Annotated in this window: 54 protein-coding genes, 2 pseudogenes and 1 riboswitch (1 of these 57 only partly in view); of the genes and pseudogenes, 28 read left to right on the forward strand and 28 right to left on the reverse strand. The window is 62.6% G+C overall.

Annotated features, from left to right (window positions below):
- Positions 1-70 precede the first annotated feature (70 nt).
- The 7 genes from catC to H040_RS09450 all read left to right on the forward strand — a co-directional run bounded on the left by catC (position 71) and on the right by H040_RS09450 (position 7,205).
- On the forward strand, positions 71-361 hold the full coding sequence (catC, locus tag H040_RS09415) for a muconolactone Delta-isomerase (RefSeq protein ID WP_003256111.1): 291 nt from the start codon (positions 71-73) through the stop codon (positions 359-361).
- Between the two features lie 39 nt (positions 362-400).
- A complete protein-coding gene (gene catA, locus H040_RS09420) occupies positions 401-1,315 on the forward strand; it encodes a catechol 1,2-dioxygenase (protein WP_060484312.1) in 915 nt (304 codons plus the stop codon).
- A 174-nt stretch (positions 1,316-1,489) separates the two neighbouring features.
- Complete coding sequence (locus H040_RS09430) at positions 1,490-2,689, forward strand: benzoate/H(+) symporter BenE family transporter (RefSeq protein ID WP_027917224.1); 1,200 nt, start codon at positions 1,490-1,492, stop codon at positions 2,687-2,689.
- Between the two features lie 55 nt (positions 2,690-2,744).
- The gene (locus H040_RS09435) at positions 2,745-3,995 is read left to right on the forward strand and encodes an OprD family porin (protein WP_027917225.1); all 1,251 of its coding nucleotides are present in this window, start codon (positions 2,745-2,747) and stop codon (positions 3,993-3,995) included.
- Between the two features lie 93 nt (positions 3,996-4,088).
- Entirely contained in the window at positions 4,089-5,144 is a 1,056-nt protein-coding gene (locus H040_RS09440) for a metal-dependent hydrolase (RefSeq protein WP_027917226.1), read from the forward strand.
- Positions 5,145-5,213: 69 nt separating this feature from the next.
- On the forward strand, positions 5,214-6,125 hold the full coding sequence (locus tag H040_RS09445) for a LysR family transcriptional regulator (RefSeq protein WP_027917227.1): 912 nt from the start codon (positions 5,214-5,216) through the stop codon (positions 6,123-6,125).
- Between the two features lie 99 nt (positions 6,126-6,224).
- Positions 6,225-7,205, forward strand: a complete 981-nt coding sequence (locus H040_RS09450) for an LLM class flavin-dependent oxidoreductase (protein WP_027917228.1) — start codon at positions 6,225-6,227, stop codon at positions 7,203-7,205.
- A 146-nt stretch (positions 7,206-7,351) separates the two neighbouring features.
- Here the strand turns inward: H040_RS09450 and H040_RS09455 are convergent, their stop codons facing one another.
- The 4 genes from H040_RS09455 to H040_RS09470 form a co-directional block, all read right to left on the reverse strand.
- On the reverse strand, positions 7,352-8,449 hold the full coding sequence (locus H040_RS09455) for an alkene reductase (RefSeq protein WP_027917229.1): 1,098 nt from the start codon (positions 8,447-8,449) through the stop codon (positions 7,352-7,354).
- Between the two features lie 216 nt (positions 8,450-8,665).
- Positions 8,666-9,676 (reverse strand): aldo/keto reductase, encoded by a 1,011-nt coding sequence (locus H040_RS09460; RefSeq protein WP_027917230.1) that lies wholly within the window; start codon positions 9,674-9,676, stop codon positions 8,666-8,668.
- Positions 9,677-9,841: 165 nt separating this feature from the next.
- On the reverse strand, positions 9,842-11,362 hold the full coding sequence (locus H040_RS09465; RefSeq protein ID WP_027917231.1) for an FAD-dependent oxidoreductase: 1,521 nt from the start codon (positions 11,360-11,362) through the stop codon (positions 9,842-9,844).
- A 368-nt stretch (positions 11,363-11,730) separates the two neighbouring features.
- The gene (locus H040_RS09470) at positions 11,731-13,059 is read right to left on the reverse strand and encodes an MFS transporter (protein ID WP_027917232.1); all 1,329 of its coding nucleotides are present in this window, start codon (positions 13,057-13,059) and stop codon (positions 11,731-11,733) included.
- 163 nt (positions 13,060-13,222) lie between these two features.
- Between H040_RS09470 and H040_RS09475 the strand changes: the two genes are divergently transcribed.
- Together H040_RS09475 and H040_RS09480 are read left to right on the forward strand one after the other, a co-directional pair.
- Positions 13,223-14,320 (forward strand): sugar diacid recognition domain-containing protein, encoded by a 1,098-nt coding sequence (locus H040_RS09475; RefSeq protein ID WP_027917233.1) that lies wholly within the window; start codon positions 13,223-13,225, stop codon positions 14,318-14,320.
- 112 nt (positions 14,321-14,432) lie between these two features.
- Positions 14,433-15,575, forward strand: coding sequence for a glycerate kinase (locus H040_RS09480; protein ID WP_027917234.1), 1,143 nt, complete (start codon positions 14,433-14,435; stop codon positions 15,573-15,575).
- On the opposite strand, the gene H040_RS09485 is transcribed toward H040_RS09480, so the two are convergent.
- Entirely contained in the window at positions 15,513-16,529 is a 1,017-nt protein-coding gene (locus H040_RS09485; protein WP_050437164.1) for a LysR family transcriptional regulator, read from the reverse strand. The two genes, H040_RS09480 and H040_RS09485, sit on opposite strands and share 63 nt — an antisense overlap.
- A 153-nt stretch (positions 16,530-16,682) precedes the next feature.
- Between H040_RS09485 and H040_RS27685 the strand changes: the two are divergent.
- Positions 16,683-17,297 (forward strand): annotated as a pseudogene (locus H040_RS27685) (SDR family NAD(P)-dependent oxidoreductase); the annotation flags it as partial.
- Positions 17,298-18,407 carry an SMP-30/gluconolactonase/LRE family protein gene (locus tag H040_RS27690; RefSeq protein WP_256208027.1) on the forward strand — a complete coding sequence of 370 codons (1,110 nt, stop codon included), beginning with the start codon at positions 17,298-17,300 and terminating at the stop codon, positions 18,405-18,407. It begins immediately after the preceding pseudogene.
- Here H040_RS27690 and H040_RS09495 read toward each other — a convergent pair.
- From H040_RS09495 to H040_RS09515, 5 genes are all read right to left on the reverse strand, one after another.
- On the reverse strand, positions 18,397-19,377 hold the full coding sequence (locus H040_RS09495) for a site-specific integrase (protein WP_081784233.1): 981 nt from the start codon (positions 19,375-19,377) through the stop codon (positions 18,397-18,399). The two genes, H040_RS27690 and H040_RS09495, sit on opposite strands and share 11 nt — an antisense overlap.
- A gap of 121 nt (positions 19,378-19,498) precedes the next feature.
- On the reverse strand, positions 19,499-20,371 hold the full coding sequence (locus H040_RS09500; protein WP_027917237.1) for a phosphate/phosphite/phosphonate ABC transporter substrate-binding protein: 873 nt from the start codon (positions 20,369-20,371) through the stop codon (positions 19,499-19,501).
- Positions 20,359-22,683, reverse strand: coding sequence for a putative bifunctional diguanylate cyclase/phosphodiesterase (locus H040_RS09505; protein ID WP_027917238.1), 2,325 nt, complete (start codon positions 22,681-22,683; stop codon positions 20,359-20,361). Before H040_RS09505 ends, H040_RS09500 begins: the two co-directional genes overlap by 13 nt.
- Before the next feature lie 80 nt (positions 22,684-22,763).
- Positions 22,764-23,750: an SCO family protein gene (locus tag H040_RS09510; RefSeq protein ID WP_027917239.1), complete on the reverse strand. Its 987-nt coding sequence runs from the start codon at positions 23,748-23,750 to the stop codon at positions 22,764-22,766.
- Between the two features lie 145 nt (positions 23,751-23,895).
- Positions 23,896-27,288 (reverse strand): Ig-like domain-containing protein, encoded by a 3,393-nt coding sequence (locus H040_RS09515; protein ID WP_027917240.1) that lies wholly within the window; start codon positions 27,286-27,288, stop codon positions 23,896-23,898.
- Between the two features lie 251 nt (positions 27,289-27,539).
- Positions 27,540-27,654, forward strand: a riboswitch (TPP riboswitch).
- Positions 27,655-27,733: 79 nt separating this feature from the next.
- On the opposite strand from H040_RS09515, the gene H040_RS09520 reads away from it, so the two are divergent.
- Together H040_RS09520 and tenA are read left to right on the forward strand one after the other, a co-directional pair.
- A complete protein-coding gene (locus H040_RS09520; RefSeq protein ID WP_027917241.1) occupies positions 27,734-28,381 on the forward strand; it encodes a TenA family protein in 648 nt (215 codons plus the stop codon).
- A complete protein-coding gene (gene tenA / locus H040_RS09525) occupies positions 28,378-29,043 on the forward strand; it encodes a thiaminase II (RefSeq protein ID WP_027917242.1) in 666 nt (221 codons plus the stop codon). The genes H040_RS09520 and tenA overlap by 4 nt, the downstream gene beginning before the upstream one ends.
- 11 nt (positions 29,044-29,054) lie before the next feature.
- Here tenA and H040_RS09530 read toward each other — a convergent pair whose 3' ends face one another.
- The 4 genes from H040_RS09530 to H040_RS27695 all read right to left on the reverse strand — a co-directional run bounded on the left by H040_RS09530 (position 29,055) and on the right by H040_RS27695 (position 30,914).
- Complete coding sequence (locus H040_RS09530; protein ID WP_033695965.1) at positions 29,055-29,249, reverse strand: hypothetical protein; 195 nt, start codon at positions 29,247-29,249, stop codon at positions 29,055-29,057.
- 388 nt (positions 29,250-29,637) lie between these two features.
- A complete protein-coding gene (locus H040_RS09535) occupies positions 29,638-30,342 on the reverse strand; it encodes an anti-sigma factor (RefSeq protein WP_050437165.1) in 705 nt (234 codons plus the stop codon).
- Entirely contained in the window at positions 30,339-30,779 is a 441-nt protein-coding gene (locus H040_RS09540; RefSeq protein ID WP_081784234.1) for a sigma-70 family RNA polymerase sigma factor, read from the reverse strand. The genes H040_RS09535 and H040_RS09540 overlap by 4 nt, the downstream gene beginning before the upstream one ends.
- Positions 30,780-30,914 carry a hypothetical protein gene (locus tag H040_RS27695; RefSeq protein ID WP_256208018.1) on the reverse strand — a complete coding sequence of 45 codons (135 nt, stop codon included), beginning with the start codon at positions 30,912-30,914 and terminating at the stop codon, positions 30,780-30,782.
- A 174-nt stretch (positions 30,915-31,088) separates the two neighbouring features.
- Between H040_RS27695 and H040_RS09545 the strand changes: the two genes are divergently transcribed.
- The 4 genes from H040_RS09545 to H040_RS09560 all read left to right on the forward strand — a co-directional run bounded on the left by H040_RS09545 (position 31,089) and on the right by H040_RS09560 (position 33,704).
- Positions 31,089-31,616 carry a DUF3455 domain-containing protein gene (locus H040_RS09545; RefSeq protein WP_027917244.1) on the forward strand — a complete coding sequence of 176 codons (528 nt, stop codon included), beginning with the start codon at positions 31,089-31,091 and terminating at the stop codon, positions 31,614-31,616.
- 103 nt (positions 31,617-31,719) lie between these two features.
- Positions 31,720-32,268 (forward strand): sigma-70 family RNA polymerase sigma factor, encoded by a 549-nt coding sequence (locus tag H040_RS09550; RefSeq protein WP_027917245.1) that lies wholly within the window; start codon positions 31,720-31,722, stop codon positions 32,266-32,268.
- On the forward strand, positions 32,265-32,963 hold the full coding sequence (locus tag H040_RS09555; RefSeq protein ID WP_027917246.1) for an anti-sigma factor: 699 nt from the start codon (positions 32,265-32,267) through the stop codon (positions 32,961-32,963). The genes H040_RS09550 and H040_RS09555 overlap by 4 nt, the downstream gene beginning before the upstream one ends.
- Positions 32,964-33,224: 261 nt before the next feature.
- Positions 33,225-33,704 (forward strand): carboxymuconolactone decarboxylase family protein, encoded by a 480-nt coding sequence (locus H040_RS09560; protein ID WP_027917247.1) that lies wholly within the window; start codon positions 33,225-33,227, stop codon positions 33,702-33,704.
- Here the strand turns inward: H040_RS09560 and pdxR are convergent.
- Complete coding sequence (pdxR, locus tag H040_RS09565) at positions 33,697-35,133, reverse strand: MocR-like pyridoxine biosynthesis transcription factor PdxR (protein ID WP_027917248.1); 1,437 nt, start codon at positions 35,131-35,133, stop codon at positions 33,697-33,699. The genes H040_RS09560 and pdxR overlap by 8 nt on opposite strands.
- Before the next feature lie 90 nt (positions 35,134-35,223).
- Here pdxR and H040_RS09570 point away from each other — a divergent pair, with 90 nt between their 5' ends.
- The 3 genes from H040_RS09570 (at position 35,224) to H040_RS09580 (ending at position 36,974) form a co-directional block, all read left to right on the forward strand.
- Positions 35,224-35,706 carry a GNAT family N-acetyltransferase gene (locus H040_RS09570; protein WP_050437167.1) on the forward strand — a complete coding sequence of 161 codons (483 nt, stop codon included), beginning with the start codon at positions 35,224-35,226 and terminating at the stop codon, positions 35,704-35,706.
- A gap of 30 nt (positions 35,707-35,736) precedes the next feature.
- Positions 35,737-36,414, forward strand: a complete 678-nt coding sequence (locus H040_RS09575) for an FMN-dependent NADH-azoreductase (protein WP_050437168.1) — start codon at positions 35,737-35,739, stop codon at positions 36,412-36,414.
- Between the two features lie 110 nt (positions 36,415-36,524).
- Positions 36,525-36,974 (forward strand): carboxymuconolactone decarboxylase family protein, encoded by a 450-nt coding sequence (locus tag H040_RS09580; RefSeq protein ID WP_027917249.1) that lies wholly within the window; start codon positions 36,525-36,527, stop codon positions 36,972-36,974.
- 253 nt (positions 36,975-37,227) lie between these two features.
- Here the strand turns inward: H040_RS09580 and H040_RS09585 are convergent, their stop codons facing one another.
- Positions 37,228-38,157, reverse strand: a complete 930-nt coding sequence (locus H040_RS09585) for a LysR family transcriptional regulator (RefSeq protein WP_027917250.1) — start codon at positions 38,155-38,157, stop codon at positions 37,228-37,230.
- A gap of 228 nt (positions 38,158-38,385) precedes the next feature.
- Here H040_RS09585 and H040_RS09590 point away from each other — a divergent pair, with 228 nt between their 5' ends.
- From H040_RS09590 to H040_RS09605, 4 genes and pseudogenes are all read left to right on the forward strand, one after another.
- Positions 38,386-39,822: an NAD-dependent succinate-semialdehyde dehydrogenase gene (locus H040_RS09590; protein ID WP_027917251.1), complete on the forward strand. Its 1,437-nt coding sequence runs from the start codon at positions 38,386-38,388 to the stop codon at positions 39,820-39,822.
- Positions 39,823-39,834: 12 nt separating this feature from the next.
- Complete coding sequence (locus tag H040_RS09595) at positions 39,835-40,173, forward strand: carboxymuconolactone decarboxylase family protein (protein WP_027917252.1); 339 nt, start codon at positions 39,835-39,837, stop codon at positions 40,171-40,173.
- Positions 40,170-41,165 (forward strand): NAD(P)H-quinone oxidoreductase, encoded by a 996-nt coding sequence (locus tag H040_RS09600; protein WP_027917253.1) that lies wholly within the window; start codon positions 40,170-40,172, stop codon positions 41,163-41,165. Before H040_RS09595 ends, H040_RS09600 begins: the two co-directional genes overlap by 4 nt.
- A 167-nt stretch (positions 41,166-41,332) precedes the next feature.
- A pseudogene (locus tag H040_RS09605) lies at positions 41,333-41,647 on the forward strand (DUF1264 domain-containing protein); the annotation flags it as partial.
- Positions 41,648-41,988: 341 nt separating this feature from the next.
- Here the strand turns inward: H040_RS09605 and H040_RS09610 are convergent.
- The 7 genes from H040_RS09610 to H040_RS09640 are packed head-to-tail and all read right to left on the reverse strand — an operon-like array spanning position 41,989 to position 47,049.
- Positions 41,989-42,549: an arsinothricin resistance N-acetyltransferase ArsN1 family B gene (locus tag H040_RS09610; RefSeq protein ID WP_027917255.1), complete on the reverse strand. Its 561-nt coding sequence runs from the start codon at positions 42,547-42,549 to the stop codon at positions 41,989-41,991.
- Positions 42,542-43,624, reverse strand: coding sequence for an ArsO family NAD(P)H-dependent flavin-containing monooxygenase (locus tag H040_RS09615; RefSeq protein WP_027917256.1), 1,083 nt, complete (start codon positions 43,622-43,624; stop codon positions 42,542-42,544). Before H040_RS09615 ends, H040_RS09610 begins: the two co-directional genes overlap by 8 nt.
- A 25-nt stretch (positions 43,625-43,649) precedes the next feature.
- Positions 43,650-44,153 carry a phosphatase domain-containing putative toxin gene (locus tag H040_RS09620; RefSeq protein WP_081784235.1) on the reverse strand — a complete coding sequence of 168 codons (504 nt, stop codon included), beginning with the start codon at positions 44,151-44,153 and terminating at the stop codon, positions 43,650-43,652.
- 4 nt (positions 44,154-44,157) lie between these two features.
- Positions 44,158-44,871: an arsenical resistance protein ArsH gene (gene arsH / locus H040_RS09625; RefSeq protein ID WP_027917258.1), complete on the reverse strand. Its 714-nt coding sequence runs from the start codon at positions 44,869-44,871 to the stop codon at positions 44,158-44,160.
- 23 nt (positions 44,872-44,894) lie between these two features.
- Positions 44,895-45,365 carry an arsenate reductase ArsC gene (locus H040_RS09630; RefSeq protein WP_027917259.1) on the reverse strand — a complete coding sequence of 157 codons (471 nt, stop codon included), beginning with the start codon at positions 45,363-45,365 and terminating at the stop codon, positions 44,895-44,897.
- A 14-nt stretch (positions 45,366-45,379) separates the two neighbouring features.
- Complete coding sequence (locus tag H040_RS09635; RefSeq protein ID WP_027917260.1) at positions 45,380-46,663, reverse strand: arsenic transporter; 1,284 nt, start codon at positions 46,661-46,663, stop codon at positions 45,380-45,382.
- A 29-nt stretch (positions 46,664-46,692) separates the two neighbouring features.
- On the reverse strand, positions 46,693-47,049 hold the full coding sequence (locus H040_RS09640) for a metalloregulator ArsR/SmtB family transcription factor (protein WP_027917261.1): 357 nt from the start codon (positions 47,047-47,049) through the stop codon (positions 46,693-46,695).
- A gap of 177 nt (positions 47,050-47,226) precedes the next feature.
- Here H040_RS09640 and arsN2 point away from each other — a divergent pair, with 177 nt between their 5' ends.
- Positions 47,227-47,721: an arsenic resistance N-acetyltransferase ArsN2 gene (gene arsN2 / locus H040_RS28075; protein ID WP_112312807.1), complete on the forward strand. Its 495-nt coding sequence runs from the start codon at positions 47,227-47,229 to the stop codon at positions 47,719-47,721.
- Positions 47,722-48,063: 342 nt separating this feature from the next.
- On the opposite strand, the gene H040_RS09650 is transcribed toward arsN2, so the two are convergent.
- From H040_RS09650 to H040_RS09665, 4 genes are all read right to left on the reverse strand, one after another.
- On the reverse strand, positions 48,064-49,302 hold the full coding sequence (locus H040_RS09650; protein WP_027917262.1) for an MgtC/SapB family protein: 1,239 nt from the start codon (positions 49,300-49,302) through the stop codon (positions 48,064-48,066).
- A complete protein-coding gene (locus H040_RS09655) occupies positions 49,287-50,108 on the reverse strand; it encodes a helix-turn-helix domain-containing protein (protein WP_027917263.1) in 822 nt (273 codons plus the stop codon). The genes H040_RS09650 and H040_RS09655 overlap by 16 nt, the downstream gene beginning before the upstream one ends.
- Before the next feature lie 2 nt (positions 50,109-50,110).
- Positions 50,111-50,320, reverse strand: coding sequence for a hypothetical protein (locus tag H040_RS09660; RefSeq protein WP_027917264.1), 210 nt, complete (start codon positions 50,318-50,320; stop codon positions 50,111-50,113).
- 82 nt (positions 50,321-50,402) lie between these two features.
- Positions 50,403-51,476, reverse strand: coding sequence for an NAD(P)-dependent alcohol dehydrogenase (locus tag H040_RS09665; RefSeq protein ID WP_027917265.1), 1,074 nt, complete (start codon positions 51,474-51,476; stop codon positions 50,403-50,405).
- A 204-nt stretch (positions 51,477-51,680) separates the two neighbouring features.
- On the opposite strand from H040_RS09665, the gene H040_RS09670 reads away from it, so the two are divergent.
- The gene (locus tag H040_RS09670; RefSeq protein WP_027917266.1) at positions 51,681-52,607 is read left to right on the forward strand and encodes a universal stress protein; all 927 of its coding nucleotides are present in this window, start codon (positions 51,681-51,683) and stop codon (positions 52,605-52,607) included.
- A gap of 29 nt (positions 52,608-52,636) precedes the next feature.
- Here H040_RS09670 and H040_RS09675 read toward each other — a convergent pair whose 3' ends face one another.
- A complete protein-coding gene (locus tag H040_RS09675; RefSeq protein ID WP_027917267.1) occupies positions 52,637-53,185 on the reverse strand; it encodes a GNAT family N-acetyltransferase in 549 nt (182 codons plus the stop codon).
- Between the two features lie 189 nt (positions 53,186-53,374).
- On the opposite strand from H040_RS09675, the gene H040_RS09680 reads away from it, so the two are divergent.
- Positions 53,375-54,289: a universal stress protein gene (locus tag H040_RS09680; RefSeq protein WP_027917268.1), complete on the forward strand. Its 915-nt coding sequence runs from the start codon at positions 53,375-53,377 to the stop codon at positions 54,287-54,289.
- Between the two features lie 3 nt (positions 54,290-54,292).
- Positions 54,293-55,542, forward strand: the 5' portion of a protein-coding gene (locus H040_RS09685) for an MBL fold metallo-hydrolase RNA specificity domain-containing protein (protein ID WP_027917269.1). It continues 118 nt past the right edge of the window; the window shows 1,250 of its 1,368 coding nt (coding positions 1-1,250); the start codon lies at positions 54,293-54,295; its stop codon lies beyond the right edge, outside the window.

A 55,542-nucleotide genomic window follows, 5' to 3' on the forward strand; every position in this document is an offset into this window, starting at 1 on the left:
TTCGCGGGTAAACCCGCTTCCACAGGGGCCGCGTAAGCCTTTGGACATTTGCAAGACAGGAGAAAGCAGCATGCTGTTCCACGTGAAGATGACCGTGAAACTGCCGGTCGACATGGACCCGGCCAAGGCCGCGCAACTGAAGGCCGACGAGAAGGAACTGGCCCAGCGCCTGCAGCGCGAAGGCACTTGGCGCCACTTGTGGCGCATCGCCGGGCACTACGCCAACTACAGCGTATTCGACGTGCCCAGCGTCGAGGCGCTGCACGACACGCTGATGCAGCTGCCGCTGTTCCCGTACATGGACATCGAGGTCGACGGCCTGTGCCGCCACCCCTCGTCGATCCACAGCGACGACCGCTGATTCCAACCTTTTGCACAAGAACAAGATGAGGTAACCATCATGACCGTGAAGATTTCCAACACTGCCGACATCCAGAAGTTCTTCGAAGAAGCCGCCGGCTTTGGCAATGCCGAGGGCAGCCCGCGGCTGAAGCGCATCATTCAGCGCGTGCTGCAGGACACCGCACGCCTGATCGAAGACCTGGAAATCACCGAAGACGAGTTCTGGCACGCCGTCGACTACCTGAACCGCCTTGGCGGACGCGGTGAAGCCGGGCTGCTGGTGGCAGGCCTTGGCATCGAGCACTTCATCGACCTGCTGCAGGATGCCAAGGACGCCGAGGCCGGCTTGAGCGGCGGCACCCCGCGCACCATCGAAGGCCCGCTGTATGTGGCCGGCGCGCCGCTCGCCCAGGGTGAAGTGCGCATGGACGACGGCAGCGAGGAGGGCGTGGCTACCGTCATGTTCCTCGAAGGCCAGGTGCTCGACCCTCAGGGCCAGCCGCTGGCCGGGGCCATCGTCGACCTGTGGCATGCCAACACGCGTGGCACTTACTCGTTCTTCGATCAAAGCCAGTCGGCGTATAACCTGCGCCGCCGCATCGTCACCGATGCCGAAGGCCGCTACCGCGCCCGCTCCATCGTGCCGTCGGGCTACGGCTGCGACCCGCAGGGCCCGACCCAGGAGTGCCTGGACCTGCTCGGCCGCCATGGCCAGCGCCCGGCCCACGTGCACTTCTTCATTTCGGCACCCGGCCACCGCCACCTGACCACGCAGATCAACCTGGCCGGGGACAAGTACCTGTGGGATGACTTCGCCTACGCCACGCGTGACGGGCTGGTGGGTGAGGTGGTGTTCCATGAAGGGGCTGAAGGCCGCCATGCCGAGTTGAAGTTCGACTTCCAATTGCAGAAAGCCCTTGCAACCGAGGATGAGCACCGCAGCGGGCGTCCTCGGGCACTTCAGGAAGCCTGATACACCGCGCTGGCTTCTTCGCGGGCAAGCCCGCTCCCACAGGATCACCACAAACCTATGGATGTGCGCCATCCCTGTGGGAGCGGCGGTTCGGCGCCCCGATTCACCCGCGAAGGAAGCAACACAGAACAAGAGCCTGCCACCAAGGCCGGCCTGAGCCTTGCGAGAATTCCCATGAAAACCCTGCTCAAGGACTGCTCCCTGTCAGCCCTGGTCGCCGGCTGCATCGCGACCCTGATTTCCTACGCCGGCCCGCTGGTGATCATCTTCCATGCCGCCGAAGCGGCCGGCCTGTCCCACGGCATGCTGTCGTCCTGGGTCTGGGCCGTGTCCATGGGCAGTGCCGTGCTTGGCGCCTTGCTCAGCCTGCGTTATCGGGTGCCAGTGGTGATCGCCTGGTCCATCCCGGGTTCGGCGCTGCTGGTCACCGCCTTGCCGCATCTGGGCCTGGAGCAGGCGGTGGGTGCGTACCTGGTGGCCAACCTGGTCCTGCTGCTGATTGGCATCAGCGGGGCCTTTGACCGCATCATTGCGCACCTGCCAGGCGCCATCGCGGCCGGCATGCAGGCCGGCATTCTGTTCAGCTTCGGTATCGAGGTTTTCCGGGCACTTCCGGTGCAGCCCGTGCTGGTCCTGGCAATGTTCACCACCTACGTGCTGATGCGCAGGCTGCAACCGCGGTACGCCGTGGCCGCAGTGCTGTGCACAGGCGCCGTGGTGACCTTGGCCAGCGGCGCCTTTCGCAGCGAGGCGCTGGTGCTGGAGCTGGCTTCGCCACAGTGGATCACCCCGCAATTCAGCCTGGCGGCAACCTTCAGCCTGGCGCTGCCCATGGTGCTGGTCGCGCTGACGGGGCAGTTCATGCCGGGCATGGCCGTGCTGCGCAACGCCGGTTATGGCACGCCGGCCAGCCCGTTGATCAGTGCCAGCGCGTTGGCGGGTGCGCTGCTTGCACCGTTCGGCTGCCATGGCCTGAACCTCGCAGCCGTCACCGCCAGCCTGTGCACCGGCCCAGAGGCCCATGAAAGCCCGCGCCGTCGCTACGTTGCGGCCGTCGCTGGCAGCGCGTTGTACCTGCTGCTGGGGATTGCCGGGGCAACGTTGATGTCGTTGTTTGCCGCGTTCCCGGCGGCATTGATTGCCGCCCTGGCTGGCCTTGCCCTGTACGGCGCAATCAGCGAGGCCTTGGCGCGCAGCCTGGCCGAACCCAGCGAACGCGATGCCGGGTTGTTCACCTTCCTGGTCACCGCTTCGGGGGTGTCTTTCCTTGGCCTGTCGGCGGCGTTCTGGGGGCTGCTGTTCGGCCTGCTGGCCCATGCGCTGCTGCGCTTGCGACGCCCGCCACCCAGGGAAGTGCTGCGCCGCACGCCCTGAAAACCCGTGTTCCCCCGCGCTTAATCCATAACAACAAGATCAAGAGAGCTTCGGAATGAATCACACCCCTTGCGTTGCCATCGGGCTGACTTTGCTCAGCCCCTCCTTGCTCGCCGCCGAAGGCGGTTTCTTCGAGGATGCCAAAGCCAGCCTCAGCGCCCGCAATTACTACTTCAGCCGTGACTTTTCCGATATCGTCGGTGCCAACCAACAGTCCAAGGCCGAGGAGTGGGCGCAAGGCTTCATCCTCGACTTCAAGTCCGGCTACACGCCGGGCCCGGTTGGCTTTGGTGTCGATGCCCTGGGGCTGCTCGGCATCAAGCTCGACAGCAGCCCGGACCGGGTCAACACCGGTTTGTTGCCGGTGCACGGTGATGGCCGCGCAGCCGACGAGTACAGCCGCATCGCACCCACCTTCAAGGCCAGGCTGTCGAAGACCGAACTGCGCGTGGGCGAATTGCAACCCAACCTGCCGGTGCTGACCTTCAGCGATATCCGCCTGCTGCCGCCGAGCTATCAGGGCGCCAGCATCAGCTCGGCGGAAATCGACGGGCTGACGGTGCAGGCCGGGCACCTGACCAGCACGCACCTGCGCAACGAGGGCGGCGACGGCAAGATGAACGCCATGCTTGGCCATGTACCCCAGCGCCAGGCCGAGAGCGATGCCTTCAACTATGTAGGTGGCGACTATGCGTTCAATGCCAACCAGAGCAGCGTCAGCCTCTGGTACGGGCAGCTTGAGAACATCTACCACCAGGGGTTCGTTGGCCTGAAGCACAGCAAACCAGTGGGGGACTGGGTGCTGAGCGCCAACCTCGGCTATTTCACCGCTCGCGAGGATGGCGATGCGCGGCTGGGGAGGATCGACAACCAGGCGTTCTTCTCGATGTTCAGCGCCCGGCATGGCGGCCACAGCTTCCACGCCGGCTACCAGGGCATCTATGGCGATAGCCCGTTCCCACGGGTGTTCGCCAACATCTCGCCGTTGGGCAATGAAGTGCCGACCTATGAGTTCGCCTATACCGACGAGCGCTCGTACCAGGTGCGTTATGACTACAACTTCGCGGCGATGGGCGTGCCAGGGTTGACGGCAACGGTGCGCTACATCACCGGCAACAACGTCGACACGGGCCAGGGGTACGAGGGCAAGGACCGCGAGCGCGACCTGGACCTTGGCTATGCCGTGCAGAGTGGCGTGCTCAAGGGGTTGGGTGTCAGGGTGAGGAATGCCATGGCGCGGTCCAACTATCGCACTGACATCGACGAGAACCGGTTGACCCTGGTGTACACCTGGCAGCTGTTCTAAGGCATTACCGGCCATTTGTTGTCACACAGCAACGATTGCGTCACCTAGGTATCGGGGGTTAGGTTTCCTCAATTGTCATTGAGGAAACCTGACGTGGACTCCATCACCCAAGCCGTGCTCGGTGCTGCGCTGCAAGGCACGGTGCTCGGCCGCATCCAGGGCCGTCGATCGCTCATCTATGGCGCTGCACTGGGCACCGTGCCGGACCTCGACGTGGTCATTCGCTACGCCGACCCGGTGTCGCAGATGACCTACCATCGCGGCTTCTCCCATTCGATCTTCGTCCTCACCGGGCTGGCCTTGTTGCTGGCCGTGTTGGTCAACCGGCTTGCCCGAACGCGGTGGCCCGACAAGGGCTATACCCTGGCGCGGCTGTTCCTGGCGTTCTGGCTGGTGCTGGTAACCCACCCCATCCTCGATGCCTTCACGGTCTACGGCACCCAGCTGTTCTGGCCGCTGCAGTTCACCCCGCTGAGTTGGGCGGCAGTGTTCATCATCGACCCTGTGTATACCGTGCCGCTGTTGCTGGCTGTCCTGTACGCCGCCTTCAAAGGGTTGAAGGCGAGAGCCGTGCAGGTGTTGAGCCTGGCGTTGGTGTTCAGCACAGCCTACCTAGGGTTTGGTCTGGCCGGGCGCATCGCCGCCGAGCAGCGTTTTCAACTGGCGCTCGAGCAGCAAGGCATCCAGGCAAGCGAAGTACGCGCCGTGCCAATTGCGTTCAACAGCCTGGTCTGGCGGGTGCTGGCCAAGACCCCGGATGGTTTTTATTACGAAGGTATCAGCAGCACGTTTGATCGCGAGCCACCGGAAATGCAGCGCCTGCCACTGAACCTGGAGGCGGGCAATGCCCTGCAGGATGCGCCTTTGCTCGAACGCCTGCGCTGGTTTACCGGAGGCTGGCTGCGTTATGACGTGGTCGGCGACCAGCTTGTGGTCACCGACCTGCGCATGGGCATCCCCGGCAACTACACCTTCCGTTTCAACATGGCCCATCGCGATAGCCAGGGGCAGTGGGTTGCCGACACGCCAAGCCGTGGGGCCGGCTCTGGTATCGGAGCGATGCTGCACAACGGTGACCTGGCGTTGATCTGGCGGCGCATCCTCGACCAGCAACCGCCGTTGCCGTTGGCCGCCTGGAGCGAGCGTTGAGCGCATGCCCTTGCAATACTGCGATTCGCACCCATTTAAGCCGGCCTTCAGTATGCCCAGGAACCCGCCATGGAACCCAACCGCTTCGGCGACATCGCTGCCTTCGTCAGTGCCGTGAAGGCCGGCAGTTTCACCGCCGCGGCGGCCAGCCTGGGCCTGACCCGCTCGGCGGTTGGCAAGAGCATCGCCCGCCTGGAAGCGCGCATGGCGGTGCGCCTGCTCAACCGCACCACGCGCAAGCTGAGCCTGACCGATGAGGGCCTGGTGGCTTTCGAGCGCTGGCGGCAGATTCTCGACGACCTGGACGAGGTGGAAAGCACCATGGCGCAGCGCCGCGGCAAACCCACCGGCACCTTGCGCCTCACCGCACCGCTGTCGCTCGGCCAGCGTCATGTACTGCCGATTCTCGATGCCTACCTCAAGCAGTGGCCAGACCTGCGGGCAGACATTCGTTTCACTGACCGTTTCGTCGACCTGGTCGAGGAGGGCGTCGACGTTGCCGTGCGCATCGGCGCGCCCAAGGAAGATTCGCAGCTGTTGACCCGCACGGTCGCCTGGCAGCAGTTCGTCACCTGCGCCTCGCCCGAATACCTCGGCCAGCACGGCGTGCCGCAAGTACCAGCGGACCTTTACGGGCATGACAAGATCACCTTCCTGGCTGGCGAGAAGTCGATGCCCTGGCGCTTCCATACCGCCGAAGGGCTGCACCTGTGCGAGGAGCCCGGGCGGTTGAACATCGACAGCTCCGAGGCAATGCTCGACGGCGCACGGGCCGGTTTCGGCCTGATTCACCTGCCGACCTACATCACCGGCAACGACCTGCGCGCAGGCACGTTGGTGGAGGTGTTGCACGCCTACCGGCCCCCGGCAGATCCAATCCGCGTGGTTTACCCGAGCAAGCGGCACCTGTCGCCACGGGTCCGCGGGTTCATCGACCTTCTGGTAGCGAGCTGGGAGCAGGGTGTGCCCTGGGAGGACTGATTGGGGACTGCCGGGCCCGTATATGGGGCCTGAGTTCGGGTTTATCCCTGATGTAGCAGCGCAGACACTGGCGTCACTGATAATCCATCTGGAGACTCCATGACTGCCCTGTCCGTACTGGATCTGGTCATGATTGGCGAAGGCAAGACCTTCGCTGACGCGATCGAAGAATCCCGCCAGCTCGCTCGCCATGTCGAGCAGCAGGACTACCACCGCTACTGGATCGCCGAGCACCACGACATGCCCGGCATCGGTTCGGCTGCCACCGCGCTGGTGATCAACGAAATCGCCAATGCCACCCAGCACATTCGCGTCGGTGCCGGCGGCATCATGCTGCCCAACCACGCACCGCTGGTAATTGCCGAGCAGTTCGGCACCCTCGACACCCTGCACCCGGGCCGTATCGACCTCGGCCTGGGGCGCGCGCCCGGCACCTCCGGGCCGACCGTGCGGGCCTTGCGTGGCGCCGCGCCGGAGCGCGACTTCAGCCAGGACATTGCCGAGCTGCGCGACTACCTGGCCGACAATGGCAAGCGCCAGGTCCGCGGCGTACCGGGGGCGCACGAGGTACCGGTGTGGATCCTCGGCTCCAGCCTGTTCGGCGCCGACCTTGCAGCGAAGCTGGGGTTGCCGTATGCCTTCGCTTCGCACTTTGCGCCGCGTTACCTGCTGCAAGCGATTGCCCATTATCGAGCGAACTTCCAGCCTTCGGCGCAACTGGCCAAGCCTTATGTGATGGTGGGCGTGAACCTGTTCGCCGCCGACAGCGATGCCGAAGCGGATTACCAGGCCAGCTCGCACCGCAAGTGGATGCTGGACTTGCACGTCGGGCGTTTTGGCTTGTTGCCCAAGCCGCAGGAAGGGTATGTGCAGAGCCTGCCCGGGCATGAGCGGGCGGTACTGGAGCAGGTAATGGCCTGCAGCATTGCCGGTGGGCCAGAGCGGGTGCGTGAGGGGCTGCGGTCGCTGATCGAGCAGACCGGCGCGGATGAGCTGATGATCGACTGCCGGATCCATGACCCGCTGGCGCGGTTGCGCTCGCATGCCTATGCGGCGCGAGCATTGGCCGAACTCAGTTAACCCTCACTGGCCTCTTCGCGGGTAAACCCGCTCCCACAGGGATTGCACAGACTTCAAGCAGTGTGCAGTGACTGTGGGAGCGGGTTTACCCGCGAAGAGGCCAGAACAGGCAAAAAGAAGGGAGCCCAGCGGCTCCCTTGACAGTATCAGGCCTGCTTCAGGAACGGGTAGTCCGTATACCCCTCAGGCCCATTGGCATAGTCGAACTGCGCACGATGCTCGTTCAACGGCGCTTGCAGCCGCAGCCGCTCCACCAGGTCCGGGTTGGCGATGTAGCTGCGCCCGAACGCCACGGCATCGATCAGGCCACGGCCGATCAGGTCTTCGCCTTTCTCGGCGGTATACGCACCCGCAGCGATGATCACGCCGGGGTACGCGGCACGAATCTGCTCACGGAATGAATCACGCAGCGGCTTGCCACCCGCCCAGTCTGGCTCGGACAGGTGCAGGTAGGCGAGGTTGCGCTTGGCCAGTTCCTTGATCAGGTACAAGCCGGCAGCCTCCTGGTCTTCGCCGTTGTCCACGCCATTGAAGCCACCCAGCGGGAACACACGGATACCAATGCGATCAGCGCTCCAGCTGGCGATCGCCGCGTCCACGGCTTCGAGCACGATACGCGCACGGTTCTCAATGCTGCCGCCGTAACGGTCTTCGCGCTGGTTGGCGCTTGGGGTAAGGAACTGGTGCAGCAAGTAGCCGTGGGCGGCATGCAGTTCGATGAAGTCGAAACCGGCCTTACGGGCGTTGGCGGCAGCCTGGCCGAAGTCGGCAACGATCGCGGCAATCTCGTCTTCACTCAGTGCACGGGGTGCGGAGGTTTCCACCCGCATCAGGTTGCCTTGTTCGTCGCGCAGGGTGGTGCGGGCGTTGGCCGGCAGGGCCGACGGCGCAACCGGCGCTTCACCGTCGGGTTGCAGGGAGGTGTGCGAAACGCGGCCCGTGTGCCAGACCTGCACGGCGCTGTGGCCGCCTTCGGCGTGGATGCCTTGGTTGACCACTTGCCAGGCGGCGATCTGCTCGGCGCTGTGAATACCTGGCGAGCCGGAGTAACCCTTGGCCTGGAAGGAGATCTGCGTGGCTTCGGTGATGATCAGGCCGGCGCTGGCGCGCTGGCGGTAGTACTCGGCCATCATCGGCGTGGGTACATCGCCAGGTTCGAGGCTACGCAGGCGGGTGAGCGGGGCCATGAATACGCGGTTGGGCAGGGTAAGGGGGCCAATCTGCAGAGGTTGCAAGAGTTTCATTGCTGCTCCAAAGGTGAAAAACCAATGGCGCGAACGATACCGGGATGATTGGGGAAAGGGGGGACCGAGACCCCGGCGCAGAGCTCCCCAATGGCTTTTGCCTGCACTGGCCTCTTCGCGGGCACGCCCGCGCCCACCGGGGTATCACTGCCTTGAAGAGGGTAGTGACCCTGTGGGAGCGGGCGTGCCCACGAAGAGGCCAATGCAGGAGAACGCTCAGCGACGAGCCAACCGCCCACTGACAAAATGCGCGACATCATTGAACCCTGGCGTCGACGCATGCCCCGGTGTCACCAGCGAATCAATGAATGCCTCGTCTTCTGCCGTGATCTGCACCGCCAGCGCCCCGCCGTAGGTATCCCACTGCGCCTCGGTGCGCGGCCCGACGATGGCCGAACTCACCAGCTGGTTGTTCAGCACCCAGGCAATGGCGAACTCGACCAGCCCCACGCCCTTGGCCTGCGCGTAATCCTGCAGTTGCCGGGCAATGGCCAGCGACTCCTGGCGCCATTCCACCTCCATGATGCGTTTGTCCTGGCGCGCCGCCCGGCTGCCGGCTTCGGGCTCGGCCCCCGGTGCATACTTGCCGCTGAGTACCCCGCGAGCCAGCGGGCTGAACGGCACCACGCCCAGGCCGTGATACGCGGCGGCGGTCATCTGCTCAGGTTCGGCCTGGCGGTTGACGATGTTGTACAGCGGCTGGCTCACCACCGGCTTGGCCACCCCCAGGCGCTCGGCAATGTTGCAGAGCTCGGCAATGCGCCAGCCGCGGTAATTGGACACCCCCCAGTAGCGGATCTTGCCTTGCTGCAGCAGGTCGCCGATGGCGCGCACGGTCTCTTCCAGCGGCACCTTGTGGTCTTCGCGGTGCAGGTAGTAGATGTCCAGGTAGTCCAGGTGCATGCGCGTCAGCGTGGCATCGATGCCATTGAAGATGTGCTTGCGCGACAACCCGCTGCGGTTGGGCAGGCCGTCGGTCGGCCCCATGCCGACCTTGGAGGCAACGACCCAGTCCTGGCGATGGCGCGCCACCGCTTCGCCGACGATCTCTTCGGAGCGGCCGGCATTGTAGACGTCGGCGGTGTCGATGAAGTTGATGCCTTGGTCCCAGGCCTTGTCGATGATCCGCAGCGCATCCTCGGTGCTGGTCTGCTCGCCGAACATCATGCTGCCCAAGGTCAGGGCGGAGACTTGCAGGCCGGAATGGCCAAGGGGACGGTAGATCATGCCGAGTGTCCTTCGCGGGGAGTGATCGGGTTGTTTTACACAGAACCGGCGGGGTTTGAAAGGCTGAGACGCAGGGGCAATCGGTCGGGCAGCAGCGTCGTCGCTGCCGCCCGATGACAGGGAGCATCGCCCGCTAAGTCGGGGGTTCCGGCAGGGTCGCTGAAATCAACCAATCAGTTCAAGGGCGTCATCCAGGCTCAATGGCCGCTTCAGCCGTTGCGAGAGTGTCGCCATGGCATCCGAGTAACCCCTGGCAATTACCGCCTCGACCTGATCGCCAATGCACTGCAAGGCAACGAAGTCGCCTTTCTCCGGTTCGCCAACAAACGCGATGCGGTCCCAGTCACGCGCATGCCCCAGCACCTCGTAGGTGCGCCCGTGTTGGAAGGTCCAGAAGAACGGTACATCGTTGTAGCGACGCTGCTCGCCCAGCATGTTGGCCGCCGCGATCACCCCGTGTTGCTGGGCCAGGCGCCAGTGCTCGATGCGCACCGGGTGCCCGGCGTGGGGGAAGGTGGCGATATCGCCCGCAGCCCACAGACCATCCGCGGCATGCAGTTCGGCATCCACTTGCAATGACTGGTCCTTGGCCAGTTGCACGCCTTGCACGAAAGCAGTGGCCGGCTTTACACCGGTACCCAGCAGCACCAGGGGCGCGAGCAGCTTTTCGCCATTGGCCAGTTGCACGGCCTCGACCTTGTCTTCGCCCAGGAAACGCTCGACTTCGGTCGGGCCATGGAACACCACGCCCTTGCGTTCATGCAACTGGCGAATGGAGCGCCCGATGCGCTCGCCCAGCTGTTTGGCCAAAGGCACTTCGTGGCGGGTGACCACATGCACCTCGGCGCCATATTTGCGCAGGGCCGCGGCAGCTTCCAGGCCAATGAAGCCGTCACCGACGATCACCACGGGCTGCCCGGGTTCGGCAGCATCGAGCAGGCGTGAGGCATCCTCGCGCGAGCGCAGGGTCATGATGCCGGGCAGGTCTACACCTGGCAGGGCCGGGCGCAGTGGCTTGCCGCCAGTGGCCAGGAGGGCGGCGTCGTAATCGATGTGGTGCCCGTCGGTGAGGGTGATCTGGCGCTTTTTCGCATCCAGTGCAAGCACCTTCCCGAAGCGCCGGTCCAGCTGGCCTCTGCGCAGCTGGTCGGGCTCGAGCAAGGCTGACACCTCGTCGGGCGCCATCTCCCCAGCGATGACGAATTTGCTCAAGGCGGTGCGGTCGTAGGCCGGTTGTCGCTCTTGATCGAGCCAGATCAGGTGCCCGCCAAAACCGTGGTCGAGCAGCGTGGCGACTGCCGCCGAGCCGGCCGCACCGGCACCGATCACCACGAAAGTACGCGCGTCGCTGTGCCGAGGAGGCTCGCTTTTCGGCATCGGCTGATCATCGACCCACACCTCACCGTCCTTGAGCCACGCCCTGTACCTGCGCAGGCCAGTCAGCGCGGGTGGTTCACACACCGCCCCCTCATCGACGGCAAACGCGGCCTTGTGCCAGGGGCAAACCAGCAGGCCGCCGCAGATAACGCCTTCTTCCAACGGGGCGCCTTCATGCGGACAGTTGCCTTGGTAGGCATGTACCTGATCGCCTTGGCGGATGAGGATCATTTCTTCGTTGCCGGCCTGGACGCGCAAGGGGCGTTTAGGGTCGAGCTGATCGAGGCGGGCCACGGCGTGCTGGGTCATGGGGCTTCTCCAAAGGGGGGCCTTTGGAACCATTTGACGCCTGGGGTGGGAGGGGTATTCGTTGATCTGACGATCGGTGTCCTTGTGTTCGCCTTGGGACTTGTAGCGCCTGAGAGATCGAGCGCCGCCCGCGCGGCGCATCGCGGATGAATCCGCTCCTACATTTATTGCAACGTGGCCATGCCTGTGAGGCCATGGTTGTCAGCCTTGTTTGTCAGGCTCACGTCATGCGCCAAGGCAGGCGACCATGGCGTTACAGGTTCGGCACGTTGCAACAGATGTAGGAGCGGATTCATCCGCGATGCGCCGCGCGGGCGGCGCTCGATCTCATGGGCGCTGCAAACCTCCCGGCGAACTCACCCAAAAACTCAATGGGTGCGGACAGCACTCAGCGCGCCGGCCCGGGTAACCCGCAAGGCCACCAGGCTACCCAGCACGATCAACGCGGCCAGCGAATACAGCGCCGCATCGGTCGAACCGGTCTGGTCCTTGATGAAGCCGACCAGGTACGGGCTGAGGAAGCCGGCCATCTGGCCCACCGAGTTGATGATCGCCAGGCCAGCCACTGCGGCACTGGCGCTGAGCAGCGCGGTCGGCATCGGCCAGAACATCGGCAAGCCGGTGAGGGCGCCCATGGTGGCGATCGACAGGCCGAGGATGGCGATGGTCGGGTTGCCGGCGAAGTTGACCGCGATCAGCAGGCCGACGGCACCCATCAGCATCGGTACCACAAGATGCCAGCGGCGCTCGTTGCGCAGGTCCGCCGAGCGGCCGCAGAGGATCATGAACACGCCGGCCAGCAGGTACGGAATGGCGCTCAGCCAGCCGATCAGCAGCGGGTTGTCGAAGCCCATGCTCTTGATGATCGACGGCAGCCAGAAGTTGATCGCGTACACGCCGCTCTGGATGCAGAAGTAGACAAAACCAAAGGTCCAGATCAGCGGGTTGGTCAACACGGCCAGCACGCTGTCGCCGGTGGTGTTCGGCTTGCTGGCGGCGTCCGCTTCGAGGTCGGCGGCGATCAGCTGGCGTTCGGCCGGGCTCAGCCAGGCGGCTTTCTGGTAACCGTCGCTGAGCAGCTTGATGGCCAGCACGCCGAGGGCCACGGTTGGCAGGCCCTGGATCAGGAACATCCACTGCCAGCCGGCCAGGCCATGCTGGCCGGTGGCGAAGTGTTCGAGGATCCAGCCGGAGAACGGCCCACCGAGCAGGCCTGACACCGGGATCGCCGACATGAACAGCGCCATGATGCGGCCACGGCGGTCAGCCGGGAACCAGCGCGAGAGGTACAGCACCACGCCGGGGAAGAAGCCCGCCTCGGCGGCACCGGTCAGCAGGCGCAGGGTGTAGAACTCGGTTGGGGTGGTGACGAACAGCAGGCAGGTCGACAGGCTGCCCCAGGCGATCATCATCGCCGCAATCCAGCGCCGCGGGCCGAAGCGGTTGAGCGCCAGGTTGCTCGGCAGGCCGCAGAGCACGTAGCCGATGAAGAAGATGCCGGCGCCAAGGCCGTACACGGTTTCGCTGAACTTCAATGCATCGAGCATCTGCAGCTTGGCGAAGCCGACATTGACGCGGTCCAGGTAGTTGAACAGGTAGCAGATGAAAATGAACGGGATCAGCCGCAGGGTGATGCGCCGGTACAGCGCGTTGCGGGTGCTATCGGTGCCTTGGTCAGGGGCGGGGCTGTGTGCCATGATCGGGATCTCTGTTGTTATGATTGTCGCCGCGTCGCCTGTGCCGGCGCTCGCCCTGACGAGTCTCGGGGAGTGCGACGCGCCTGTCTTTGTGCTTTTGCACAGCGTATCGTGCATGGCGCTGTGCCGCCGTACAAAAGCTGACACGATTAAGGATCGCTGAATGTTCGAACTGGACCATGACCTGGCGCAGGATATCGTCGATCGGGCGATGGCCATTCTGCCATGCAACGTCAACGTCATGGACAGCCAGGGGCTGATCCTCGGCAGTGGCGAGCCGGAGCGCATCAACACCCGGCATGAAGGCGCGCAACTGGTCCTGGCCAATGGCCGGGTGGTCGAACTGGACGTCGACGCGGCCAAATGCCTCAAGGGCGTGCAGCCTGGGGTGAACCTGCCGTTGATGCTCGACGGGCGCCTGATCGGCGTGCTCGGCCTGACCGGCGACCCGCAGCAACTGCGTACCTACGGCGAACTGGTGCGGATGACCGCCGAGATGCTCCTGGCGCAACGCCACCTGCAAGTCGAGCAACAGTGGCGGCGCCAGCGCTGCGACGACTTGCTGGCGTTGCTGCTCGGCGGCACGGGTGATTCGCCGCGGCTGCTGGACGAGGCCCAGCAGTTGGGCCTGAAACCCCAGTTGCCGCGGGTGCCGTGCTTGTTCGAGCTGCACTCCGGGCCGCCTGCCGAAACACTGTCGGCTTGGTTGATGAGCCGCTATCCGGAAAGCTGGTGCGTGAGCCCTTCGCGCGAGTCGCTGCTGTGGTGCCGGCCGGCGGGGCTGGTGCTGGATGAGGCACGCCTGATCGAACGCCTGCAGCGCCACGGCTGGGAGGTCGAACGCCTGGCGCTGGGCAGTGCGGCGCAGAGCCTGGAGCAATTGCGCCGGGGTTATCGAAGGGTGCGTGACTTGTTGGCTTATGGCCGTGAGGTGCTGCCCAACGTGCAGCTGCTGAGCCTCAGCCGCTATCGCTTGCCAGCCTTGCTCTGGCGCCATCGCAACGAAGACGCCCTGGATGAACTGCTGGAGCCGCTGCAGCGCATCCGCGCCCGGGATGCCAGCGGCCAACTGCTGGCCACGCTGCGCGCCTGGTGCGCGCACGATGGCCAGAGCCAGGCCTGTGCCGATGCCCTGGGAATCCACCGTAACAGCTTGCGCTACCGCCTGGAGCGCATCGCTGAACTGGGCGAAGTAGACCCGCTGCGCCTGGAAGGCATGCTGAGCTTGTACCTGGGGCTGCAACTGCTGCCGGTTGATTGACCGCCAGCAAAGGCATTTGCCCAAACAACGCTGCCGGCCTTTTGTGCATCCGACCGAGGCCGCCGCGCCAGACAACTGTCAGCATGCCAGTCATCAGGACAGGAGAATCCCCATGAAAATCGTCATCGCCCCCGACTCGTTCAAGGACAGCCTCGACGCTGCCGGTGTCGCCCGTGCCATCGCCCTTGGCCTGGCCGAGGCGTTGCCCGCTGTCGAACTGGTCGAATGCCCGATGGCTGATGGTGGCGAAGGCACCATGGAGGCGATCGTAGCTGCCAGCCATGGCGAACTGCGCCGCCAGACCGTGCGTGGGCCGCTGGGGCAACGCGTGGAAGCGGGCTGGGGCTGGCTTGCAGAAAGCCGCACCGCGGTGATCGAGATGGCCCAGGCCAGTGGTATCCAGCTGGTTCCCAGCGGCCAGCGCGATGCCTGCCGCAGCAGCACCTGGGGCACGGGCGAACTGATGGCCGCCGCGCTGGCAGCCGGGGCGCAACGTATCGTTTTGGCCATTGGCGGCAGTGCCACCAACGACGGCGGCAGCGGTATGCTGCGCGCCCTTGGCCTGCGCTTGCTGGATGCCGACGGGCAAGCGCTGGAGGAGGGTGGCCTGGCCCTGGCCCGGCTGGCCCGTATCGATGCCAGTGGCCTGGACCCGCGCTTGGCCGAAGTGCAGGTCGAAGTGGCGGCCGATGTCGACAACCCGCTGTGTGGCGCCAATGGCGCTTCGGCGATATTCGGCCCACAGAAAGGCGCCAACCCCGAGCAAGTGCAGGCGCTGGACCAGGCCCTCGGCCATTTTGCCGACCACTGTGCGCAGTTGCTGGGTGAAGACGTACGCGACTTTCCGGGGTGCGGAGCCGCCGGGGGCATGGGCTTTGCCGCCAAGGCCTTCATGGGGGCGCGCTTTCGCCCAGGCGTGGAAGTGGTCGCCGAGTTGGCCGGCTTGGACGCGCTGGTGCAAGGCGCTGACCTGGTGATTACCGGTGAAGGGCGCTTCGACGCCCAGACCTTGCGCGGCAAGACCCCAATGGGGGTCGCGCGGGTGGCAAAGCGGCACGGGGTGCCGGTGGTGGTGCTGGCGGGGACCTTGGGCGAAGGCTACCAACAGCTGTATGCCCACGGTATCGACGCGGCCTTTGCCCTGGCCAACGGGCCGATGACCCTGGAGCAGGCGTGCGCGAACGCTGCGCAGCTATTGCAGGACCGTGCCAGCGATATCGCCCGTGTCTGGCAATGCGCGAGGCAGCAGCGGTGATACGTTGCAACCCTCCAGCATTACCGGGCTTTGCAGGGTGTCGGCAAAGTGCCGCGGCGCACCCTGCTCGAGCATGGCAATGAAGCTGCCCAAGGCCGGCGAGGTATTCTCGGTATTCCAGTTCATGTACAGGCCCATGGTCGGCGTGGGCTGGCCCTTGATCGGGCGGATCGGGCGGAACTGCACGCGGTCGCGCAGCGTCGAGTAGGCAATCGATTCCGGTACCAGGGCAACGCCGAAGCCGCAGGCCACCAGCCCTACCAGGGTGTGGATCTGCGCGGCCTCCTGGACGATCCGGGGGTGGAAGCCGGCCGACTCGCACAAGGCGATCAGTTGGCCGTGATAGCCGCTGCCCAGCGCCTGTGGGGTGAAGACGAAATCCGCATCGGCAAAATCGCGCAGGTCGACCGCTGGCTGCCGCGCGCAGGGGTGATTGGCCGGCAAGGCCATGACGATCTGTTCGCTGAGTATCAGGCGGGATTCGAGGGTGTCTGACGATACGGGCAGTTTGCGCATGAAACCGACATCCGCTTCGCCCGCCATCAATGCCTTGGCCTGGGAGGCCGAGGGCATTTCGCGAATGGTCAGGCGCACGTTCGGGTAGACCTCGCGAAACTTCTTCAGGGTGCTGAGCAGCGACTCGTAATAGGCGATGGAAATGGCGGTGATGGTCAGCTTGCCGCTGATACCTTGGGACACGTTGCGCGCGTACTCGATGCCTTGCTCCAGTTCCTTGAGCGTGCGGTAGGCCGTTTCCAGAAACGCCGCACCTGCGGCGGTGAGCTTGACCGCCCGCTTGTTGCGCAGGAACAAGCTGAAGCCCAGCTTCTCTTCCAGCCGGCTGATCGCCTGGCTCAGGGGCGGCTGCGCCATGTGCAGGCGCAAGGCGGCCTTGTGAAAATGCAGCTCCTCGGCGACGGCAATGAACTGCCTGAGCAAGCGTGTCTCGATCATTGCATGTTCCTTCCATGTTCCTTCGTCGAGGTCGAGTCTGACCGGTGCCAATGGGCAGTGATATCTCAGGGATATCAAAGTTGCATGCTTTTAATATTAAGTCATTGATTTTTTTGTTGTTATCGTAAAAAGGAGAATCGGAAGGGCTCTACAATGCCAATTACAGACCCATTCAAGGGCAAAGTCGCCATCGTCACAGGCGCGGCCCAGGGCCTTGGCCTGGACTACGCCACGGCACTGGCAGCCCGCGGGGCCCGGGTCGTCATCAGTGACCTGGGCACCGATCGGTCAGGTGAAGGGCAGGACCCCACAGCCGTCAACGCGGCGCTCGACACCTTGCGCGCCAGCGGCTTCGACGTGGTCGCCCATACCGGCCAGCTGGAAAATGAAGATGCCTGTCGGCAGCTGGTGGCGCTGGCCATCGAACACTTCGGCGCACTGGACATCCTGATCCATAACGCCGGCTGGGTGGACTACCAGGGCATCGAGACTCAGCAGCAGGCATTTCTTGACCGTGCGCTGGGCATCAGCGTGCAAGCGCCGGTGTGGCTGGCCAAGCATGCCTGGAAGCACCTGAAACGCTCAGCGGCACCACGCATCGTCCTGACCACTTCCGACCGGGCTCTGTACCAGCGTTATGCGCAACCGGGGCTTGTCGCCTATGCGGCGGGCAAGATGGCCCAGGTCGGCATCATGAATGCGCTGAGCATGGAAGGGCAGGAGTACGGCATTCTGGTCAACGCCATCTCGCCCGTGGCCAAGACCCGCATGTGGGGGATCAGCCAGGCACCGGAAGAACTCAAGCCCGAGTGGGTCACGCCAGGGGTGCTGTACCTTGCCAGTGGCCTGTGCCACGACACCGGCTACATCCTGCGGGCCAGCAACGGCCAGTTCACTGCCACACGTTTCAACGAAAACAGCGGGGTCAGTTACCCGCGTGACCTGGCACGGGTCCAGGCTTCGAGCCTGGCCGAGGTGGCCGCACGCTGGAGCCGCATCAAGGAATGCCACTACGTACCGGTGAAGGTTGCCAATACCCGCGCCGACCTCGGTGAGAGCCCGGTCTGGGACGCGCAAACAGGGGCGTTGTACTTCGTTGATATCACTGGCGGGCGTATCAACCGGCTGCTGCCCGATGGCGAGGTGGAGCTGCTGTATGAGTCGGCCGCACGCATTGGCGCCTTGGCACTGACTGATCGCGGCAACCTGATCTTCACCGAAGACGCCAGTGCCGTGCTGCTCGACCTTGCTTGCGGGCGCATTCGCCAGTACTCGGTACCCGTGCATCCGCGCTCGACCTATCGCTTCAACGATGGCGCCTGCGACCCACAGGGGCGCTTTGTCACCGGCCTGATGGACGAAGCCCCGAGCGGCAAGACCGGGGCGCTGTTCCGCTTCGATGGCGAGCTCATTGACGAGGTGATCCATTGCGGCCTGGCATTGCCCAATGGTCTGGCCTGGTCGGCCGATGGCCAGACGCTGTTCTTCGTCGACTCTGTCGAGTGCAAGATCTACCGCGCCGAGTACCTGGCAGAAGGGCGACTTGAGCAGGTCAGCCTGTTCGCCGAGACCCCTGCCGAGCTGGGCCGGCCAGACGGTATCGCGCTGGACCGCGAAGGCGGGCTGTGGGTGTGCCAGTTCAATGGCAGCTGCCTGCTGCATTACGACCGCAACGGCCACCTGGTCGATCAGGTGGTGATGCCGGTGCCACGCCCGACCAGTTGCTGCTTTGGTGGCGAGAACCTCGATACCTTGTACATCACCACCGCACGCGTCGGCATGGCGCCGGCGCAGTTGCGGCATTACCCCGATGCCGGCGACCTTTATGCGATCCGCCCCGAGGTGGGCGGCATCGCCCGCTATGTCTTCAAGGAATGAGCGCCTGTCCCTGGCTGGCCGGTAACACCGCCAGTTCGCCAAAGCGTTGCGCAGCATCGATGTAGCGCAATGCCGATTTGGCGTCTTTCCAGCCTACGTAGCTCATTAGTGCCTTCAGCTCCCAGCCATTGGCGGTTGCCCAGGTGGCAAAGCCGCGGCGCAGGGAATGGCCGGTGTACAGCGCGGCGGGCACGCCGGCACGTTCCAGCATGCGCCGCAGCAGGCCGACCAGGCTGTTGCTGTTGAGCGGCCTGTCACTGAGGTTGCCCCAGCGGTCGAGCTTGCGAAACACCGGCCCGTGGGCGATGCCAGCCACTTCGAGCCACTGCAGATACGCATTGACCGGGCACAGTGTTTTCAGCGCCGGGGTGCGGTGCTGCACGCCCAATGCTTCGCGGTCGCCCTTGCTGCGCGGCAGAAACAGGGTGATGCCGACGCCGGCCTCGGCCTGGATGTGCTCCACGCGCAGGCGCGCCAGTTCATCGCCGCGAAAGCCGCGCCAGAAGCCCAGCAACAGCAAGGCGCTGTCGCGCCGGGCACGGCGCAGGGCTGGCAGGTCGTGGCATGCGCGGGCCTGGGTGGCTTCTGCCTCGAAGCGTTCGACGGCCGCTTGCAGGTGCTGCAACAACAGCGGGGCGGCCTGGCGCGGGGGCGTCGGGTGCAGGGTGCGGATGCCGCGCAGCACCTGGCGCACCAGCGGCGCTTTGGTCGGGTCGGGGAAACCCTGGCTGATGTGCCATTGGCTGAGTGCGGCAAGGCGTTGGCGCAGGGTGCTGACGGCATGCTGTTCGGCGTGGTCGGCCAGATAGCGGGCGATGCTGTCGGCAGTAGCGGGCAGGAACCCGCCCCAATGGGCCTCGAAGTGTTCGATGGCGGCCTGGTAACTGCGCCGGGTGTTGTCGCGGGTGGCGGCGCGGACGTAGCGCTCGATGTCGGTCATGGTTGGCAGGTTGGCGAGAGACAGTGACACGATAAAGCTAATTGGTTCGCCTGTCCCGGCTTCTTCGCGGCTAAAGCCGCTCCTACAAGGCCTGCGCATTCCCTGTAGGAGCGGCTTTAGCCGCGAAGAGGCCGGAACAGGAGAAACTGGATCAGCGAGGCAACGAGGCATCCATCATGCGCTGCAGCGGTGCATATTCGGCCTTGCTCACCGGCACCAGCCCGCTGGCATCCTGGGAGGCGACAAAGGCTGCCAGTGCGTCGGGGTCATCCAGCATCGCCGCGCGAATGCGTTGCCTCAATGCCGGGCACAGGCTGGCACTGAACACATAGGGGTCGTAGTAGATCGGCTGCGAACGCCATTGCACCTTGAGCGCAGCGGGGCTCAGGGCATGCCGCGCCAGGTAGGCATCGGCCCGCTCGCTGGCGACGAAGGCGGCATCCACGCGGCCATCGAGCAGCGCCTCCAGTGCCTTGTCGTGGGTCCCGGCATACACCAGCGCGCCGAAGAACTGCGGCAGCGGCGAGCCGACTTCAGCCGGGAACTCGACGCTCGGCACCAGGCTGCCCGAGGTGCTGGCCGGGTCGCTCAGGGCCACGCGCTTGCCACGCAGTTGCTCGATGTCTGCGAACCTGTCGCCACCGGTCAGTAGCAGTGCCTGGTAATGGCTGCCGGCTGGCGTATAAGGGCCCGCACTCAAGGTGAAGGTCGCGAAGGGTTCGATTCCGGGGTCGCGACGGTTGGCCAGCACATAGGACGCTGGCCCAAGCCGGGCGATATCGGCGCCGCCAGAGACGATGGCATCGACCACGCCTTCGTAAGAGGCGGCAATCACCAGTTCCACCGGCACGCCAGCGGCCTGGCTCAGGCGTAGCAGCAGCGGCTGGTGTTCGCGGACCATGTCTTCGCTGCTCTTGATCGGGATCACCGCCAGGCGCAGGCTGCGTGGCGTGCAATCGGCCAGCGCATTGTTGGCCAGCAGGCTGGCCAGCAGCAGCCCAGCCAGGGTCTTTACAACACGCATGGCTTTTCCTCGATACCGTTGAAGGGCGGGTACTCAAGCAACTGCGCTGGCGACAGCGGCCGGCTGAAGTGGTAGCCCTGGGCGATATCGCAGCCGGCGAGCTTCAGGCACACCACTTGCTCGCGGGTTTCGACGCCTTCGGCTACCACTTCCAGGCCCAGGCGCTTGGCCAGAATGATGGTCGAGGACACGATCGGGCTGTCGTCGTAGCTGTTGGACAGCGGCGCGATCAGCGAGCGGTCGATCTTCAGCTTGCTCAGCGGTAGTGACTGCAGGTGCGCGAAGCCCGCATAGCCACGGCCGAAGTCGTCCAGGCTGATGCCCAGGCCGACTGCGCGCAGGCGATGCAGGTGATCGACGGCGGTGCCTTCGGGGTCGAGGATGGTGGTTTCGGTGATCTCCAGCTCCAGGCGCTGCGGGTTGATGCCGTACAGCTGCAGCTTGGCCAGCAGGCGGGTGCTGAAGTCGGCCTGGCGCAACTGCATGGCCGAGACATTGACGGCCAGGCGTGCCTCACGGCCCTGAGCATCCCAGCGCGCCAGTTCTTCGCAGGCCAGGCGCAACACTTCCCAGCCCAGCTCGATGATGAAACCGCTGCGTTCGGCCAGGCCGATGAAACGGTCCGGGTAAAGCAGCCCGAATTCGGGGTGATCCCATCGCACCAGGGCTTCATAGCCCAGTACACGGTGGCTATCGAGGCGGATCTGTGGCTGGTAGTGCAACACGAACTGGCGCTCGGTCAGGGCCGTGCCGAAGGCCTGTTCAAGGGTGAAGGCCTGGATGTCGGAAAGGTTCAGCGAGGGGTCGAAGAAGCGGTACTGGGCACGGCCGGCCTGTTTCGCCGAGTACATGGCGGCATCGGCGCAGCGGATCAGGCTGTCGATGTCCTGGCCATCTCGCGGGCAGATGCTGACACCGACACTGGGGCTGGTGTTGACCTCCTGGCCGTCGAGGGCATACGTGGCCGAGAGCTTCTGCACCAGCGTGCGCACCCAGCTGTTGATCTGCGCCTCGCTGCGTTCGCCGGCCAGCAGCACCACGAATTCGTCACCGCCAAAGCGCGAGGCTTCGTCGCCAGGCTCGAGCAGGCGCTGGATGCGCCCGGCCACGGCCTGCAGCAGGAGGTCGCCAATCTTGTGCCCGAGCGAGTCGTTGATCGACTTGAAACGGTCCATGTCGATGAACAGGATCGCCATCAGGCGGCGCTTGCCGCGCTGGCGGGTGAGCGCCTGCCCGGCGACGTCGACGAACTGGCGGCGGTTGTGCAGGCCGCTGAGGTGGTCGGTGGCGGCGGCGTGGCTGCTGCGCCGGTGTTCGTCCTCCAGGCGGCCGATCAATTGCTGGTTGACCTGCTGCGCGTGCTCCAGGGCGCTGAACGCCTCCTGGCGCTTGCGCAGCAGGCGCAGGGTCCAGGCCAGGCTGACGATGATCATCAGGGTCATGCTCAGGTTCAGCCAGAACTGCCGCGAAAAGGCCAGCGCGGAAGGGGCAAGAATCTCGTCATAGCGCTGGCTGACCACCACGCTGAAGCCGCGCTCGGGCACGCGCCGGTACAGGCTCTGGTAAGGCACTCCGGCAGCGTACTGGGTCAACTGCCCAGCGTCGTCGGCATCGGCCATGTCTGGCTCGAAGCTGTCGCCAGCCACCACCACGCCACTGGTGTCGATGCGCAGGCGCTCCTGGCCATCGTCCTGGAGCAGGCGCATCAAGCCGCTGTGGCCGAGGTCGATGTGCTGGAACAGCACCGCCAGGTAGCCGATATCGAGCTGCACCACGAGAATGTTGTCGATCTCGCGGCCTGGCAGGTCGGTCAATGGCAGCAGGAATGGCAGGCGCCAGTGGGGCATGGTCGATGCCGAAGTGTCTGGGGTGGCCCGGGGCAGGAAAGGTTTGAAACCGTAGTGGGCGACATGCACCTGCAATTGCTTCAGCCAGTCGCTAGGCAGTGTTGCAGGTTCATCGCTGTGGCTGGTGGAAAGCAGCCGGCCCTGGCGGTCGTACAGGCTCATGCGCTTGAACACCGGGTCTTCGGCCAGCAGCCTGGCCAGGCTCAGGCTGCCCTGGCGCAGCGACTTCATGTCGTCCTGGGTCACCCGGCCCACGGCCTGGGCGCGGTCGACCAGCTGGCGCAGGCTTTCGGCAACGATGCTGGCCAGGTTCAGGTGCTCGGCCGCCTTGGCTGCCAGCGCATCCTGGCGCGAGGCGGCTTTCTGGGTGACGTGAAGCCCCCAGAGGAAGGTCAGGGTGGCGGCACAGAGCATCAGGATCAACAGGCGCAGGAGGCCTGCGGAGGAGAGAGAGCGGCGTATCACTGCTGGTATTCCCGACCCTGGGTGATGGTCGAAAAATACGACAGACAGATGACAACCTCATGACTAATGGCTAATTGCCTCTAAGGCTTTCCCCGGTCAGCCAGGGGCGCCTGTATGCGTGAAGTTTCTTCCTGCAGGTAAGTGATCAGCGCAGTGACCTCGGTATCGCCCAGGCGCATGTTGGGCATGGCCAGGCGGTTGTACTGTTCGTAGAGCAGGGTGGCTAGCGGTTCCTTCTCGGCCAGCATCTGGTCAGGCTCCTTCAGCCAGCGTATCAGCCAGCTGGGGTCGCGTTGCTGGGTCACGCCCAGCAGGTCGGGGCCGATGCCGGGTCGGCCGGGTTCGCTGTTGCCCACGGTGTGGCACGAGGAGCAGCGGGTACGGAAGATCTGTTCGCCACTGCTGGGCGGGCGGATTTCCGGTGCGCTGGCGTAGTCGTTGGCCATGTCGCTGGCCTGTTTCCAGTTGTGCAGGCTGTTGCCCAGGCGGTCGGCGAGGATGTACGGGCTTTCGAAGGGCGAGGCCTTCATCCAGCGGCCAGTGGCCTGGTTGCCGATGATCAGGCTCAGGTTGTGGTCCTTGGAACGGCCGTTCTCCAGGCCTTCGATATACAGGCCCAGGCGCCGGCGCAGCTGTTCGATATCGCCTGGTTCGCCCGTGAGCAGGGTCCAGCCGGGGCCGATGCCGAACTTCTCGGCGTAGCGCTTGAGGGTGGTGGGGGTGTCGTTGTAAGGGTCGATGCTGATGGAGTAGAGGAAGATGTCCTTGCCGATCCGGTCACCGAGGATTTTCTGTACCTGGCGCAGGCGGGCGGTTTCCACCGGGCAGGAGTCGGAGCAGCCGGTGAAGATGAAGTTGATCGCCACCACCTTGTCCTTGATCAGGTCGTCGAAGAACCGCACCTTCTTGCCGTCCTGGGTCACCAGCGGGGTGTTGGGGAAGTAGTTGGCGCCCCACGGTGTGCTGGCCTCGACCGAGGGTGCCGACTGTGCTGGCTTGATCGGCCAGTAATGAGTACCGGCGGCGAACAGGGTGAGGGCAAGTAGAACACGCCATGACATGGCCATGATGCGATCCTCTTTCTGCTTGTGTGGTGATGGACGGCCTCATCGCCGGCTAGCTCGCTACCACAGGCGCTGCGCATCGCTCTGAACCTGCGCTGTACCTGTGGCAGCCGGCTTGCCGGCGATGGGCCGCAGAGCGGCCCCGCTGTTACTTGATGCTGATGGGTGCCGTCACGCTCTGGCCCAGTGCCGACTTCACGGTGATTGTCGCCGGTGTCGCCGGGCCGTTGCCGGTGGTGCTCACCGACAACCGCCAGCGCGCTCCGCTGGATGCCGCCGTCAGCGTCGCCGTACCCAGGTTCAGCGGGCCACTGGTGGTGGCTGCGGTCACCGTGATGCTGTTGCCGCTGGCCACCGAGGTGGTGCCGGAAATGTCCCAGGTGTAGCGGTTGTTGCTGCGCACCTGCACCACGGCACTGCTGACCTCGATCTGGTCCGCCACCACCGCGGGGCCTACCGCGACACTGACCGTTGCCTGGTTCAGCGAATCGGCGCCCTTGGCGTCACGCGCGGTGTAGTTGAAGCTGGCGGTGAACGGGGTGTCGACCGTCGCCGGCGGCGTGTAGGTCACGGTGGTGCCGTCGGTGCTGACCGAGCCCTTGCCCGAGTCCGGCTGGCTGAGGCCCTTGACGGTAAGCGGCAGGTTGCCTTCGGGGTCGGTGTCGTTGGCCAGCACGTTGATCACGATCGGTTTGCCCGCTGTGGTCGCTGCGCTGTCGTTCACCGCCACCGGTGGCTTGTTGGCCGGGTCCGTGCTGTTGTTGCTGGCGGTACGGAAGGTCGGCAGGCCCACCGAGGCCATGTATTGCACGCCATCCCAACCCGGCAATGGAGTCGGCATCACCTGGAATTGCCCAGGGTGTTCGATGTCCCAGCGCAGCAGCATCGAGCTGTCTTCGTGCTGGGTGTTGTGGCAGTGCTCCATGTAGGTACCGGCGAACTCACGGAAGCGGATGGCCATTTCCACTTCGCTTGAGGAGTCAGCATCCGGGCCGATGCGGTAGACGTCCTTGCGCGCCCATTTTTCCCATTCCGGTGGAGCCTTGCCGTCACGGCTGAGGACCACGCCTTCTTCGAAGTGCACATGCACCGGGTGGCTCCAGCCGCTGCCGCCGTTCTTGATCTTCCACACTTCCAGGGTGCCGTCGCCACTGAAGCCACCTTGGGTCGCTTCGCTGGCCAGTTGCGTGGCGGCAGAGATGCGCCGTGGGTCCATGCTATAGCCGAAGCCACCGTCGGTCTTGATGGTCCAGGGGGTGGTGTCGGTACCGTCGGAGCGGCCGAAGGTGAACTCGCGGTGGCGGGCCGCCTTGATCTTGGCCTGGTCGGCCACGGCATTGCGGTCGATGGTCAGCGGGATCATTTTGAGGCCTTCAGCCTTGCCCGGTTTGGCCGGTTCATAGGCACTCGGGTCCATGCTGACATCGGTGCCGCTGTAGGGCTGCACGACCAGTTGCAGGAACTTGCCGACCACCGGGTCGCCTTTGTCCCATTCAGGCCCGTTGCTGGTCTGCTTGATCACTGCCTTGTACTTCTCGGACAGCACGTCGGCCAGCGAGATGGGTTGTTTCGGGCCCTTGCCGGTCTCATGCTCCATGATGTTGACGAAGTACAGTTTGTCGCCGACCTTGATGCCATTCTTGGCGAAGTTGATGATGATGTCGTAACGCTCGGCGATGCCTTGCAGTGGCAGGATGCCGTTGTTGTCGTCGGTCTTGCCGTCGCCGTTGAGGTCCATGGTGCCGTCGAATGGCACGGCGTGTTCCATGATGTTGCCGTCGTTGGCGATCATGTGGAACGGCACGCGGGCGTAAGACACGTTGGAGCCGGACGGGCCCTTGAACTCACCACCGTTGCCTGCAATTTCACGGACCACCGCGAACTTGAAGTAGCGCGACACCGAGCCGTTGAGGATGCGGAAGCGGTAGCTGCGGGCGCGCACCTTGAGCTTGGGCTGGTACTGCCAGTTGACCAGCACCTGGTCACCGAGGAAGCCGTCGGTGTTGAACGGGTTGAACCACAGCTGGCCGTTCTGATCCCAGGCCTTGTCAGCGATCACCAGGTTGACGTCGTAGTCGCGGTTGCCCCACGGCATGGCCGAACCGCTCGGAAAGCGCAGGTTGACGCCGTCCTGCAGCGCTTCGTTGCCGCGGTCGATGGCGCTGTAGTAGTTCATCATCACGGCGTTGCCCTTGTAGACGTTCTGCGCCGTGAAATCCATCATGTGGTCGTGGAACCAGTGGGTACTCATGGTTTCGTGCCAGTCCCCACGAATCTTGATGCTGCCGTTCTCGCAGGTCTTCAGCCCAGGGCTTGCGTCGTTGACGAACAGGGTTTCGCCGGGCGAGCAGGGGAAGGCGGCACGCGGGTCTTCGGCACGGGTGTTGATGGTGTCGTAGCCCGCCAACTGGATCGGCCAGCGGTAGTCATAGTACTGCCCAGGGAAGAAGTAGGCGTTGGCGAAGCCATCGCTCTCGGCCGGGGAGTGTCCGTTGTGCTCGTGGGTGGAAATGGTGTGCAGGCCAAAGCCTGCGTTGGCCGCCGGGTCGATGGGCAGCGCGTTGTAGTGGCGCATCAGCACCGGCTGGCCATAGCGGACCATCAGCAGCTTCGGCGGGAAGGTGCCGTCGAAGGTCCACAGCGATTTGTGGTTCTGCTGCGGGAAATTCGGGTGGAAGCGGGGGTCGATGCCCTTGGTGGTGCCGAGGGTGGTGGGGATGTCCGAGGTCTGGTAGTACAGGCCGCCCGGCGCGAACTCGCCGACGGCATAGTTGTGCAACTGCTTGCGGTCACGCAGCCCCTGGTTGATGCGCGCACCGGCCTGCGCCGTCTTGAACGCCGCCTGGGGGTAGAATTCGTTCCAGCGCTGGTGTGCCCAGCCTTTTCCTGGTGGCCGGCCTTCTGCTGGCGAGCCGACCGAGTTGCGGTTGAGGAACAGCTCGATCTGCGCCTTCCACGGGTTGCGGTCGAGGGTGTTGGCGTACTGGGTCGGGAACGGGAATAGGCCCGGTTGCTTGAGGAAGGCTTCCAAGGCGTTGCCATTCGGGCTGCTGCGGGCCACCACGTCCGGGTCTTGCGCAGGGGCTGCGCCCAGTGTGGGGACCGGGAAGGTCAGGGTAGGGGGTGGCAGGTTGGGGTCGAGTTTCTCCGGGCCGAATTCCTCGAACAGCAGCAGTTGCTGGGTGAACGGCTGGGCGCCGAACAACGGGCTCGGCTTGCCGTTGGTAGGGTAATTGCGTGACGTCTGCAAGGCAGGCGGCAGCACGTTGTCGACGCGGTTGCTCGTGCGAGTGCCGTATACCCCGTTTTGCAGTTCCAGGGCGCCTTCGTTGGCCTCGGGCAAGGTGAACAGGTTAAGCAGCGCCGGGGCTGGGTCAGCCGGCTGGTCATCGTAATGCGACGGGTCCGTCGGCGGTGGCTGGCTGACATCATCCAGCGAGGAGGCCATGGCTGAGATCAGTCCGAGGCTGAGCATCAGCGCGGTTACGGCGGACAATTTGAAGGCGTGGCTGTTGGGGTGGATCACGGCAGGGTTTTTCATTGCCTGGTGCCTCGCTCACGGCTAAATGGCTACGGGCCATCAATGGCGTATTGCCGGTTTTTCAAGGCCTGAGCAACGGATGTGCCAACAGATGTTTCCGTAATGCTTTGTTATACAAATCCTTGTGGCGCCTGAGGCGCGCAAAATAATGGGGTGTCAAAGAGCGGGTGTAGGCCCCCGAAACTGGGCAGGGCTTGGCCCAACTCCGGTGATGGGAATGGTGACAATGGGTGATTGGGGCTGTATACCTGTTACCCACCAAGGGGAGCCCGGCAACGGGCTGAGAAACCGCTGGCAACTGCAGCGCGGTGACCCTTCGAACCTGATCCGGATCATGCCGGCGAAGGGATGGGACTACCGACCTGCCTTTTTGCCGGCCTCATTGCGAGGCCACATCATGCCCAGCCGCTACGGTCTCGCTGTCATGCCCAAGGGGGGCAGCAACATGACCGAACGCTTCAGCGAAACCCTTCAACGCCAGAACCAACCCACCTGGTCTGCCGCCGTTGGCCACCGCTTCGTCACCGAACTTTGCGCGGGCAGCGTGGCCGACCCGATCATGGTCCGCTACCTGGTCCAGGACCACCGCTTTCTCGACAGCTTCCTGACCTTGCTCGGCGCCGCGATCGCCACGGCCGACACCTTTGAAGCCCGCCTGCGCTTCGGCCGCTTCGCAGGGATGATCTCCAGCGACGAAAACACCTATTTCCTGCGTGCGTTCGAGGCCCTGGATGTCAGCCCGGCGCAACGCACCGAGCCCGCAGACACTGCACCTACCGCCGGCTTCAAGGCCATCATGCGCGAGGCCGCCGCTACCCGTTCCTATGCTGCCGCACTGGCCGTTCTCAACGTTGCCGAAGGCCTTTATCTGGACTGGGCCCTCAAGGCACCCAAGCCGTTACCTGCCAACTTCGTCTATGCCGAATGGATCACCCTGCACGACAACCCGGCATTCTGTGATTTTGTTGCCTTCCTGAAGGCCGAACTGGACCGGGTAGGCCCACAGGAGGCGGCATTGGCCAGTGATTTTTACGCCCGCACCGTGGCGCTGGAGCTGGCCTTCTTCGACGCCGTCTACACCGAGGAGGCTTGAGCATGGATATTTTCGAGCGCTTGAAGGCTGCTACTGCCGGGCAGTGGAGCCGCTATGTCGACCACGACTTCGTGCGGCAGATGGGTGAGGGCACGCTGCCAGAGGAAGCTTTCCGTACTTACCTGATCCAGGACTACCTGTTCCTCATCCAGTTCGCCCGCGCCTGGGCACTGGCCGCCTACAAGAGCCGCCTTCCGGCGGATATCCGCGCTGCCCAGGCGGGCCTGGCGGCAATTCTCGACGAGACCGAGCTGCACCTGCGCTTGTGCGCGCGCTGGGGGTTGTCGCAGGCCGACATCCAGGCAGCGCCGGAACACCAGGCGACCGTGGCTTACACCCGCTACGTGCTCGACTGCGGCGCGGCGGGTGATTTGCTTGAACTGCATGCGGCGTTGGCGCCGTGCGTGATCGGGTACGCCGAGATCGGCCGCACGCTGGCAGCGCGCATCGGGGACTTGAGCGACCACCCGTACCGGGAGTGGATTGGCGAGTATGCCGGCGAGGCTTACCAGGGCGTGGCGGCAGCGGCGCGCAAGCACCTGGATGAACTGGCGGCGCGGAGCATGACCGAGCAGCGGTTTGTAGAGCTGGCACAGATCTTTGGCCAGGCTTCGCGGCTGGAGGCTGATTTCTGGCAGATGGGGCTGGATGGCGCTGCCTGAGGCCAGGCTATTCATTCGGGCTTTTGCATTGAAGTCTTGTGAATCGCCGTGCACATGTACCGTACGGCGATCCGGTCGCGCTCAGGCAGGGTGCGGAAGTGGTCGATGAGGTTGACCTCTTCCTTGTTCAGCCGGCGCAGGAATAGCCGTGGGTTGAATGACGTGAAAATACGAAGTCTGCGGACAAGAGGAGAATCGATTGCCATAGAATCGCCTTGCTTGATTGTGGGCTCGTCCGTGAGATTTCCCTACTTTGTCAGTGGATAAAGGCAAAGTCCAGCTACCGGGGTCTAGGTTTTGGGCGGTTTTTCCAGGCGCAGCACGCTTCATGTGAGTTGCCGCTGTTGCATATTTGAAAATATTCGGTCCCGCAGTTGGTACATTCCGTTTTCCCGTACGTACTAAGTCTAGGGCCCGGGGGCGCCGCCGAGCATGGGAGGGCTGGCGGCGAAACCGGGGGACGCGGCCAGGCAGAGGGCGGCCAGGCAGGTCGCGGCAATGCGTTGAACAAAGGTAAGCATGATGCGTCTCCTCGATTCTTCGGCCTTCGGATGAAGGTGAGGAATATACGGAGCAGCAGCCCGAATGGATGCATCACAACGACGTTATTTTTCCCTGGGCGATGACGGGACCGGTCGGCAGCCCGGTCGGCGAGCCGTTCAGCGGTTCAAGTGACACCGCCAGCACCGCGCCGTCGGTCAACGCATCAGCCAGTTCCGAGGGCACGGCCAAGGCTGTGGCGGCGTTGTCCGGCAGCAGGCCAAGCGAATGCGCTGTGCCATCGCCACCGATCAGCCAGGCCTGGGCACTACGATTCTGCCAGGTGGCGGTTTGGGTGGGGACGAACAGCACGCTGGCTCCACCGGCTTGAACCGTCGCGGCAAACAGCGTGATCCCGTCGCTCTGCTCCAGGCGGGCAAGCATTGCGGGCGGCGCTGGAGGGGGCGGCCGCAGCAGCGTGATCACGCTTGCCAGCAAGCCGGCCGCCAGAGCCGCCGAGGTCCAACGCCAGAACCCGAGGCCGCCCCACCAGGCCGCTCGTTCTCTCGGCTGCTGGCTGCCAGCAGGGAACAACTGCGCCTCGATCGCCTGCCAGACATGCGCTGGCGGGCTGGCCTCGGGCAGCTCATCGAGCCAGCAGGCAAAGTGAGACTGCCACGCGGCAATTGCCGCTTGAGCACTCGGGTCCTGCGCAGCCATGGCCTCGACCTGAGCGCGGTCCTCGGCGCTGAGCACGCCCAGCACGTTTTCGGCAATCAACTGATCGCGTTCGTCGGATGGCACGCCTTGCTCGTTCATAGGCCCGGGCACCCACGCAAGACCAGCAGCCCGCGACGGATCCAGCTTTTCATGGTACCCAGCGGGATGCTGTGGCGTTCGGCCAGCTCGGCATACGAGCAGCCCTCGAAGAATGCCACGCGGATATAGCGTTGCTGATCCTCCGCCAGCGTTGCCAGGCAGCGATCGATCCCATTGCCCTGGCGTTCGCGCTCGACGCTGTCGATGACCGTGTCCTTGGCAACCCATTGCGTGGCGGCTTTGAGTGGCTCGTGTACACGCCGGGCGCGGCGTCGGTCGATGGCCTTGTGCCGAGTGATGGTCGCAAGCCATGTGTAGGCACTGGCGAGCCCGGGGTCGAAACTGGAAGCCTTGAGCCAGATACTGGTGTAGACCTCCTGCAGCACTTCTTCTGCCTCGGCGCGATTGCCCAGGTAGTACAGGCAGATCCCGAACAGTCAGGCCGAAGTGGCGCGGTACAGGGTTTCGAAGGCCAGCCGGTTACCGCTGCCGCAGACCTGCAGCAGCACATCTTGTGCCTGGGCCTCGGTTTCCCCTGCGGTGGGATCCTCGGTGTTCGGTCTGATAGGCAAAGGGGGCGGTCTCCTGCGGCGCATTCATCCACTCTAGCCTGCTTTGCAAGTGCTGCCCGGGTGGCCCTGGCGCAGTTTTTTTCAATTCGGTGCATCCAGTCCACCCGTTGGCGGGTATTGCTTATGGGCGGCCTCTGTCTGCCCAGCCAAATGACCTGTCAGGAGCACTACCCCATGAGCCTCAAACCCTACGCCTGCCTTTTCGCCTGCAGCATCGCCCTGGCGCTGCAACCCGTTCACGCCCAATCCGCACTGCCAGATGCGGTCAAGGTCCCCGATGGCCATCGCGTCCTGCTCGAGACCGTAGGCGTCGGCGAGATCACCTACGAGTGCCGCGACAAGGCCAACACCCCCGGCCAGACCGAATGGACCTTCGTCGGCCCCAAGGCCGTGCTCAATGACCGTGCCGGCAAACAGGTAGGCGATTACTACGGCCCACCCGCCACCTGGCAGGCCAAGGACGGATCGAAAGTCACCGGCACCCAGCTGGCGGTGGCTCCCGCAGACAAAGGCGCCATACCCTATCAACTGGTCAAGGCCAACCCGGCCGAAGGCAATGGCGCCATGCAAGGGGTCAGCTACATCCAGCGCCTGGCCACCCGCGGCGGCGTGGCGCCGGCCAGCGACTGCACGGCGCAGAACAAAGGTGCCAAGCAGGTCGTCCAGTACCAGGCCGACTATGTGTTCTGGACAGCCAAGTAAGACGCACTTGAGCAGACACCTTGCAATCGTTCATCTACGCTCGTTGGCAAGCCCCCGGCTGGATGGCCGGGGTACCTTGCATGACACAAGGAAGCTGCACACGTTGAACTCGCCTGTCTCCCCCTTCGACTTCCACCGCTGCCTGCTGGCCTGCGCACAGGGCGACCGGCGCGCCCTGCAGGCGCTTTACGACCACGAAGGCGCGCGTCTGCTGGGCGTTGCCCGGCGCATCGCGCGTGACGACGCCAGCGCAGAAGACATCGTCCACGATGCATTCATCCGTATCTGGACCCGCGCCGCCAGTTTCGACCCGACACGTGGCTCGGCGCGCGGCTGGATCTACAGCATCACCCGCCACCTGGCACTGAATTCGATCCGTGATACCCGCCGTGAAACCGTGCTGGACGAAGCCGATATCGATACGACTCCGACACTGCACGGGGGACTCGATGACATTGACCTCTGGTCAGGGTCGGCGAAGATCTACCGTTGCCTCGAAAAACTGCAGCCTGCCCCGCAGCGTTGCATCCTGCACGCCTATGTGGACGGCTGCAGCCACGCCGAAATCGCCGGGTTGCTGGGGGCGCCATTGGGCACCGTCAAAGCCTGGATCAAGCGCAGCCTCAAAGCATTGCGGGAGTGCCTGGAATGAAGCCGGATACTGCCGAGGAACTAGACGAACTCGCCGGCGAGTTCGTGCTAGGAACCCTGTCGCCACAGCAACACGCCACAGTGACCGATCGCCTGGGCAGCGATCCGGCTTTGCGAGCCGCCGTGGATGCCTGGGAGGCACGTTTGCTGGAGCTGACCGCGCTGGCTGCACCGCAGCCACCGAGCGCCCGCCTGTGGGGCCGTATCCAGCGCAGTCTGAATGAGCTGGCTGCGCCCGCCGTACAACAGCCAGTCAAATGGTGGCGACGCCTCGGCCTGTGGCAAGGGCTGAGTGCTGCGGGGCTGGCTGCAAGCGTGGTCCTGGCGTTTACCTTGCTTACTGCGCCCCCGCCCACCACTCAATTCGTGGTGGTATTGGTGGCGCCGAGCAGCCAGACCGCCGGCTGGGTGGTGCAGGCCAGCGACAGCCGCATGATCGAGCTGATCCCGCTTGGCCAGGATGCGGTCCCCGAAGGCATGGCCCTTCAGTTCTGGACCAAGGGCGAACAGTGGCAAGCACCGGTTTCGCTGGGCCTGGTGAAGCCCGGAGAGCCCTATCGTGTTCCGTTACAGAGCCTGCCACCGCTAGAGGCCAACCAGTTGTTCGAACTGACATTGGAGAAATCCGGCGGTTCGCCTACCGGGCTGCCGATGGGGCCGGTGAAGTTCATTGGTCGCGCGGTAAAAGTGATTTGACCAAAAAGGTCTACAACCACTGACCGCTATGAGTCGATAGAGCTCGTCCACGACGGTCAGCTTTCGACCCATTGCGGACATTCGCGAAGGGCAATAAACGGCCTATAGCGCCCCTTCGACCATATTGCTCGATGAGTATTCATGGCGCACTTCGATACAGACATGGCCTAGTTCGAAGTTACCATCTTGGCCCTATGGGGCTAATCCAAGCGTAGCTAGAGTGGGCTTCAATAAACATCCACCCACTGCGAGCAACTACCCATGAACAACCGTCTTGATTACTTCAAGCTGTCTCCCCAAGCGTCCAACAAACTGGTGGAGCTCACTCTGCAACTGAGCAAGAAGCCGCCACTGGCCGATCTTGCCCACCTGATCATGTTGCGCGCTTCGCAGCTCAACGGCTGTGCGTTCTGCGTGGATATGCATGTGAAAGAGGCCAAGATCCATGGCGAGCGCGAGCTGCGTCTTCACCACGTCGCCGTCTGGCGTGAGTCGCAGTTGTTTTCGCCAGTAGAGCGGGCGGCGCTAGAGTGGACCGAAGCCCTGACTCAACTGCCGCCTCATGGTATCTCCAACAGCCTATATGCGAGTATGCGTGAGCAGTTTCCCGAGCAGGAGCTGTCGGATTTGTCGTTCCTGATCGTCGCCATCAATGGCTGGAATCGCCTCAATGTGGCTTTCCAAGCGATCCCAGGCTCGTCCGATGAACTGTTCGGCCTGAACAAGGCCAACCTCAACTGAGTAACTTGCTGATCAACGCGCCAAGCTGCTCGCCTGGAGCAGCCGTGGCGCAGTTGGTAAAACTCAGGAGCAGACCTGACTGACGCTGCGATGAGGCAGCCCAGCGCGACAACGCTTGTACCGACATGCCCCTCGCCAGCACCTGCTCGGCCAGGGCGGTGTCGCTTACGTCCTCCGGCAAACGCAGTACTAGGTGCATGCCGCCTGGCGAGCGTTGCACCTGCATGCCCTTCGGCAAACTCCGCTCCAATGCTTCGATGGTCAATGCCCGTCGCTCGTTGTAGAGGCGGCGCATGCGTTGGATATGCCGAGCGAAGTGTCCCCCGGCAACGAACTCCGCCACCAAAGCCTGGGTAATTGACGGTGACCCGGCAGCAAACAAGGCCCGGCCGACGCGCTCGAACGCTGCCACCTGCGCCTGCGGCACCACCAGATAAGCCAGGCGAATACCGGGAAACAGCACCTTGCTGAAGGTGCCGGCATACAGCACGCGCCCATGGCGATCCAAGCTGGCCAGCGCTGGAAGTGGACGGCTGACGTAGCGGTACTCGCCGTCGTAATCGTCCTCGACAATCCAGCCACCGGTGCGGGCAGCCCAATCGAGTAGCAGTTGTCGGCGTGGCAGCGACAGTGCCATCGACAGCGGGCTCTGATGCCCTGGTGTCACCATGACGACCTGAGCAGCCCGAGAACCCGCGATGGCGTGTTCTACGTTCATGCCTTCGGCATCAACCGGCACCGCTTCCAGGTCCAGGCCGAACTGGCGAAGCACCTGGCGCGTAGTGGGATAGCCCGGGTCTTCCACCCAGGCGCACTCGCCTGGCTGCAACAGGGTATGTGCGACTAAGGACAGGCTGTTGCGCCAACCGCTGGTGATAAACACTTGATGGGCACCGCAATCGATACCTCGGGACACCTGCAGATACGAAGCAATGGCGCTGCGCAACGCTGCCAGGCCGTGGGGTGCCGGATAGTCCAGATCTCCCTGACGCATCCCGCGTAGGTACCGAGCACCGAGACGCGCCCATATCTTGCGCGGAAATGCATCCAACGCCGGTACCCCCATCTGGAACGGCAACAGCTGCGGTGGACGCCAGAGCGAATCAGGTGCGTCTTCGATCACTTGGCTGCTGACTGGTAATGCGGTGGCCGCCGACACGGGCTTCTGCAGTTCAGGATTGATTACGGTGCCTTTCTGCCCGAGCGCCAGGAGGTAACCCTCGCTGGCCAGCAGCGAATAGGCCAATTCGACGGTGCCACGGGCCACCCCCAGCTCCTTGGCCATGGCGCGCGCCGACGGCAAGCGGTCACCGGGGGACAACGTGCCTGCGGCAACGGCGGCCAGTACGCGGTCGTACAGTTGACGATACAGAGGCAAGGCGGACTGCTCTTCCAAGGGAGCAAAAGGCGGCTTGGGGGAGGTCATCATGGCCTAGTTCATATCCCATTTCTTGGCTCAATCAAGTGGGTCAATGGTAGTCCAATATAGCGCCATCACCTACTCATGAGGGCAACTCCCATGACATCCCCTTTGCACAACTTCATACCCAGCGTGCTCGACCTGGCCGACCCTGCCCTGCGCCCCCTGGGCAGCACCCATGACCTGTGCAGCGCATTCCCGGTAATGCAGCAATTGCGCCCTCATCTGACGAGCGAAGCCGACTTCGTCAGCCGCATCGAGCGTATGCGTGGTGAAGGCTATCGCCTGATTGGCGCTTATGACTCAGGCGTTCTTGTGGCACTGGCTGGTTACCGCTTACAGGAAAACCTGGTCTACGGCGCATTCCTGTATGTCGATGACCTTGTAACCGCCGAGGCTCAGCGGGGAGGTCAGTGGGGGTCGCGCTTATTGCAAGCCTTGGAGCGACTGGCCCGCGCCAGCGGTTGTGCACGCCTGGTGCTCGACACGGGTTTGGCCAACGCCCGCGCGCAACGCTTCTACTTCCGTGAAGGCCTGTTGACGGGTGCACTGCGCTTTCAGAAGCAGTTCGATACGCCATAACCCGCACGCACATCCAAGGAGGCGAACCTCATGACATCGTCACAACAGCCACTTGCTCCTTTGCGCATTCTTCGCCTGGTCGCCAGCCCCAATGCAGAGGTTTCGGAAAGTCTGAAACTGTCCCAGCAGATCCTATTTGCCTTGGCCAGTCAGGCCGGTAGAAGGGGTATCCAGTTGACCGATTTAGACCTCAACACCTTGGCCCCAGTTGATTCGCCTTACGCCCAGGCGCTAGCCAATCAGCGTGTAGTCATAGCAAGCGGTCAGGAGGGTACGTTGAGCCGTTCCGACGAGTTGATCGACCAAGTGCAGGCATGCGACGTACTGCTGATTGCCACGCCGATGCACAACTACAGCGTGCCCGCCCCACTCAAGATGTGGGTCGACCAGGTGGTACGCGTGGGCAAAACGTTTCTGGGCACCGCCAAAGGCAAAGTCGGAACGCTGACGGATCGTCCGGTTTACGTCGCAATAGCTTGCGGAGGCTACATCAGCGGCCAACATGCCCGTCAACCCGATTTTCTGCGCCCCTACCTGTCCGCCGTCCTCGCCACCATCGGTCTCAATCACGTGTACTACTTCACCGTTGAAGGTACCGCCAAGGGTGTGGAGTCACTGAATACTGGAAGGGAAACAGGATACGGTGAGGTGCAGGCGTTCTTTGGTAGGGATAGCCATAGCGTGGATCAAGTCTGCAGCCCGCTTTAAGACCATCATCGAATTCAAGCGTATAGGTTTGCACATCAGCTGGGCGGTGTGCCGTCAAGCGGCAATCCGCATGTCACGTTCTTCATTGCTCAAAGAAAGGAAAAGAAATCATGAGTCGACTCAATTGGTTTGAAGCTTCGCCGGGTGCAGCCAAGGCCCTTGGCGGGCTACATCATTTCGTGACCACCGCGACAAATTTGCCAGCCCCGTTGATTCACCTTGTGTTTCTCAGGGTGTCTCAAATCAACGGCTGCGCCCATTGCATCGATCTGCACTCACGCGATCTGATCAAAGCAGGTGTGTCGGTGGACAAGGTGCTGTTAGTACCGGTATGGCATGAAGCCCACTATTTATTTTCGGATCAGGAGCGCTCAGCATTGGCCTGGGCAGAAGAAGTCACGCGTGTAAGCGAGACACATGTATCCGACGGAGCTTATGCAGCAGCATCAGCGATGTTTGCAGAAAAGGATCTTGTCGATCTGACAGCGGCCATTGCCGCAATGAACGCTTTTAACCGTATGGGCGTCAGCTTCCGACTCAAACCTGCGGCTAAAACGTGATGACCTACTTACTCAACATGCAAACGGAATACTTCGGAGACGCCCCTAGTATCGACTACAGTCTGTTTCAGGCCCACTGTCCTTTTCACATGCGGTGTGGGAACGTTAGGTATCCCTACGTGTGATAGAAGCTCCCTTGCCCGCCTAGCAGCGGGCTTTCTTTTGCCAGCAATTCTTCATCGGTTCGGGGTATTCGTCCGTTGGGCTGCCCGCTTTATGAAAGTGATGCCAATAGTGGCAGCGCTCACCCTCGTCAATTATTGATGAGTTCCTCGGCAATCACGGCAAGTTGGCTCCCGACCTTGTCCTTCAGGGCCTCAATGAACCGGGTGATCTTGGCGTCGATGAACTGCCGCGATGAGTACACCGCGTACACATTCCGTTCCTCAGTGAAATAATCGGGTAGCACACGTACCAGTTTCCCCGAGCGTAAATCGTCGATGGCGGCGAAGCCCGCGAGCAAGCCGATACCCGCACCGCTTTTGACCGCCACAGACATGGCCTCCATGTCATTCACACTGAAGCCGGGCCCGCTGGGGATAAACGTTGCATCACCCATTCGGCTCTTGAGCTGCCACTCATCTCGTGCGTAATCCACGGTCCCCAGTAAGAGACATTGATGATCAACCAAATCTGCGGGTGTTTTGGGTGCTCCATGGTGGGCCACGTATTCTGGCGATGCCACCAACACACAATGGCTGACTCCAATTTTTTGGCTGACATAGCTTGAGTCTGGTAGCACCCTGGCGATCTGAATGGACACGTCCAGCTGATCTTCCAGCAGGTTTGGCATGCGCTGGGAGAGCATCAAATCGACTGTAACGTCACCAAACGCCTTGCGGTATTTCAGTGCAGCCTCAGTTACAAGGTGTCGAGCAAGCCCAGGCACGCTATGGACGCGAAGCGTACCTCGGGGTTGGAGCAATGCATTACTCGCCTCTGCTTCAGCGTTTTCGAGGTCGGCCAGGATGGCGGTACAGCGCTCATAGAATCGTCTGCCCGCATCGGTGACCGACAAGCGCCGGGTGGAGCGCTGTACCAGGCGCGTATCAAGCATCTGCTCAAGTGCCGACACCGCCCGCGACACATTCCCCACCGTTGAGTCGAGATGGTTGGCAACCGCTGTGAAGCTGCCCATTTCAACCACCTTCACGAACACCGACATATTAGAAAACTTGTCCATCGCCCTTTTCCCCTGAGCCAGCTCATTCAACGGGCAATGTGTGTAAATCGGTGTGCTTTTGAAAGCGACTTTACCTTTCTGCACAACAATCATTCCCTTCAGCTGGGCTAAATTCCTCTCGCTGACCTCCATAGACTCAATTCCACGGGCCGGCTCCAGCCACCGTCTTTCAAGCCCTGCGTAGCTTCCAGTGCAGGCCAACCAGAGAACCCTATGAAGGTCACAGCCATGAACACACCCTATGACTCGCTCTATCTTTTCATCGGCGGCAAATGGTTCGACGCCGACGGCCGTGAAACTGCGACCGTCAGAAACCCCGCGACTGAAGAAATCATTGGGCAGGTGCCGCTGGCTACTGCTGACGAACTTGATCTGGCCCTTGAGGTGGCGCAGCGAGGGTTTGAGCAATGGCGTAACACGGTTCCAGCTGAGCGTGCCCGGGTTCTCAAACGCGCTGCCGACCTAATCCTGGAACGTGCGGCACACATTGCTGCCCAGATGACGCTGGAAGAAGGCAAGCCGATTGGCGAGGCCATGGACGAGGTTACCCGGGCGGCGGAGTATTTCGAGTGGTTCGCCGAAAGCACCCGGCGCATCGATGGTCGTGTGGTACCGGCCAACCGCCCCGGTGTGCTGCAACTGGTCAAGCGCCAGCCAATAGGCCCCGTTGCCGCGTTCACACCCTGGAATTTCCCGGCAATTACGCCAGCACGCAAATTGTCTGCCGCGCTTGCCGCTGGTTGCAGCGTCATTCTCAAGCCTGGTGAGGAAAGCCCCTCCACTGCCCTCGCTCTTGCTCGTGCCTTGGATGATGCTGGGTTGCCGAAAGGTGTGCTGCAGGTCGTGTTTGGAGTACCCGATGAGGTCTCAAGCCAGCTGATCGCGTCGCCGATTATTCGCAAAGTGACCTTTACGGGCTCTGTGCCCATTGGCCGATTGTTGTCGAGCCGCGCAGCCGAAGGCGTCAAGCCGATCACGCTCGAACTGGGTGGCCATGGCCCAGTGCTGGTGTTCGATGATGCCGATGTGGAGCGAGCCGCTGTGGAAGGCGTCGCCAACCGCTTCCGCGGTACCGGCCAGGTCTGCATTTCATCAACCCGATTCCTAGTTCAACGGGGTGTCTATCAGCAATTCGTCGCTCAATTCGTTGCTGCGACCAAAGCACTGCGGGTCGGTAACGGCATGCACCCTCATACGCAAGTCGGGCCGCTCGCCAATCTGCGGCAACTGAACAAGATGGAGGAACTGGTGGCTGATGCCGTGGCCAAGGGGGCTCAGGTGTTGGCCGGCGGTGAAGCCTTGCCGGGGCCGGGGTTCTTCTTTGCACCCACCGTGTTGGCCGACGTGCCATTGGATGCCCGCATCATGCACGAGGAGCCGTTCGGCCCCATCGCGGTCGTGATGCCATTCGATGGCCTGGCTGATGGATTGGCCGAGGCTAACCGCTTGCCCTATGGCCTGTCGGCCTATGCGTTCACCACCAATGCACGGACGGCCATCGATGTTGCCGATGGGTTGGAGGCCGGCATGATCGGAATCAATCAATACCGCATCGTCGCCACAGAGCTTCCCTTCGGCGGCATCAAGGAGAGCGGTCACGGCTCGGAAGGCGGCATCGAAGGTATTGAGCACTACCTCACCAACAAATTCATCAGCCAGGTTTGAGGAGCCGCTCCCATGACAGGTCTCAACTTTACAAACCCTCGTGAGGCCGCCAGGGCCTTCACACCGAAACTATCGGCGTTCATTGACTCAACGCTGTACCCGAAAATTTGGGGTGACGCCTCTTTGTCACCACGCGACCGCAGCCTGATCACTCTCGCAGCGTTGATAGCTGGTGGTCATTCCGATGAGTTACCGGCCCATTTGCTGCGAGCCGTTGCCAACGGTATTACGCGTGAAGAGCTTGCCGGAGCGATTACCCACCTCTCTTTCTATGCAGGATTTCCTGCAGCGATCACGGCATCTGCCATCGCCCATTCCACGCTCGTTGACTCGGAGCCTTTGAAGCCATGAAAGCTGTCACCTTTGAAACCTTTGGGGGCCCTGAAGTCCTCCAGGTGAGTGATGTACCTGTGCCAGAAGTTCGTCCCGCCGACCTGTTGGTACGCGTGCACGCTGCCGGCGTGAATCGAGCTGATTTAACCCATCGTACCGGTGGCTATGGACGTCCCAATTTCGGCGACTCGCTGATCATCGGCCTGGAAATTTCGGGCGAGGTGATTGAGATAGGCAGCGAGGTGTCAGGCTATCAAGTCGGCGATCGCGTGATGGGGGTTGTGGGTGGTGGCGCCTATGCCGAAATCGCGCGTATCGATTACCGCATGGCGATGCCGATCCCTGCTGCACTTGACTACGTGCATGCTGCAGCGATCCCGGAAGTCTTTGTGACCGCTCACGAAGCGATGATCCACTTAGCGAAACTGAAACAAGGCGAGTCGGTACTCATCCATGCTGCAGCTGGTGGCGTTGGCTCAGCAGCCGTGCAGCTTGCTTACGCCACAGGCGCCAAGGTCTTTGCCACGGCCGAGGGCGGCAAGATGTCCCGCGTCGAGAACTTGGGAGCCGACTTCGCCATCGACTACAAAACGCAGGACTTTGCCCAGATCGTCGCAAAGCACACCGATGGGCAAGGTGTGGATGTCATCATCGATTTTATAGGTGAGCCCTACTTCAGCAGGAATATCAAGTCGCTCGCCAAGGGTGGCCGCTTGGTGCAGGTCGGTATCCTGGGCGGCGGAGGTGATGTCGGCATTAGACTGGAGGACATTCTTTATCGCCACCTACAGATTATTGGCACGGTCATGAAGTCTCGCACACAGCCCGAAAAGCATGCGATGGTCAGGCGCTTCCGCGAACACTGGCTCGATCGTTTTGATGGAGGAGGCAGCCTCGAGCCCGTGGTTGATAGCACTTTCCCATTGGCGCAAGCCGCGGATGCGCACCGGAAAATGGAGGCATCACTCAATGTCGGCAAGATTATTCTTACTATGCCGCTAGGCACCTAAATCAGTTACTTTCACCCAATTTTGACGGAGCATCGAAGTTTCTGAAGCTATCCTTACGTGTAATAGATCTTGCCCGCCTAGCAGCGGGCATTCCTCTGCCCGCAATTCCTTCTCCAATCCGGCCATTCGCCCTGTAGGTTGTCTGCTTCTAAGGCCAAGGTTGTCCTCTAGGAACAACATATGGAAAGACATGGCACACCTGGCACACCGACCAAGACAATGCGCTGCCGGTGGGTGTGTCGCAGTTGATGATGGGCTTTATGGCAGATGGCCGGGCTGATGCTGCAGTGGTTGAGCAGCGCAATCGACGCTTGGGGGTTGATGTGGCAAAAATCAAAGCTCAGCGGGCCGACATTCGTATTCCTGCGTCTGATCCCAAAGCGGATGGCTGGCAGCACGGAAACGTTATCCAAATCACCGATCCAACAGGTGCCCCTAGAGATCGGCCTTCAACAGTTACACCAGCCACTATAAATAGCTGATCCAGCCAATAGCCGCCTGCAACAGCTTCATGTGGATGGGACCTGGCGTGCCCCCTTCGGGGAGCGGCTGTCGTGTATCGTACCCTGACGCTGCCAGGGTCACGGCCCTACCGGCTTCCACCCTCACGCCTCTGCCCATCCATGGGCTGCGCGCTCCGCTTGCGGTAGGTGATGCAAGTGGCTGCTGATGCCGCGAGGGTAAGCTCGACATGCAAAATAAGGTTGCCTCGCTGGCGGTCGGTGTTGACAGGTAGCTTTGTGTCGAATGCGGTCAGCCTCGACTGTCCGCTATCGACCCATAGCTGCCTTTCGCGGAAGACAGCTAAACTTACTGGGACCCTCTAACGTGGCATTGGGATTTGGGATAGGAAGCTTAATGGAGCCTCGGGATGAAGGCCTTCGTCACCGAAATCAAACCGCCAATACCCCACATCATGCCAAGCACCGAGCTTGAATCCGACCTGCGGAAACGTACCGATGTGCTGGAAGCCGAGTCGCTCGTGCAGCCCGACACTGCCTTCATTCGGCAAGGCAATGCCGGCATACGCCGAGCGATATCCCAGATGCTTCAGAACCGGCAGCAGCACGTCATAGAGTTGGCGAGCAATCCCGCTGCGGCGTTGCCCTTCAGCGACATACACCGTCACATCCACCGCCCACCGGTACGCCGCACGCGCGCGGTGCTGACTGGCGTAGGCATAGCCGACTACTCGTCCTTCTCGCACAGCCACCAGATACGGGTAGGTTTGCAGCGTCGTGGAGATACGCTCACGCATTTGCTCCACGCTCGGCACTGCCTCTTCGAATGAGATAGGCGTGTTGAGCACGATGGGCGCGTAGATGATCTGGATCTCTTCTGCATCCTCTGGTCTGGCGACACGAATATCGATTCCGCTATGCATCCGGCTGCTCCAAGCTGTTCAGGTGTTCAACTACTTCGTTGACCGTGCTGCGCGCGGTACGGGTGACGCCGATCAACGTCGCCGAGGCCAGGCCGGTCCAGTCGCCATATCCGACCAGCCAGAGGCGCGGCTCGCGAATAGAGTGCCCCCCATCAACCTCAATCCTACCGTTGTCATCCAGCACGTCCAGTGCCTTCAGATGATCCAGCGCCGGCCGGAACCCAGTACACCAGACCACAGCATCGACATGGGTTTTCTCACCGTTGAGCCAAGCGACGCCGTCCGGCGTGAATGAGGTAAAAGGCCTTACAGCACGAAGGGCCCCGCGCTCGCGAGCCCGGACCACTGAGGGCACCATGACGATATCGCCAAGCCCACCGACCGGTGCGTCGATAACACGGCCCTCCTGTTGAGCCTTGAGGCGCTCGGTAGCCCGTTCGAACAGCACCCGGCCATCAACGTCATCAGGCAGAAACGCCGGTTCCTCCGTGGTTACCCACGTTGCGTCGGCGACCTCGGACAGCTCCGCATAGATTTGCGCCCCCGAGTTGCCACCACCAACGACCAGCACGCGCTTTCCTTGGAAAGCCTCGGGTGATTGATAATGGGCGGAGTGAATCTGCTGTCCCTGGAACAGCTCTATCCCCGGATAGGCCGGAACATTGGGGTTGCTCCAGGTCCCCGTTGCGCTGATGACGACACGAGCCTCCCAGTCGCGGTCCTTCGAGCGTACACGAAGACCACGCCCTGTCCGCTCCACAGACGTGACGCTGACGGGACGAACGATAGAAAACCCGTAGCGTGCCTCGTACTGCTCCAGATAGCTGACCACGTGATCCCTATCGGGATTACCTTCGGTGACTTGCGGCATCGGCCAGCCCGCGATCGTGCTCCATGCGGAGGGCGAGAACAGCGTCAGCGAGTCCCAGCCATGGCGCCAAGCCCCGCCCGCAGCCTCTTCGGCATCGAGCAACAGGAACGACAGCTTGGCTCGCTTGAGAAAATAAGCCACCGTCAGCGCGGACTGCCCGCCGCCAATCACGATGACATCGAGTAGTTCGCCTTCGGTGGCCATGGTTTCTCCTGTCTGGCTGGAGCGCTCAGTCTTCGCCGAACTGGTTGATGTAGTTGATGTGCGCAGGCTTCTGAATCGCCCGAGGGCGAAGCTCCTGAACCCAGGCGATCGCCTCGCGGCGCGGCATTCCGGATTCGATCAGCAGACGGGCAGCGAACAGCCCGGTGCGGCCGGAGCCGCCCTTGCAGTGGATTGCCAGGGCCTTGTTGGAAGCGAGCAAAGCGTCCAACTGGTGGCGAATCTCTCCCTGCCGAGCCTCGAAGTTTTGATCAGGAGCCTGATCATCCTCGATCGGCAGCTGGAACCACTCCAACCCATGCTGCTTGGCCGCGATGCCAAGCTGGGCAACTCCGTTTTCCTGAAGCTCTGCGTCCGACATCAGCGTAACAAGCGCTACGGCACCGGCCTGCTTGAGCGTATCCAGGCTATCAGCGAGAGCGCTGGTCTGGGTACCCGGACAAGGCGTAAAAATCAGTACACCCGGAGCATGGGGCAAGGATTTCAATGAGTAAGGATGCGACATGCTCATGACCTCAAATAGACCGAATATTGACTCTCTTGGATAGTTCTTCCGCCGACTCTTTGCGTTCGGAGTAGCGGTCTACCAAGTAATCCTGGCGATCACGCAGCAGCAGCGTGAACTTGGTCAGTTCCTCCATCACGTCGACCAGCCGATCGTAGAAAGACGACGGTTTCATGCGTCCGGCTTCATCGAACTCCAGGAACGCTTTTGGCACCGACGACTGGTTCGGGATGGTAAACATACGCATCCAGCGGCCAAGCACGCGCAGTTGGTTCACCACGTTAAAAGACTGCGAGCCTCCACACACCTGCATCACCGCGAGGGTCTTGCCCTGGGTTGGGCGAACGGCGCCTATGGCCAGCGGTACCCAATCGATCTGCGCTTTGAAGACAGCACTCATTGAGCCGTGACGCTCGGGGGAGCACCACACTTGGCCCTCGGACCATTGCATCAGCTCGCGGAGTTCCAGAACCTTCTCGTGGGAGTCCGGAGCGTCATCCGGCAGCGGCAGGCCGGAAGGGTCGAAGATACGGGTTTCAGCGCCGAACTCTTCCAGCAGGCGCGCAGCTTCCTGGACCATCAAGCGGCTGAATGAGCGTTCGCGGGTCGATCCATACAGCAACAGGATGCGCGGTTTGTGTGTGGAAGGGTCCTTCGGCGCCAGCCGCTCCAGCGACGGCAGATCAATCAGTTCTGGTTGGACATTTGGCAGGTGGTCGTTCATTTCTGTCTCCGTTGATCCAGGGCCTACAGCGCGCCGATTCGGGCAAGTTCGGCTTTCAGTTCGTCCTGGCTCAATTGCGAGAAAGGCAGCGCAATGAAGGCGCGCACGCGCTCATCGATCTTCGCAAGTGTGGTCTGGAAGGCTTCTTCGATTTCTGTCTCACTCCCAGTGACCGCTGAAGGATCGGCCAGGCCCCAGTGGGCTTTGAGCGATGGACCGAAGAAGATCGGGCAGGCTTCGCCGGCAGCGCGGTCGCACACGGTGACAACGATGTCGGGAGGAGAACTCTCGAAGGCATCCGAGGCCTTGCTTGAAAGACCAGCGGTGGGGATACCGGCGGCTTCCAAGGTTTTCAGTGCCCGCTCATTGACCTTGCCGCTTGGGAAGCTGCCAGAACTCACAGCTTCCATACCCTCGGGGGCCAGGTGATTGAACAGCGCCTCGGACAGGATGCTGCGGCAGCTGTTGTGGGTGCACATGAACAAGACTTTCATCAGGTATCTCCGGTTCAAAAGCTCAGGCGGATGGCCAATGCGGCCAAAGTGGCAAGCAGGATCGGCAGCGTCAGGACGATGCCGGTACGGAAGTAGTAGCCCCAGGTGATGACGATGTTCTTGCGGGCCAGCACGTGCAGCCACAGCAAAGTGGCCAGGCTGCCGATTGGGGTGATTTTCGGACCGAGGTCACAACCGATGACGTTGGCGTAGACCATGGCCTCGCGCACGATGCCGGTGGCCTCGGCGGATTGGATCGACAAGGCCCCTACCAGCACAGTGGGCATGTTGTTCATGACCGACGACAGGCCAGCAGCGAGCAGCCCCGTCCCGAGGGATGCGCCCCAGATCCCGTAGCCGGCGAAAACATTGAGGATCTGCGTCAGGTATTCGGTGAGGCCGGCGTTACGCAGGCCATAGACCACGAGATACATGCCAAGCGAGAACACCACGACCTGCCAAGGCGCGTCCTTGAGTACCTTGCGGGTAGAAATCACATGCCCGCGAGCGGCGATCAGGTAGAGGATCAGCGCGCAGGCAGCAGCGATGGCGCTGATCGGAACACCCAGCGGCTCGATGGCGAAGAAGCCGACCAGCAACAGCGCAAGCACCCACCAGCCGGCAACGAACGTCGCTTTGTCGCGGATAGCGGCCTCGGGAGCCTTCAGTTGGTCGAGTTCATAGGTACGCGGCAGGTCCTTGCGGAAGAACCACAGCAGCATGCCCAGGGTGGTGGCGATGCTGACCAGGTTCACCGGCACCATGACCGAGGCGTACTCGCTGAAACCGATGCCGAAGTAGTCGGCGGAGACGATGTTCACCAGGTTGGACACCACCAGCGGCAGGCTCGCGGTATCGGCGATAAAGCCTGCTGCCATGACGAATGCCAGCGTCGCCGCCGGGGAAAAGCGCAGGGCCAGCAGCATGGCGATGACGATCGGAGTCAGGATCAGTGCCGCACCGTCGTTGGCGAACAACGCCGAGACGGCGGCGCCCAGCAGGATGATGAAGGCAAACAGCTTGCGGCTGCTGCCCTTGCCCCAGCGCGCCACGTGCAATGCCGCCCACTCGAAGAAGCCCGCCTCATCCAGCAGCAGGCTGATGATGATGACGGCGATGAAGGTGGCGGTAGCGTTCCAGACGATCTGCCAGACCACGGGGATATCGGACAAGCTCACGACGCCCGCCAGCAGCGCCACGACGGCCCCCAGTGCGGCACTCCAGCCCACACCCAGGCCTTTGGGCTGCCAGATGACGAGAACGATCGTCACCAGGAAAATCATAAATGCGATCAGCATGACTACAACTCAATCAGCGAAGGGAAGTCTCAAGCACAAGCAACAGGGTTCTGCGGCCGCTCGCCCATTTCGGCAAGGCGCAATGCATCGGGGCTCAACCATTCCTGGTTGGCATCGACCACTCCCTTCAGCATCGCGTCCACCCACTGAGGCAGTTCGGGGTGCAGTCGGTAATACACCCATTGACCCTTGCGGCGATCCATCAGGATTCCAGCCTCGCGCAACTGGGCAAGATGACGGGAGATCTTCGGTTGGCTCAGCTCCAGCGCGTGGGTAAGTTCGCAGACACAGAGTTCGCCTTCACGGGCGATCAGCAGGGTCATCCGGGCCCGGGTGTCATCAGCCAGGCATTTGAAAACGATTGGGGGAGTCAGTGTTTCCCGCATGTGCCCTCCTGAGGAATGTATGCACGGCCAATATCTGAAAATCCGAATATATGACCATTCGTATATTCGGTAAAGCAGATATTTACAATCGCCTCGTCTTACGGGAAGTCATAGAACTGGAAAAAGCCCGCGCTCTAGGCCCTATACTGGCCGTCGATACCATCCCCAGAGTTCCCAATGAACCGGTCTGATATCTCTGTCCGATTGCTTGATACCGATCAAATCCAAGGCCTAGCTGCGCATCTGACTGCTGCGGGCTTGCCGACCCAAGACCTTTTGCAGCCCGGTCGAATGTTCCATTCCTTTCACCGGGGAGAAACGGAGCTGGGATACGGGGGCATTGAAGGAAGCGGTTGGACTCGTCTGATTCGCTCACTGGTTGTCGTACCGGCCCAGCGAAAGTCAGGGATCGGTAACCTGCTGCTCAGAGCACTTGAGCGAATAGCGGAAGCTGACGGAGCCCAAAGCCTTCATCTGCTGACCACAACAGCACCCGACTTCTTCGCGGCTCGGGGCTATGAGCAGAGAGATCGATCCCAAGCCCCAAAGGCAATTTCCAGTTTGGAGGAGTTCAACAGCCTCTGCCCGACGTCTGCGGTTTACATGGTGAAGGAGCTTGGCGACATAAACTCGGTGTCACCACAGGTAACTCGCCTCCACGGACGTCAGTGAGTTCATTCTCAGGTGTCCCAGGAACGAGTCCTGCGCCCCCCGAACGATGTCGAACTGAATCGACCTCGTTTTCGTAGACACCTCGAACGGCTGCAAAGGGTCGAAAGCAGCCCTTCGCGAGTGGCCGCTGACGACCCATAGCCGATTTAGAGTCGGGCCATTAGATGCATTTGACGGTGACTTAGCTGGGCAGGTAACACACCCCCAGGCCTCCTGTTGACCCTCTACCATACATCCTCGAGTCAACTCCTCTGGATACCAGCGACCACCCTGCGAATTTCTACTCTCGATGCATTGCAGACGTTCAGTCAACCAATTGAAGCCTTGGCCATGCTGTACATCTTATGCGAGCAATCCCAACCACATTGCACTGAGAATCACGAACTGCGCCGGAACGAGGTATCGCGCAAAACCGTAGCCGCCATTGCTGAACGCCAGCACGCATTTGGTTAGCGTGTTTGCCGTCAAAGCCATCATGCCCGGAATGACAAGATCGCCCAGCTCAAGCCGGCCGGCTACCACTAGCGCGGCCACCGAAGCCGTGGCCGCGTGGGCATCCCCCAGCCCGCTGACGAAGGCAGCGATACTCACACCATTGTGGCCCAGATGCTGCAGGAGAAAGGCCGAGAACAGTGCGATGCCGGTCAGGGCCAGGGTGATGATCAGGGCCGTCCAGAGGCTGAAGGCTCCCTCGCTTTGATGCGCTGTCGCATTGCCCGAGACTGTGCGCCAAGGGGCCAGCAGCAATAGCCCATACGTCATGGTAACTAGTACGCCAAGCCCGATCGATACCATGAATGGGCTCAGTAGGCGCCTGTCCACGACACCCAGTACCAGGGCGAATTGGCTGATGCTTGCGAGGTTGGACAGTACGGCCGCAGCGGCATAAGGCCTGATTGCCGTCCCTTGCTGCCTGGCCCGGTGAGCCAGCAACGCAATGGTCGCCGAGCCGGAGGCAAAGCCCGATGCGATTGCGCTCAAGGGCAGGCCATACCTGGGGCCCAGCAACCTTAGGGCGATATGGCCCAAGGCACCGACGGTCATCAGCAAGACCACCAGTGTGCAGATCGTGCGTGGGTTGAGTACCTGGTAGGGCCCGACGAAGCGATCCGGTGTCAACGGCAGCACCACTAGCGCCACCGTCAGTAACATCAGGCCGTCGCGCAGCTCCTGCTCGCTCAGTTGCTGCAGCACGAAATGATGCAGCTGACGGCGCAGCGCTAACAGTAAAGTTAGTACAACGCCTGCTGCCGTGGCGAGTTCGGGTTGATCGAGGCTCAGCGCGCCCAGAGTCAGCACTAGCAGCAGAGCGATCTCGCTGGTGACTTCTGGATCCTTGTCGGCATGTTTGCGGTAATGCATACAAAGCATCAGAACCAGGCCCAGGCTCGCCACCCCGACTAGCATCGCGCCTGCCAGCAGCATGCTGACATAGCCCAGCAGGGCGGTGATGGCAAAGGTTCTGAGCCCGGCGGCTGCGTGGTCTTCGTTCCGGCCTTTCTTGCGTTCACGCTCAAGCCCGACCAGCATACCGATGCCCAGGGCCACGGCGCCATGGCCTACATTCACGGTGTCGAGCATGGTGCCTTCGGGTTGTCCTTGTGTACGCCGTCACCGCCGCCCTGTTCGAGCGCCATCAGCGCAGGCATGTCGAGTATCTCCACCAGCCTGCCGTGCAGGCTGACGATGCGCAGTGCGCGTAAGCGAGCGACGGAACGGCACACGGTTTCCAGGCGCAGGCCCAGGTACGAGGCCATGTCTTCTCGGGACATCCGCAACATGAAGCCATGGGCAGAGTAACCGCGACTGACGAAGCGCCTGGATAGCCCCACCAGGAAGCTGGCGAGGCGTTGCTCGGCGGTGAGGTTGCACAGCATCAACACGCGCTCGTGTTCACGTACGATCTCGCGGCTCATCAAGCGATTCAGGCTTTGCTGCAGGACCGGAAAGTCGCGCGCCAGGGTTTGCAGGCGGCGGTAGGGCACCGGGCACACTTCGCTGTCTTCCAGGGCAATGGCGTCGCAGACATGCTGCTCGGTGGCAATGGCATCGAGGCCGAGCACGTCACCCGGCATCCAGAAATTGATCACCACGCCCTGGCCTTCGACGGTGTAGAGGCTGGTCTTGAAGCTGCCGCAGCGCACCGCATAGAGCGTGGTGAGTGGGTCATTGGCATTGAACAGCGCGGCGCCTTTGCGAATACGCATGCGTGGACCTATCAGGGCGCGCAGGCTGCTGGTGTCGTGAAGGGGCAAACCGGTAGGCAGGCACAGGCCGCTGACCCGGCAATCCCTGCACAGGGTCGCCATCGGCCTCAGGTGAATCGGGTTTGCCGGCTGCGATGCAGCGGAGTGGTCGAGCAGCGTGACCTTCAGTTGCCCGGACATCGTCAGGCCTCCTTCGCGCATCGACGTTCGATCGACCCGCTACGGGGGGGGCAATTGGCCAGCTTGTCGAACGAGTGGGGGGCGTTGAGGCGGGCCAGCAATCGCTCGACAAACTGTTCGGCCTCAGCGGACGAGGTGAAGCTTACCCGGCAGTCATCCAGGCGCACCCACCAGCGGTTGTGTTCGGTGTTGTTTTCGACGTAGACGTTCATTGGAGCCTCCAAAGCCTGCATGAGCAAGACAACTGCGTGACCGTGCAAAACGAAGGCGTCCCTGCCGACAGCGGGGCGTTGCTCAGGGCGTGATTGCCACTTTCATTACGCCGTCGCGCTGGTGGGCGAACAGTTCATAGGCGGCCTCGATGTCATCGAGGTGGAAACGGTGCGTGACCAGTGGCGAAACGTCGACGCGGCCACTGGCGACCACCGCCATCAACCGGCGCATGCGCTCTTTGCCGCCTGGGCAAAGGGTCGTCACGATGCGGTAGTCGCCCAAACCTGCGGCGAATGGGCCCAACGGAATGCTGAGGTCGGCGCTGTAAACGCCCAGGCTCGACAAGGTGCCGCCCGGGCGCAACACCCGCAGCGCCGATTCGAAGGTGCCTTGAGTGCCCAATGCTTCGATGGCGACATCCACGCCGCGGCCATCGGTGAGCGCCATGATCTGCTCCACCACGTTGCCTTGCTGGAAGTCGACGACGTGGTCGGCACCCAACTGACGTGCGACGCTGATGCGCGCGGCGACCGTGTCGACACCGATGATGGTGGTGGCGCCCAGCAGCCTGGCCCCTGCGACTGCGCACAGGCCGATCGGGCCGAGGGCGAACACGGCCACGCTGTCGCCGACGCTGACGCCACCGCGCTCGGCACCGGAAAAACCGGTAGACATGATGTCCGGGCACATCAGTACCTGCTCGTCGCTGAGCCGGTCGGGAATAGGGGAGAGGTTGGCCATGGCGTCCGGCACGCGAACGTATTCGGCCTGGCAGCCATCGATGAGGTTGCCGAACTTCCAGCCGCCGATGGCCTTGAAACCATGCACGGTGCCCGCGCCGTCCTGAGAGGCGCAGCCACACAGGCAGGCGTAGCTGTGGCCGCTGGGGGTGATGGCGCCGGCGATGACCCGCTGGCCTTCCTGAAAGCCCTGAACCTGCGAGCCGAGCTTCTCGATCACGCCTACCGGCTCGTGGCCTACGATCAGGCCCCTGGCCACCGGATATTCGCCACGCAGGATATGCACATCGGTGCCGCAGATCGTTGTGGTGGTGATTCTCACCAGCGCATCCAGTGGGCCGATATCCGGGATGGGCTTGTCTTCCAGCACGATACGGTTCTTCTCAACGAAAACTGCCGCTTTCATGAGCGCCATGGCACGTCTCCTGAGGCACTGCGTGATTGTTCTTGATATAGGGTCAGCGTGCGCCGGATCTGCCAGCAATCCTTGATCCGCATCAAATTCTCGCGCGGTTCGAATCACCGATCGTCCGCACGCTGCGTGAGTTGACAAACATCAAGCCGCGTCTGAGCCAGGGACAGATGATCGAAACACGCTTCCCAACCGCAGAGGTGTGCCATGGACAATCCGCAAAGACTCTTGATGATCGCATCGCCCCTGATGCGCCGAACTCCGGTCTATGACCGCGCTGCAGCATTGGCCAAGGCCAAGGGCATGGCCTTGCACATCGTCGCTTTCGACTACGTCGAGGGGCTGGCCACGGCGGGCCTGGTCAATGACCAGGCCCTGGCTGTGATGCGCGATGGCTATGTGCGGCAGCACCGCGAGTGGCTGGAAAGTCAGGCGCAACCGATGCGGCGCACTGGTGTCACGGTCACCACCGAAGTAGTTTGGGTGCTGCACCCGCTCAACGAGATCCTGGTGCATTTGCGCGAGCAACCCTTCGCCATGCTGATCAAGGAGTTCGAGCACGAGCCCTGGTGGATGCGCGCCATGTTCACATCGCTGGATATCCAGCTGCTGCGCGATACGCACATACCGTTGCACCTGGTGCACAAAGCCAGCCACGCCTTGCCCCGCAAGATACTTGCGGCCGTCGACCTGTCCAGGCTTGAGGACCAGTATGAAGGCTTCAATGACCAGATCATCAGTGAAGCACTGAAACTGGCCTTGCAGTGCAACGCTCAGATCGACTTGCTCTACGTCTACGACCTGGGGTCGATGTACCTTGACGCCGGGGGGAGCCGTGAGCATTCGTTCGTGTTCGACTCCAACCTCGCCCAGACCCTTCACGAAGCCCAGAGTGAGGCCTTCCAGGCGCTGGCCGAGCGCAATGGTATCGCCAGCGAGCACCGCCACATGCACATGGGCGATCCGGCCAAGGTCCTGGGATTGTTCATGGACAGCCATGACATCGACGTGCTGGTGATGGGCAGTTATCACCACCATGGTATCGGCTGGTTCATCGGCAGCACTGCCGAGCGTGTCCTGCACCGGTTGTCCAACAGCGTGCTGGTAATTTCGCCCGAGCATTCCCAGGGGTAAACGCACAAGGCCCGTCAGGGCCTTGTCGCTCAGGCGCTGAGGTCCAACTCATGGACAATTTCGCTGACGTCACCGCCCAGGTAGCGTGAGGTGAAGCCCAGCTCCTTGGTCAGCCGGTGCATGGCGTAGTTGTTCGCCAGGTCCCGGGAGACCATGCACTGGTAGCCATTGCGCCGTGCCGCCTCGATCAGGTGCTGCAACAGGCGCTTGCCCAGGCCTTTGCGCTGCCAGTCTTCGCTGACCGCCACCGCGCATTCGCAGCTCAGGCTGCCCGCTATGCTGGCGTAGCGGCTAACGCCCACCTGTTGCAATTTACCGTCCACGTGGGCGAGTGCGACATAGGCCATGCGCTGGTGCTGATCGACCGGCATCCACCGCGGGTCGAGGCTGGGCATTGCGCCGCTGAGCCCGGCGATGAAGCGAAAGCGCCTGGCCTCGTAGGCGATCGTGCTCAGAAAGCGCTTGTCCCGTTCGTGGTCTTCCTCGCGCAGCGGGCGGATCAGCACCGCTGAACCGTCGTCAAGCGTTTCGACCCAGTGCTCACAGGCTTGCGCCTGTTCAATTTGCTGCCCATTCATGCTGCCTCCCGGTGACCTGGATTGATCTGTGCCTGGTGCAGTCGTTGTAACGTGGCCAACCGGTTCGGTTCTGACAATGGTCAAGTTCAGGGCCAATGGCAGTTTTCTGATCTGCATCAAACGCCAGCGAGGCTGTGCGCGCAACATCGCCTGCATATCCCCCCAGTCGCGCAAGCCCGGAGGTTCATCATGGGTCAATACCGACAACTGCTGGTGCTGCTCACCGAGGTCGATGCGCATTCAGCGGCGCTGCGCAGGGCCCTGGCCCTGGCACATGTCAGCGGCGCCAGTGTACATGTGCTGGGGCTGTTCGAACCGAGCGAGGAGCACCTGCTGCGCGAGGAGCGCCTCAATGAAGCTGACATCAAGCGTCAGTACGAACACTATCGGGCAACGCTGGCCGCTTTGGTCGAGCGGCATCGCGGCAGTGGCATCACGCTGACGGTCGACACCCTGAATGCAGACGATATCCGCAGCATGGCCATCGACTACATCAGCGAACTGCAGCCCGACATGGTCATCAAGGACAGCGAAACCGCCTCGGCCCTGGCGCGGCTGTTCAGTACGCCGCTGGACTGCGCCTTGATGCGGGGATTCAAAGGCATCATCCAGTTTGTGCCGAAATCCTCCATCACGCTGCCCCGACGTGTCCTGGTTGCCGTGGACACGGCGTTCAGCGAAACACCTGCTGTGCAGGAGCACTTCAACCGTGGGCTCATCCGCGCCGCCCAGGCACTGGCCCTGCAGTGTGATGCGCCGTTACACCTGTTATCGGCCTACAACCTGGCCGGCGTGTTTGCCGCGGACATGAATGTGACCCAGGCCTGGATCGACGAGATGCGCGAAGCGCTTCAGGAGCCATTCGACGCCTTGGCCGACGCCGAGGGCGTCGCGCCGGAGCGCAGGCACTTCATGGAAGGCGGCCCGGTGCAGGTGATCCGCGAACAGGTGGCCGCACTGGATATCGATGCGCTCGTGATGGGTGTCGTGCAGCCCAAAGGGCTGGACAAGCTGCTGGGCGATACCACCGAACGGATCATCAGCCACCCACCCTGCAGCGTCCTCGCCGTGCACCCTGACGCAGCCGAGCAATGGGAGCCTTGAGCCATGCAACTGACCTTTCTTGGCGGCACGGGGACCGTGACCGGTAGCAAATTCCTGCTGACCCACGACAGCACGCGGGTGCTGGTCGACTGCGGGCTGTTCCAGGGCTTCAAACAACTGCGCCTGCGTAACTGGGAGCCGCTGCCACCGGCCTTGCGCGCTCTCGATGCGGTGGTGCTGACCCACGCTCATCTCGACCATAGCGGTTATCTTCCGGTGCTGGCGCGGGAGGGCTACAGCGGGCCGATCTACGCCACCCCCGCTACCTGTGCCCTGGCAGAGATCTTGCTGTTGGACAGTGCGCGCTTGCAGGAGGAGCAGGCCGAGCATGCCAACCGCCACGGTTACTCCAAGCACACGCCAGCGCGCCCGCTCTACACCGAGCAGGACGCGAAACGGGCCCTGGCCCTGTTGCAGCCTGTGGAGCTGCATCACCCGTTGCCGATTGCCGACGGCATGGAGCTGCTGATGCGTACCGCTGGGCATATTCTCGGTGCGGCGACGGTGCAGATCACTGCCGAGGGCCAGACCGTGCTGTTCTCGGGTGACCTGGGCCGCCCTCAGGACCCGATCATGCGTGCGCCGGAACTGGTCAGGACGGCGGACGTGCTGTTGATCGAGTCGACTTACGGTGATCGCCAGCACCCTGACGAATCATCCGCGCAATACCTGGCAAAGGTCATCAATGAAACACTGCTGCGCCATGGCATCACCCTGGTGCCATCGTTCGCCGTCGGCCGCGCCCAGCTGTTGATGTACTACCTGTACACGCTCAAGCGCGACCGGTTGATACCGGATATCCCGGTCTACCTGAACAGCCCGATGGCCACCGACGCCACCGCCCTCTACCAGCAGTACCGCATCGAACATCGGCTGTCGGCCGCCGAGTGCGCGGCGATGTGCAGGGGCACGCATATCGTGCGAACAGTCGATGAGTCCAGGCACCTGGACCAGTTGCGCGAACCGGCGGTGATCATTGCCGCCAGTGGCATGGCCACCGGTGGCCGGGTACTGCACCACCTCAAGGCGCTGGCCCCCAACCCACGCAACAGCATCCTGTTTTCCGGCTTTCAGGCCGGCGGCACGCGGGGTGCCGATATCGTCGCCGGTGCCCGCAGCGTGCGCCTGCAGGGTGAAGACGTGCCGATAAGGGCGCAGGTGCATGCCATGGAGAACCTCTCCGCGCACGCCGACGCCGACGAAATCATGGAGTGGTTGCGGGGTTTTACCCGGCCACCCCGGCAGACCTATGT

This window comes from Pseudomonas sp. URMO17WK12:I7 (assembly GCF_003269045.1).
In the GTDB taxonomy this organism is placed as follows: domain Bacteria; phylum Pseudomonadota; class Gammaproteobacteria; order Pseudomonadales; family Pseudomonadaceae; genus Aquipseudomonas; species Aquipseudomonas putida_J.

Excerpts from the sequence above, each read along its gene's own strand:
- H040_RS09430 (WP_027917224.1), top strand. The coding sequence starts at position 1,490 with ATGAAAACCCTGCTCAAGGACTGCTCCCTGTCAGCCCTGGTCGCCGGC.
- H040_RS09555 (WP_027917246.1), top strand. The coding sequence starts at position 32,265 with ATGAAGCCGGATACTGCCGAGGAACTAGACGAACTCGCCGGCGAGTTC.
- H040_RS09600 (WP_027917253.1), top strand. The coding sequence starts at position 40,170 with ATGAAAGCTGTCACCTTTGAAACCTTTGGGGGCCCTGAAGTCCTCCAG.
- H040_RS09615 (WP_027917256.1), bottom strand. The coding sequence starts at position 43,624 with ATGGCCACCGAAGGCGAACTACTCGATGTCATCGTGATTGGCGGCGGG.
- H040_RS09500 (WP_027917237.1), bottom strand. The coding sequence starts at position 20,371 with ATGCGTGTTGTAAAGACCCTGGCTGGGCTGCTGCTGGCCAGCCTGCTG.
- H040_RS09670 (WP_027917266.1), top strand. The coding sequence starts at position 51,681 with ATGGACAATCCGCAAAGACTCTTGATGATCGCATCGCCCCTGATGCGC.
- H040_RS09470 (WP_027917232.1), bottom strand. The coding sequence starts at position 13,059 with ATGGCACACAGCCCCGCCCCTGACCAAGGCACCGATAGCACCCGCAAC.
- H040_RS09460 (WP_027917230.1), bottom strand. The coding sequence starts at position 9,676 with ATGATCTACCGTCCCCTTGGCCATTCCGGCCTGCAAGTCTCCGCCCTG.
- arsH (WP_027917258.1), bottom strand. The coding sequence starts at position 44,871 with ATGAACGACCACCTGCCAAATGTCCAACCAGAACTGATTGATCTGCCG.
- H040_RS09485 (WP_050437164.1), bottom strand. The coding sequence starts at position 16,529 with ATGATCGAGACACGCTTGCTCAGGCAGTTCATTGCCGTCGCCGAGGAG.
- H040_RS09675 (WP_027917267.1), bottom strand. The coding sequence starts at position 53,185 with ATGAATGGGCAGCAAATTGAACAGGCGCAAGCCTGTGAGCACTGGGTC.
- H040_RS09465 (WP_027917231.1), bottom strand. The coding sequence starts at position 11,362 with ATGACCCAGCACGCCGTGGCCCGCCTCGATCAGCTCGACCCTAAACGC.
- H040_RS09510 (WP_027917239.1), bottom strand. The coding sequence starts at position 23,750 with ATGGCCATGTCATGGCGTGTTCTACTTGCCCTCACCCTGTTCGCCGCC.
- catA (WP_060484312.1), top strand. The coding sequence starts at position 401 with ATGACCGTGAAGATTTCCAACACTGCCGACATCCAGAAGTTCTTCGAA.
- H040_RS09650 (WP_027917262.1), bottom strand. The coding sequence starts at position 49,302 with ATGCTCGACACCGTGAATGTAGGCCATGGCGCCGTGGCCCTGGGCATC.
- H040_RS09535 (WP_050437165.1), bottom strand. The coding sequence starts at position 30,342 with ATGAACGAGCAAGGCGTGCCATCCGACGAACGCGATCAGTTGATTGCC.
- H040_RS09590 (WP_027917251.1), top strand. The coding sequence starts at position 38,386 with ATGAACACACCCTATGACTCGCTCTATCTTTTCATCGGCGGCAAATGG.
- H040_RS09560 (WP_027917247.1), top strand. The coding sequence starts at position 33,225 with ATGAACAACCGTCTTGATTACTTCAAGCTGTCTCCCCAAGCGTCCAAC.
- H040_RS09665 (WP_027917265.1), bottom strand. The coding sequence starts at position 51,476 with ATGGCGCTCATGAAAGCGGCAGTTTTCGTTGAGAAGAACCGTATCGTG.
- catC (WP_003256111.1), top strand. The coding sequence starts at position 71 with ATGCTGTTCCACGTGAAGATGACCGTGAAACTGCCGGTCGACATGGAC.
- H040_RS09570 (WP_050437167.1), top strand. The coding sequence starts at position 35,224 with ATGACATCCCCTTTGCACAACTTCATACCCAGCGTGCTCGACCTGGCC.
- H040_RS09515 (WP_027917240.1), bottom strand. The coding sequence starts at position 27,288 with ATGAAAAACCCTGCCGTGATCCACCCCAACAGCCACGCCTTCAAATTG.
- H040_RS09475 (WP_027917233.1), top strand. The coding sequence starts at position 13,223 with ATGTTCGAACTGGACCATGACCTGGCGCAGGATATCGTCGATCGGGCG.
- H040_RS09655 (WP_027917263.1), bottom strand. The coding sequence starts at position 50,108 with ATGTCCGGGCAACTGAAGGTCACGCTGCTCGACCACTCCGCTGCATCG.
- H040_RS09455 (WP_027917229.1), bottom strand. The coding sequence starts at position 8,449 with ATGAAACTCTTGCAACCTCTGCAGATTGGCCCCCTTACCCTGCCCAAC.
- H040_RS09445 (WP_027917227.1), top strand. The coding sequence starts at position 5,214 with ATGGAACCCAACCGCTTCGGCGACATCGCTGCCTTCGTCAGTGCCGTG.
- H040_RS27690 (WP_256208027.1), top strand. The coding sequence starts at position 17,298 with ATGTGGGGGATCAGCCAGGCACCGGAAGAACTCAAGCCCGAGTGGGTC.
- H040_RS09545 (WP_027917244.1), top strand. The coding sequence starts at position 31,089 with ATGAGCCTCAAACCCTACGCCTGCCTTTTCGCCTGCAGCATCGCCCTG.
- H040_RS09660 (WP_027917264.1), bottom strand. The coding sequence starts at position 50,320 with ATGAACGTCTACGTCGAAAACAACACCGAACACAACCGCTGGTGGGTG.
- H040_RS09435 (WP_027917225.1), top strand. The coding sequence starts at position 2,745 with ATGAATCACACCCCTTGCGTTGCCATCGGGCTGACTTTGCTCAGCCCC.
- H040_RS09450 (WP_027917228.1), top strand. The coding sequence starts at position 6,225 with ATGACTGCCCTGTCCGTACTGGATCTGGTCATGATTGGCGAAGGCAAG.
- H040_RS09680 (WP_027917268.1), top strand. The coding sequence starts at position 53,375 with ATGGGTCAATACCGACAACTGCTGGTGCTGCTCACCGAGGTCGATGCG.
- H040_RS09575 (WP_050437168.1), top strand. The coding sequence starts at position 35,737 with ATGACATCGTCACAACAGCCACTTGCTCCTTTGCGCATTCTTCGCCTG.
- pdxR (WP_027917248.1), bottom strand. The coding sequence starts at position 35,133 with ATGATGACCTCCCCCAAGCCGCCTTTTGCTCCCTTGGAAGAGCAGTCC.
- H040_RS09520 (WP_027917241.1), top strand. The coding sequence starts at position 27,734 with ATGACCGAACGCTTCAGCGAAACCCTTCAACGCCAGAACCAACCCACC.
- H040_RS09480 (WP_027917234.1), top strand. The coding sequence starts at position 14,433 with ATGAAAATCGTCATCGCCCCCGACTCGTTCAAGGACAGCCTCGACGCT.
- H040_RS09635 (WP_027917260.1), bottom strand. The coding sequence starts at position 46,663 with ATGCTGATCGCATTTATGATTTTCCTGGTGACGATCGTTCTCGTCATC.
- H040_RS09580 (WP_027917249.1), top strand. The coding sequence starts at position 36,525 with ATGAGTCGACTCAATTGGTTTGAAGCTTCGCCGGGTGCAGCCAAGGCC.
- H040_RS09530 (WP_033695965.1), bottom strand. The coding sequence starts at position 29,249 with ATGGCAATCGATTCTCCTCTTGTCCGCAGACTTCGTATTTTCACGTCA.
- H040_RS09585 (WP_027917250.1), bottom strand. The coding sequence starts at position 38,157 with ATGGACAAGTTTTCTAATATGTCGGTGTTCGTGAAGGTGGTTGAAATG.
- H040_RS09610 (WP_027917255.1), bottom strand. The coding sequence starts at position 42,549 with ATGCATAGCGGAATCGATATTCGTGTCGCCAGACCAGAGGATGCAGAA.
- H040_RS09620 (WP_081784235.1), bottom strand. The coding sequence starts at position 44,153 with ATGAGCATGTCGCATCCTTACTCATTGAAATCCTTGCCCCATGCTCCG.
- H040_RS09640 (WP_027917261.1), bottom strand. The coding sequence starts at position 47,049 with ATGCGGGAAACACTGACTCCCCCAATCGTTTTCAAATGCCTGGCTGAT.
- arsN2 (WP_112312807.1), top strand. The coding sequence starts at position 47,227 with ATGAACCGGTCTGATATCTCTGTCCGATTGCTTGATACCGATCAAATC.
- H040_RS09595 (WP_027917252.1), top strand. The coding sequence starts at position 39,835 with ATGACAGGTCTCAACTTTACAAACCCTCGTGAGGCCGCCAGGGCCTTC.
- H040_RS09630 (WP_027917259.1), bottom strand. The coding sequence starts at position 45,365 with ATGAAAGTCTTGTTCATGTGCACCCACAACAGCTGCCGCAGCATCCTG.